Origin of the sequence: Cribrihabitans marinus, assembly GCF_900109035.1 — a bacterium.
GTDB lineage: Bacteria > Pseudomonadota > Alphaproteobacteria > Rhodobacterales > Rhodobacteraceae > Cribrihabitans > Cribrihabitans marinus.
In genome coordinates this window covers 166,107-222,556 of the sequence record NZ_FNYD01000005.1, presented here as the reverse complement: position 1 = coordinate 222,556, position 56,450 = coordinate 166,107, and the positions used below count along the sequence as shown (strand labels likewise).

The following is a 56,450-nucleotide window of genomic DNA, read 5'->3' as shown; positions in this document are numbered from 1 at the left end:
CGGCGCCGATCTGATCGGCGCGCTGACCGGCCTGCGCGACTGGCGACCCTACCGCGGGCGCGGCGTGCGCCGCAAGGTGGCGCTGGCCACCGGCGGCGCGCTCGAGCTGTTCGACGACAGCTACAACGCCAACCCGGCCTCGGTCGGCGCGGCGCTCGATGTCCTGGCGGCGGCCGAGGGGCGCCGCCGGGTCGCCATCCTGGGCGACATGAAGGAACTGGGGCCGCAGGCCGCGGAGCTGCACGCAGAGCTGGCCGAACTGCCCGCGATGGGCGGCGTCGACGTGGTCCATTGCATCGGGCCGTTGATGCGGTCGCTGCATGACGCGCTGCCGACCGACCGGCGCGGCGAATGGGACGAGACCGCCGACGGGCTGGCCGCGCGCCTGCCCGACCTGCTGCGCGCGGGCGACGTGGTGCTGGTCAAGGGCTCGCTGAGCGTCGGGATGGCCCGCGTCGTTGACGCGATCCGGGAAATGGGTCATGGGGCCGGGGCAGAGGATTGAAGGACAGATTGGGACCGTACTGACATGCTGTATTGGCTGACCGCCCTGTCGGACGGGGGGGACTTCTTCAACCTCTTCCGCTATATCACCTTCCGGGCCGGCGGGGCCTTCATGACGGCGCTGGTCTTCGGGTTCCTGTTCGGCAAGCCGCTGATCGGCGTGCTGCGCCGGCGGCAGGGCAAGGGCCAGCCGATCCGCGATGACGGCCCCGAGGGGCATATGTCCAAGGCCGGAACGCCCACGATGGGCGGGTTGCTGATCGTTGGCGCGCTGCTCACCTCGACGCTGCTCTGGGCGCGGCTGGACAACCCATATGTCTGGCTGGTCCTGCTGGTGACGCTGGCCTATGCGCTGATCGGCTTTGCCGACGACTATGCCAAGGTGTCCAAGCAGACCACCAAGGGTGTGCCCGGCAAGCTGCGGCTGGCGCTGGGCATCGTGATCGCGGTCCTGGCCGCGGTCTGGGCCTCCTACAACCACCCCGCCGAATTGCAGAACCAGCTGGCGCTGCCGATCTTCAAGAACACGCTGATAAACCTCGGCCTCTTCTACGTGCCGTTCTCGATCTGCGTGATCGTCGGCGCCGCCAACGCGGTGAACCTGACCGACGGGCTGGACGGGCTGGCGATCATGCCCGTGATGATCGCGGCCTCGACGCTGGGCGTGATCGCCTATGCGGTGGGCCGGGTGGACTTCACCGAATATCTCGACGTGCACTACGTGCCCGGCACCGGCGAGATCCTGATATTCTCCGCCGCGCTGTTCGGCGGCGGGCTGGGCTTCCTGTGGTACAACGCGCCCCCGGCGGCGGTGTTCATGGGCGATACCGGCAGCCTCGCTCTTGGCGGCGCGCTGGGCGCCATCGCGGTCGCCACAAAGCACGAGCTTGTACTGGCCATCGTCGGCGGCCTCTTCGTGGTCGAGGCGCTCAGCGTCATCGTCCAGGTGATCTATTTCAAGCGCACCGGCAAACGCGTGTTCCTGATGGCCCCGATCCATCACCACTATGAAAAGAAGGGCTGGGCCGAGCCGACCATCGTGATTCGATTCTGGATCATCTCCGTGATCCTCGCCATGATCGGCCTGGCCACGCTCAAGGTTCGCTGATCCTGACGCCGCCATGACCCGCCCGCACCCCAGCTTTCCTCTTGCCGAAAATACGTCGGGGGAGTCGCGCCCTGCGCGACGGGGGCAGAGCCCCCGAAGGGCCGCCCGGTGATCCCGGTGCGCGGATATCGCGGCCGGCGCGTCGCGGTCCTGGGGCTTGGCCGGTCCGGGCTGGCCAGCGCCCGCGCCCTGCGCGCCGGCGGCGCCGAGCCGGTCTGCTGGGACGACAACCCCGCCACCCGCGCCGAGGCCGAGGCCGAGGGCTATGCCTGTTCCGACCTCACGCGGCACGGCGCGCTCGAGGATGTGGCGGCGCTGATCGTCAGCCCCGGCATTCCGCATCTCTACCCCGCGCCGAACCCGGTCGTGGCCGCCGCGCTGGAAGCGGGCGTGCCGCTCGACAACGATATCGGGCTCTTCTTCCGCTCCTTCGCGGCGCCGGGCTGGGACGAGCTGGATGTGGTGCCGCGCGTGGTTGCGGTGACCGGCTCGAACGGCAAGTCCACAACCGCCGCGCTGATCCACCACATCCTGACCGAGGCCGGCCGGCCGGCGCAGCTGGCCGGAAATATCGGGCGCGGCGTCCTCGACATCTCGCCGGGCGGAGAAGGGTCGGTCGTGGTGCTGGAACTCAGCAGCTACCAGACCGAGCTTGCGCGCGCGCTGACGCCGGATGTTGCCGTGTTCACCAACCTGAGCCCCGACCACCTGGACCGGCATGGCGGCATGGGCGGTTATTTCGCCGCCAAGCGCCGGCTTTTCACCGAGGGCGGTCCGGACCGCGCGGTGATCGGCGTGGACGAGAGCGAGGGCGCGTTCCTGGCCAACCAGCTGGCCGAGGGTGCGGCGGACGACCGCGTGCTGCGCGTGTCGGTCACCCGCAAGCTGACCGGGCCGGGCTGGCAGGTCTATGCCCGCAAGGGCTTCCTGTCCGAGGTCCGCAAGGGCCGCCAGGCGGCCGCCATCGACCTGCGTGCCATCAAGGGGCTGCCGGGCGTGCACAACCACCAGAACGCCTGCGCCGCCTATGCCGCCTGCCGCACTCTGGGCCTGGCGCCGCGCGTGATCGAGGCGGCGCTGGCCTCCTATCCCGGCCTGCCGCATCGCAGCCAGATCGTCGCCGAGGCCGGTGGCGTGACCTATGTGAACGACAGCAAGGCCACCAATGTGGACAGCGCCGCCAAGGCCTTGCGCGCCTTCGGCAGCATCCGCTGGATCTGCGGCGGGCTGGAGAAGGAGGGCGGGCTGGCGGGCCTGCGCGGGGCCACGGAGGCTGTCGCCAAGGCCTATGTCATCGGGCGCGAGGCCGCGGGCTTTGCCCTGCAACTGGATGTCGAGGCCGAGATCTGCACGACGATGGCCCAGGCCGTGGCGCGGGCGATGGCCGAGGCTCAGCCGGGCGACACGGTGCTTCTGGCCCCGGCCGCGGCCAGTTTCGACCAATATGACAATTTCGAGCGGCGCGGCGAGGATTTCGTGGCCGAGGTGCAGAGGCGGTTGGCGGGTTAGGGGGCGCTGCCCCCGTCCGCTCTGCGAGCGGACTCCCCCGGAGTATTTGTCAAAAGATGAAGGCGGATCAGCGCGCGGCGGCGATCGCGGTGCCCGCGGCATGGCCCGAGGCCCAGGCCCACTGGAAATTGTAGCCCCCCAGCCAGCCGGTGACATCCACGGCCTCGCCGATGGCGTAGAGCCCGGGAACGGTCTTGGCCTCCATGCTGCGCGAGGACAGGCCAGCGGTGTCGATGCCGCCCAGTGTGACTTCGGCGGTGCGGTATCCTTCGGTGCCCGACGGGGTGAGCCGCCAGTCACGGAGATGGTCGCAGAGCGCCTGCAGCCGCGCGTCGGACTGGTCGGCGAGGTTGCCGGCGAGGTCGCGGTCCTTGCAGATCTCGTCCACCAGCCGGGTTGGCAGGTGCTGCGCCAGTTCGGTCTTGAGCGCCCGGCGCCCGTTGTCCTGCCGCCCCCGGCGCAGGTGGTCCAGCAGCTGCCCGTCCGGCGCCAGGTCGACCGAGATCTCCTCACCCTCGCGCCAATAGGAGGACAGCTGCAGCACCGCCGGGCCGGAGAGACCGCGATGGGTGAAGAGCATCGCCTCGTCGAAGCTGGTGCGGCGGTTCGACAGGCGCACCGGCGTCGCCACGCCGGCCAGCGGGCGGAACCGGCCCTCGGGAAAGGTGAACGGCACCAGCGCCGGTCGCGTCTCGGTGACCGCCAGGCCGAATTGCCGCGCGATGTCATAGGCAAGGCCGGTGGCGCCCATCCTGGGAATCGACTTGCCGCCCGTGGCGAGCACGAGGTTGCGGCAGGTGAGGTCCTGCCGTGTGCCGTCGCGCTCGACACCCATGCGGAACCCGCCTTCGGTGCGGGCCAGGTCGCGCAGGCTGCTCGACAGCCACAGGGTCGCGCCGGCGGCCTCCATCTCGGACAGCAGCAGCGACACGATCTGCCGCGACGAGCCGTCGCAGAACAGCTGGCCCAGCGTCTTTTCGTGCCAGGCGATGCCGTGGCGGTCCACCAGGTCGATGAAATCCCACTGGGTATAGCGCGCCAGGGCCGATTTGCAGAAATGCGGGTTGCCCGACAGGAAATTGGCCGGCTCGGTATGCAGGTTGGTGAAGTTGCAGCGACCGCCGCCCGAGATACGGATCTTTTCGCCCGGCGCGCGGGCATGGTCGATGACCAGAACCCGCCCGCCGCAATGGGTCGCGCACATCATGCCGGCGGCGCCGGCGCCGAGAATGACGGTGTCGAAATCCATGCGTCCCCGTGGCGCGAAATGCCGCGCAGCGCAAGGGGAAGAGGGTGGTCAGGCCGGGCAATTGGATGTAGAGTTGCGACAGATCCCGAACAACGGGACGTGAACGAGGCAGATTTGGCGGTGGTCTCATGACCGAGATGGTATATGGCGCGGTCCCGGACCGGGGCGGCGAACCGATTCTTCCCAAATGGTGGCGAACGCTCGACAAATGGTCGATGTCCTGTGTGCTGCTCCTGTTCGTGACGGGGTTGCTGCTCGGGCTGGCCTCCTCGCCGCCGCTGGCGGCGCGCAACGGGTTCGAGCCGTTCTACTATGTGGAGCGGCAGGCGGTTTTCGGCGGGTTGGCCATCGTGGCGATGCTGCTGACCTCGATGATGTCGCCGGTGCTGGTGCGCCGGCTCGCGGTGCTGGGCTTTCTCGTGTCCTTCGTGGCGCTGGCGCTGCTGCCCTTTTTCGGTACCGATTTCGGCAAGGGCGCGGTGCGCTGGTATTCGCTGGGTTTCGCCTCGCTGCAGCCGTCGGAATTCCTCAAGCCCGGCTTCGTGGTGGTGGCCGCGTGGCTCTTTGCCGCCAGCCAGGAGATCAACGGCCCGCCGGGGCGGCTTTGGTCCTTTGCACTGTGCCTGGCGATCGTGGCGATGCTGGTCGTGCAGCCCGATTTCGGCCAGGCCTGTCTGATCCTGTTCGGCTGGGGCGTGATGTATTTCGTGGCCGGCGCGCCCATGGTGATCCTGCTTGGCTTGGCGGGCATCGTGGTTCTGGGCGGCATGCTGGCCTATTCCAGTTCCGAGCATTTCGCGCGCCGCATCGACGGCTTCCTCAGCCCGGATGTCGATCCGACGACGCAGCTGGGCTATGCCACGAACGCCATCCGCGAGGGCGGGCTGTTCGGCGTCGGCGTGGGCGAGGGGCAGGTGAAATGGTCGCTGCCCGATGCCCATACCGATTTCATCATCGCGGTGGCGGCCGAGGAATACGGGCTGGTCCTGGTGCTGATCATCATCGCGCTCTACACGCTGATCGTGGTGCGCTCGATGCTGCGGCTGATGCGTGAGCGGGACCCGTTCATCCGGCTGGCCGGAACCGGGCTGGCGGCGATGTTCGGGGTGCAGGCGATGATCAACATGGGCGTCGCCGTGCGCCTGCTGCCGGCCAAGGGCATGACGCTGCCCTTCGTCAGCTACGGCGGCTCGTCGCTGATCGCAGGCGGCATCGCGGTGGGCATGCTGCTTTGTTTCACCCGCACCCGGCCGCAGGGCGAGCTGGGCGACATTCTGCGCGGACGGGCGCGATGAGCCGACCCTATCTGCTGATCGCCGCCGGTGGTACCGGCGGGCATATGTTCCCCGCCCAGGCGCTGGCCGAGGCGATGCTGAACCGCGGCTGGCGGGTGCGCCTGTCGACCGACGCGCGCGGCGCGCGCTATACCGGCGGCTATCCCCATTCCACCGAGATCACCCAGGTCAGCTCGGCCACCTTCGCCCGCGGCGGTGCGCTGGGCAAGCTGGCGGCCGCGCCGCGGATCGCGGGCGGCGTGGCCAGGATGGTCTGGCAATTGACGCGCGACCGGCCGGACGCCGTCGTGGGCTTTGGCGGCTACCCGTCGATCCCGGCGCTGGCGGCGGCGACCCTGCTCAAGCTGCCGCGCATGATACACGAACAGAACGGCGTTCTGGGCCGGGTCAACCAGGTCTTCGCCACCCGCGTCGCCGGGGTCGCCTGCGGCGTCTGGCCCACCGACCTGCCCGAGGGCGCCGAGGGGGCGCATGTGGGAAACCCGGTGCGCGCCGCCGTGATGGAGCGCGCGGGCGCGCCCTATATTCCGCCGGGCGACTATCCGATGTCGGTGCTGGTGATGGGCGGCAGCCAGGGCGCGCGCATCCTCAGCGACGTGGTGCCGCCGGCCATCGCCGCGCTGCCCGAGCCGCTGCGCCGCCACCTGCGGGTCAGCCACCAGGCGCGCGAGGAGGACGGCGACCGGGTCGCGGGGTTCTATGCCGAACATGGTATCGACGCAGATGTGCAACCGTTCTTCCGCGACGTGCCGCGCCGCATGTCCGAGGCGCAGCTGGTGATCAGCCGGGCCGGGGCCTCGTCGATTGCCGATATCGCGGTGATCGGGCGGCCCGCGATCCTGGTCCCCTATGCCGCTGCCGCCGGCGACCACCAGACCGCCAACGCGCGGATGCTGACCCAGGCCGATGCCGCCGTGATGATCCCCGAACGGGCGCTTGACGCGGATGCGCTGACCGAGCAGATCGCGGCGGTGCTCGGGAACCCCGACGCCGCCGTGCAGATGGCCCATGCCGCGCTGTCGGCGGGCACGCCGGACGCGACCGAACGGCTTGCCGCCTTTGTCGAAGCCCTTGCAGGGAAGGAAAGCGCATGAACCCGGCGACGAAACTGCCGCAGGATGTGGGCCCGATTCACTTTGTCGGCATCGGCGGGATCGGCATGTCGGGCATTGCCGAGGTGCTGCTCAACCTCGGCTACCGGGTGCAGGGCTCCGACCTCAAATCCAGCAAGATCACCGAGCGGCTGGCCGGTCTGGGGGCCGAGATTTTCGAAGGCCAGCGCGCCGAGAACCTCGAGGGCGCGGCGGTGGTCGTGATCTCCTCGGCGATCAAGCCGGGCAATCCCGAGCTGGACGAGGCGCGGCTGCAGGGCCTGCCGGTGGTGCGCCGGGCCGACATGCTGGCGGAGCTCATGCGGCTGAAATCCAACGTCGCCATCGCCGGTACGCACGGCAAGACCACCACCACGACGATGATGGCCGAGCTGATGGTGGCCGGCGGCTTCGATCCCACGGTGATCAACGGCGGCATCATCCACGCCTATGGCTCGAACGCGCGGATGGGGCAGGGCGAATGGATGGTGGTCGAGGCCGACGAGAGCGACGGCTCGTTCAACCGCCTGCCCGCGACCATCGCGGTGGTCACCAATATCGACCCCGAGCATATGGAGCATTGGGGCGATTTCGACCGGTTGCGCGACGGGTTCCACGAATTCGTCTCGAACATTCCGTTCTACGGGCTGGCGGTCTGCTGCACCGACCATGCCGAGGTTCAGGCCCTGGTCGGGCGGATCACCGACCGCCGCGTGCGCACCTACGGGTTCAACACGCAGGCCGATGTGCGGGCGGTGAACCTGACCTACAAGGGCGGCGTGGCGCATTTCGACGTGCATCTGCAGCACGAGGACCAGGTGATCGAGGGCTGCACCCTGCCGATGCCCGGCGATCACAACGTCTCGAACGCGCTGAGCGCGGTGACGGTGGCGCGCCACCTGGGCATGAAGACGGCCGAGATCCGCGAGGCGCTGGCGGCCTTCGGCGGCGTGAACCGGCGCTTTACCAAGGTGGGCGAGGTGGATGGCGTGACCATCATCGACGACTACGGCCACCATCCGGTCGAGATCGCCGCCGTGCTGCGCGCCGCGCGCCAGGCCAGCGAAGGGCGGGTGATCGCCGTGCACCAGCCGCACCGCTATTCCCGCCTGTCCAACCTGTTCGACGATTTCTGCACCTGTTTCAACGAGGCCGACGTGGTCGCCATCGCCGATGTCTACGGCGCCGGCGAGGATCCGATCGCGGGGGCGGGCCGCGACGACCTGGTGGCCGGGCTGATCCGCCACGGTCATCGCCATGCTCGTGCCATATTGAACCAGGAGGATCTGGTGCGCATGGTCCGCGAACAGGCCCGACCTGGCGACATGGTCGTCTGCCTGGGCGCCGGCACCATCAGCACCTGGGCCAACGAACTGCCGGAGCAACTGGAGGGCTAGACGTGTCCGAACCGCTCAAGCGTCGCATCGGTCCGGGCCTGCTCACGGCCTACGGGGTCGGCGTCATGGTCGGTGCCGGGATCTATGTTCTGGTCGGCGCCATTGCCGGGCAGGCCGGGATCTGGGCACCGCTCGCCTTTCTCATCGCCGGGGCCATCGCCGCGCCCACCGCGCTCAGCTATGCCGAATTCTCCACTCGTCTGCCAGAAGCGGCCGGCGAGGCGGCTTTTGTCGGTACCGGTCTGAACAGCCAGGCGCTGGCGCTGCTGGTGGGCCTGGGCGTTGCCGTTGCCGGGACCGTCTCGGCCGGCGCGGTCCTGCGCGGCGGTGTCGGCTATCTGACCACGGTGATCGACATCGCTCCGGCCGTCGGAATCGGGCTGCTGGGCGGCATGCTGACATTGGTCGCGATTGCCGGCGTGCTGGAAAGCCTGGCCCTCGCTGCGGTCTTCACATTGATCGAGCTGGCGGGGCTGGCGCTGGTGGTCTGGGCCGGGCTGGGGGCCGCCCCTGCGCCGGACTGGACTGCGGCGGCACCGCCCGCATGGACCGGAATCGGCCTGGCCGGCGTGCTGGCCTTCTTCGCCTTCATCGGCTTCGAAGACATCGTCAACATGGCCGAAGAGACCGAAAATCCGACCCGAACCCTGCCGCTGGCGATCCTGATCTCGCTGGCGATCACCACGGCGATTTACGCACTGGTCAGCTTCGCCGCCGTGCGCGCCGTGCCGCTTGCCGAATTGGCCGGGTCCGAAAGCCCGCTTGCACTGGTCTGGCAGACCGCGCGAGGTGGCGGCGGCGCGTTCCTCTCGACAATCGCGGTGTTTGCCGCCCTGAACGGCGTGCTGGCACAGATCGTCATGGCCAGCCGGGTCTTGTTCGGGCTGGGCAAGCGCAGCTCGGCGCTGGCCGTGTTCCACCGCGCCCATCCCCGTTTCGGTACGCCGGTCCTGGCCACGGCGCTGATCGGAACGGCGGTGATCCTGGCCGCGCTCTACGTCTCGCTCAGCACGTTGGCCGAGACCACCTCGGCGATCCTGCTGGCGGTGTTCGTGCTGGTGAACACGGCCCTGATCGTCCAGAAGCGCCGCGCGCCCGAGGCCGCGTTCCGGGTGCCGATGGCCGTGCCGGTCCTTGGCCTCGTGCTGGCGCTGGCTGCTTTTGCCGTCGCTGTCGGAGGGTTGCTATGAGCACGCCGGTTCTTCTCTCGGTCGCCTGGGCCATCGCCGCGACGGTAGTGGCGCTGATGCCGATGCGGCTGCAATTCCCGCCGGGGATCCTCCTGCTGCTGGCAGCGCCGGTGCTGATCGTCTGGCTGGGCGCGGCGCATGGATGGCTCTGGGCGCTGGCGGGACTGGCGGCCTTCGTGTCCATGTTCCGCAGGCCGCTGCGCCATTTCTGGTCGAAGATGCGCGGCGTATCGACAGGAGGACCGCAGGCATGACGCTGTCTCTGATCATGGCATGTTTCTGGGCACTGACCGCGAACCTGCTGGCGATGCTGCCAAGCCGGGACAACCACTGGCGGCGGGCCTATGTGCTGATCGCCATCGGCATCCCGCTGCTGGGCTATGTCACCTATGAGAACGGGCCCTGGGTGGGGCTGATCGCGCTGGCTGCGGGCATGTCCGTGCTGCGCTGGCCGGTGATCTACCTGACCCGGTGGACAAGGACGGCCTGGGAGGGCAAGAACGCGGTCAGGAAATAACCCCCTTGCCCGCACCGGAGCCCCTGCCATGGATACAGTCTCGACCATCACCTATCTGCCGCTGATCGCCTTTCTGACCGGTGCAGTCGCGGGCCTTGTCGCGGGGCGCTACCTGACCGGGCGCGGGCTGTGGGTGCTGCCGGTGCTGCTGTCGGTTGCGGCGCTGGGCCTGATCGTCTGGCTGGCCACGATCGGCCCCGGCGAGGAAGAGTCCGCCTTTGGCCCGTTCATCGCCCTGACCGGCGGCGTCCTGCCGGCCCTCCTGTCGGCGACCATGGGCACGCTGGGCGGCCGGGCGCTGCGCAAGCGGGCGGCGCGGTGACAGCCGCAGCTGCCGATCAGGCTCCGCGCGGGCGCCTGACGCAAGGCCGGGTGCTGGCCGACCTGACCTGGCTGCGCGTGGGTGGACCGGCGGACTATTTCTTTCAGCCTGCCGATACCGAGGATCTGGCGGATTTCCTGGGCCGGCTCGATCCGGCCACGCCGGTCTTTCCGATGGGCGTCGGATCCAACCTGATCGTGCGCGACGGGGGATTGCGGGCGGTGGTGATCCGGCTTGGGCGCGGGTTCAACGCGATCACCATCGAGGGCAACCGGGTCACGGCCGGCGCCGCCGCGCTGGACGCGCATGTGGCGCGCAAGGCCGCGGATGCCGGGATTGACCTGACCTTCCTGCGCACCATTCCCGGGTCCATCGGCGGCGCGGTGCGGATGAATGCCGGGTGCTACGGCTCTTATGTTGCCGATGTGTTCGTCTCGGCCCGTGCGGTGCTGCGCACGGGCGAGATCGTGACGCTGAGCGCAGACGAGTTGAACTTCCGCTACCGCCAGACCGACCTGCCCGAGGGAGCAGTGCTGATTGAGGCCACTTTCCAGGCGCCGTCCGGTGATCTTGACACGCTGCACGCCCGCATGGCCGAACAGCTGGCCAGGCGCGATGCGACCCAGCCCACCAAGGACCGCAGCGCGGGTTCGACCTTTCGCAACCCGGCGGGGTTCTCGTCGACCGGTCGGGCCGACGACTTGCACGACCTCAAGGCCTGGGCGGTGATCGACGCCGCCGGCATGCGCGGCGCGCGGCGTGGTGGCGCGCAAATGAGCGAGAAACACTCGAACTTCCTCATCAACACGGGCGATGCCACGGCCGCCGACCTCGAAGGTCTGGGCGAGGACGTGCGAAAAAAGGTTTACGAGTCCAGTGGGATAACGCTAGAGTGGGAAATCATGCGGGTCGGCGACCCGGGTGAGGATCAAGCCCGGCAGCGATAACCCCTTCAGGCACAAACCGGGGCGGCTGCGCGGCAGATTGAGGAACACGGGCCAGCAGAATAAGGCCCGGGGACATTGAGGCACTGTTGTGGGTCAGTCGAGCGGGACAACCCCCAGGGTGGCGGTATTGATGGGCGGGCCCTCGGCTGAGCGCGAGGTATCGCTCAGCAGCGGGCGCGAATGCGCAGCCGCGCTTCGGGGTGAAGGGTATGACGTGGTCGAGCTTGATGCCGGCCCCGATCTCTGTGCCCGTTTGCAGGAACTTCAACCGGTTGTCGTCTTCAACGCCCTGCATGGCCGCTGGGGCGAGGATGGCTGCGTGCAGGGGCTGCTGGAATGGCTGGGCATTCCCTATACGAATTCCGGCGTGCTGGCCTCGGCGCTGGCGATGGACAAGCAGCGCAGCAAGGAGGTCTACAGGACCGCCGGGCTGCCGGTGGTCGAAAGCGTGATCGCCGGAAAATCCGCGGTGATGAAGGGTCACGTGCTGACGCCGCCCTATGTGGTCAAGCCCAACAACGAGGGCTCTTCGGTCGGCATCTATATCGTGCACGAGGCCGCCAACGGCCCGCCGCAGCTGGCCGCCACCATGCCCGATCAGGTGATGGTCGAGACCTATGCCCCGGGGCGCGAGATGACCACAACCGTGGTCGGCGACCGGGCGCTGACCGTGACCGACATCCTGACCGACGGCTGGTACGACTACGACGCCAAGTACAAGCCCGGCGGGTCGCGCCACGTGCTGCCCGCCGACATCCCGGCCGAGATCTTCGATCTGTGCATGGATTTCGCCCTGCGCGCCCATGAGGCCCTGGGGTGCCGGGGTGTCAGCCGCACCGATTTCCGCTGGGACGAGGCGCGCGGGCGCGACGGTCTGATCCTGCTGGAGACGAACACCCAGCCGGGCCTGACGCCGACCTCGCTGGTGCCCGAGCAGGCCGCGCATGTCGGCATGAGTTTCGGCCAGCTCTGCGCCTGGATGGTGGAGGACGCCTCGTGCCATCGCTGAAACGCTCCGATCCCGCGCCGTCGCGCCTGAGCTACCGGATCCAGCGCTGGATGCTGACGCCCGGCATCCGGCTGGGCCTGAAGGTCGGCGTGCCGGTCTGCCTGGTCGCCATCGCCGGCGGCGCATTCCTGGCCGATGCGGACCGCCGCGATGCGCTGATTGCCGAAATCGCGGAAATGCGCGCCTCGATCGAGCAGCGCCCCGAATTCATGGTCAAGCTCATGGCCATCGACGGGGCCGGGCCGAAACTGGCCGGCCACATCCGCACGGTGTCGGCGCTGGATTTCCCGATCAGCTCCTTCGACCTCGACCTCGACCGGCTGCGCGCCCAGGTGGCCGAGCTGAGCCAGGTGAGATCCGTCGCCGTCCGCGTCCGGCCCGGCGGTATCCTGCAGGTCGATGTCGTCGAGCGGCAGCCCGTGGTCGTGTGGCGGACCCGCAGCGGCGTGCGGCTGCTGGACGAGAGCGGTGCCCATATCGACACGCTGCCCAGTCGCGCGGCGCGGTCCGATCTGCCGCTGATCGCCGGCGAAGGGGCGGATAAACGGGTCGAAGAGGCGCTGGCGCTGATCACGGCGGCGCGTCCGCTGGGCGACCGGCTGCGCGGCCTGGTGCGCATCGGAAAGCGGCGCTGGGACGTGGTGCTGGACCGCGACCAGCGCATCCAGCTGCCCTCGGAGCGCCCGGTGCCGGCGCTGGAACGGGTGCTGGCGGTCAACGAGGTGCAGGATCTTCTGGAACGCGACGTGGCGGTGGTCGACATGCGCCTGTCGCAGCGTCCGACGGTAAGAATGACGGAAAACGCCAACCGCGAATGGTGGCGGATCAAGACTCCAGACGGGGACGGGCATTGAAGCGATGATGACGGATCTCTATCAGTCCCAGCGCGCCATGCGGCAGATGCGCCGCCAGGCGATGCAGCGGGGCGTGGTGGCCATTCTGGACGTGGGCAGCTCCAAGATCGCCTGCCTGGTGCTGCGCTTCGACGGCACCGGGCGGCTGAGCGAGGACAACTCCATCGGCTCGATGGCCGGACAGACCGGGTTCCGGGTGATCGGCGCCGCCACCACCCGCGCCCGCGGCGTCAGGTTCGGCGAGGTCGATGCCATGCAGGAGACCGAGCGCGCCATCCGCACCGCCCTGCAGGCAGCGCAGAAGATGGCCGAGATCCGTGTCGATCACGTCATCGCCTGTTTCTCGGGGGCCAATCCGCGCTCCTACGGTCTCGATGCCGAGGTCGAGCTGGACGAACAGATCGTCACCGAGGCCGAGATCGGCCGGGTGCTGAACGCCTGCGACGTGCCGGAATACGGCGCGGGCCGCGAGGTGCTGCACGCGCAGCCGGTGAATTTCTCGCTCGACAACCGCTCGGGCCTGATCGATCCGCGCGGGCAGCTGGGCCAGACCCTGTCGGTGGACATGCACATGCTGACCGTGGATGCCAGCGCCATCCACAACCTCGTGCACTGCATCAAGCGGTGCGACCTGGAACTGGCGGGCATCGCCAACTCGGCCTATGTCTCGGGCATCTCCGCGCTGGTCGAGGATGAGCAGGAACTGGGCGCGGCCTGTATCGACATGGGCGGCGGCACCACCAGCGTGTCGATCTTCATGCGCAAACACATGATATTCGCCGATTGCGTGCGCATGGGCGGCGACCACGTGACCGGGGACATCTCGATGGGGCTCGGCGTGCCCACCGCCAATGCCGAGCGGATCAAGACATTCTGCGGCGGCGTGCACGCCACCGGCGCCGACGACCGCGACATGATCGACATTGGCGGCGATACCGGCGACTGGGAACATGACCGCCGCACGGTCAGCCGCGCCGAGCTGATCGGCATCATGCGCCCCCGTGTCGAGGAGATCCTGGAAGAGGTGCGCGCCCGTCTCGATGCCGCCGGCTTCGACCACCTGCCCAGCCAGCAGATCGTGCTGACCGGCGGCGGCAGCCAGATCATGGGGCTGGACGGGCTGGCCAGCCGCATCCTGGGCCAGCGCGTGCGCCTGGGCCGCCCGCTGCGCGTCCACGGCCTGCCGCAATCGGCGACCGGGCCGGGCTTTTCCAGCGCGGTGGGCCTGAGCCTCTTTGCCGCGCATCCGCAGGACGAATGGTGGGATTTCGAGATCCCGGTGGACCGCTACCCCGCGCGCTCGTTCAAGCGGGCGGTGAAATGGTTCCGCGACAACTGGTAGGCATGTGACAGGCCGCGCGGGACGTGGTAAGGATAACGAACAGGGCATCCGCCGAAAGAGATGCCGAGAGGGTCGGGCAGACCCCGCAGCAGAGACGCTGATTCCCACGCCTTTCGGGCGGCGGGCGAGGTTTGCGTTGTGCCATCGGACCACACATACGCTAAATCTGTGCGAGTCGGCAAAATACCGCTAAGACAACCTTGTTGAATGCCCATATTTTGTGGCGATTTTGCGTTTTTGGCGTGACGGCGCGGCTTCGGGTCGGTAGGATTACCCTTGGATAGGTAGGAAAGCCGCCGAAAGTGGCGGGTATACAACAGGCGGAAAGAGCATGACATTGAACCTTTCGATGCCCGGTCAGGACGATTTGAAGCCACGGATTACCGTTTTCGGTGTCGGCGGGGCAGGCGGCAATGCCGTCAACAACATGATTGAAAAACGTCTCGACGGTGTGGATTTCGTGGTGGCCAACACCGACGCGCAGGCGCTTCAGCAAAGCCATTCCGAGGCCCGCATCCAACTGGGCGTTAAAGTGACCGAAGGCCTGGGCGCCGGAGCCCGTGCCACGGTGGGCGCCGCCGCCGCCGAGGAAAGCATCGAGCAGATCGTCGATCACCTTGCCGGCGCGCATATGTGCTTCATCACCGCCGGCATGGGCGGTGGCACCGGCACCGGGGCCGCGCCGATCATCGCGCAGGCCGCCCGCGAGCTGGGCGTGCTGACCGTCGGCGTCGTGACCAAGCCGTTCCAGTTCGAGGGCGCCAAGCGGATGCGCCAGGCCGAGGACGGGGTCGAGAGCCTGCAGAAGGTGGTCGACACGCTGATCATCATTCCCAACCAGAACCTGTTCCGCCTGGCCAACGAGAAGACGACCTTTACCGAGGCGTTCTCGATGGCCGACGACGTGCTCTACCAGGGCGTCAAGGGCGTGACCGACCTGATGGTGCGGCCTGGCCTGATCAACCTCGACTTCGCCGACGTGCGCGCGGTGATGGACGAGATGGGCAAGGCGATGATGGGCACCGGCGAGGCCGAGGGCGAGGATCGCGCTGTTCAGGCGGCCGAGAAGGCCATAGCGAACCCGCTGCTGGACGAGATCAGCCTGCGCGGAGCCAAGGGCGTTCTGATCAACATCACCGGCAGCCACGACCTGACCCTGTTCGAGCTGGACGAGGCCGCCAACCGGATCCGCGAAGAGGTGGACCCGGACGCCAACATCATCGTCGGGTCGACGCTGGACACCGACATGGAAGGCCTGATGCGCGTGTCGGTGGTGGCCACCGGCATCGACGCGACCGAGGGCGCATCGGAGACGCCGGTTGCGCGCCGTCCGCTGTCGACCCCGCTCAAGCAGAAGGTGGACGCCGAAGAGCCCCGCCAGGAGCCCGCCACCGCGCCGCTGACGCTGGAAGATCCCGCGCCGGCACCGGTCGCCAAGGCAGCCTCGACCGCCACCGCCGAGGAGCCGGGGCTGTTCGACAGCGTGCGCCGCTCCGAGCGGGTGCAGGAGGCCGAGCCCGAAGCGGCCGCGGACGATCTGCCGCCGCCGGCCTACCAGCCCGAGGTGCCGGCCTTCGAGCCGCGCAGCGAAGAGGCCGAGCCACAGGCCGAGACCTTTGTCGCACCCAAGCCGCAGACGCCGGGTACCCCCTCGCCCGAAGCGATGCAGCGCCTGCAGGTCGCGGTCAGCAAGGTTCCCACGCAGACCAGCCGCGAGACCGCGAGCCGGCCGCAAGCGCCGGCTCAGGAACCCGCCGAAAAGGCGCGGTTCGGCTTCAACCGGCTGATCGACAGGATGACCGGCCACGGGGCCGACGCCCCGGCGGAACGCACCCAGCAGCCGGTGCGCCAGCAGCCGGTCCTGCGCCACAGCGACGCTACGGCACCCTCGCAGCCCGAGCCGGATCCCGACCAGGAGCGGATCGAGATCCCGGCCTTCCTGCGGCGACAGGCCAACTGATAGCGGTCACAAAACCATCGGAAAGGGTCGCCTTCGGGCGGCCTTTTTTGTTTATAATACAAAGCTTTGATGGCTGGTAAGCGTTCTCCCGCCGATCGCTTTCATGAATGTTTCAAACGGTCGCAAAGATTGAGTTGAGCCCACGGGACCCCTCGCTTACCTGAGATGCCAGCCGGGAGCGGAAGCCCGGAGGGAAGCCCTGAGGACTATCGTGCAGCATACGCTCAAGAGCCCGATCACCTTCGATGGCACCGGTTTGCACAGTGGCAAGCCGGTTCGGATGGTGCTGCGCCCGGCCGCAGCCGGCCACGGCATCTGGTTCAAGCGTACCGATATCCATCTGGGCGACGTGATGATTCCGGCCATCTATGACGCGGTCGAGCGCACCCAGCTCTGCACCCGCCTGGTCAATGGCGCGGGGGTCTCGGTGTCCACGGTCGAGCATGTCATGGCGGCGCTGGCCGGTTGCGGTGTGCATAACGCGCTGATCGAGATCGACGGGCCCGAAGTTCCGATCATGGACGGCTCGTCCGTGACCTTCGTGCGCGGCATCGTTTCCCGCGGCGTACGCCAGCAGGCCAGCCCGGTTCTGGCCTACAAGGTGCTCAAGCCGGTGACGGTGGCGCGCGAGGGCGCCAGCGCGACCCTGCTGCCGTCGGACCGCATGGAGATCGAGTTCACCATCGACTTCGAGGACGCCGCCATCGGCCGCCAGGCCAAGCGACTGGACATGGCCAACGGCACCTTCGCCCGCGAACTGTGCGACAGCCGCACCTTCTGCCGCCGCGCCGATGTCGAGATGATGCGTGACAACGGCCTGGCGCTGGGCGGCACGCTGGACAATGCCGTGGTGGTCGACGGCCACAACGTTCTGACGCCGGGCGGGTTGCGCCACTCGGACGAGGCGGTGCGCCACAAGATGCTGGACGCGCTGGGCGACCTCTACCTGGCCGGTGGGCCGCTTCTGGGCCGCTATGTCGGCGACCGGTCGGGCCATTCGCTGACCAACACCCTTGTCCGGACGTTGTTCGAGACGCCGGACGCGGTGCGCCCGATCCTGTGCCCGCCCGAGATCGCGGCCCGCCTGCCGGGTCAGGGACTGGTCTGGAACGAGATCCCGCACGTCGCCTGACGCCGGCACGACACCCTTCAACAGCCATTCCATGCCGCCCGCGTTTAGGGCGTTTTGCAGCGGAAATTAATGTGCTAGACCGAGGCGCAGATGGGGGATGCACCCCACGAAAACGCGACGAGGATAGGCGGATATGATCGGCAGCAGGGCATGGGTCAGGGGGCTTGGCGTGTTGATTCTCGCAGTCTCGTTGTCCGCCTGCGGCAACCGGGGCGCCGACCGCACCCAGGACCTGGAAGGCTTCACGCCCGAGCAGATCTTCGAGCGCGGCGAGTTCGAACTGGCCGAGAACCGCACCGAGGACGCGGCCTTTTATTTCTCGGAAATCGAGCGGCTCTATCCCTATTCCTCCTGGGCCAAGCGCGCGCTGATCATGCAGGCCTTCGCCTATCACAGCGGCAAGGACTATCCCGAAAGCCGAGCGGCCGCGCAGCGGTTCATCGACTTCTACCCGGCCGATGACGACGCCGCCTATGCCCAGTACCTGCTGGCGCTCAGCTATTACGACCAGATCGACGAGGTGGGCCGCGACCAGGGCCTGACCTTCCAGGCGCTGCAGGCACTCAGGACGGTGATCGAGGTCTATCCCGAAAGCGAATACGCCACCGCGGCGATCCTGAAATTTGACCTGGCCTTCAATCACCTGGCGGGCAAGGAGATGGAGATCGGCCGCTATTATCTGCGCCGCGATCATTATACCGCCGCGATCAACCGGTTCCGCGTGGTGGTCGAGGATTTCCAGACCACCACCCACACCGCCGAGGCGTTGCACCGGCTGGTCGAGGCCTATCTGTCGCTGGGCCTGGTCAACGAGGCGCAGACCGCCGGGGCGATCCTTGGCCACAACTACCAGTCGACGGATTGGTATCAGGACAGCTATCGACTGCTCACGGCACAGGGACTCAAGCTCAGGGACAGCGGCAACAACTGGCTCAGCCAGATTTACCGCCAGTCGATCAAGGGCGAATGGCTCTGACCCAGGGAACAGGCGGGGCCGATGCTGCGCGGGCTTGATATCCGGGACATGCTGATCATCGACCGGCTGGAACTTGCCTTCCAACCCGGCCTGAACGTGCTCACCGGCGAGACCGGCGCGGGCAAGTCGATCCTGCTGGACGCGCTGGGTTTCGTGCTGGGATGGCGCGGCCGCGCCGAGCTGGTGCGGCAAGGCGCGGACCAGGGCGAGGTGGTGGCAGAGTTCGACCTTTCTCCCGGCCATGCCGCCCGCGCTGTCCTGGAAGAGGCCGGTCTGCCGGTCGCGGACACGCTGCTCTTGCGCCGGGTCAATACCGTGGATGGCCGCAAGACCGCCTGGGTCAATGACCGGCGGTGCTCCGGCGAGGTGCTGCGCGCACTGTCGGACACCCTGGTCGAACTGCACGGGCAGCATGATGACCGCGGCCTTCTGAACCCACGCGGCCACCGGGCGCTTCTGGATGACTTCGCGGGCAACGCGGAAGCGCTGACCGCCACCCGCGCGGCCTGGACGGCAATGGGCCGCGCCCGGCGGCAGGTCGAGGCGACGCAAGCCGCGCTGGACGCGGTGCGCGCCGAAGAGGAGTTCCTGCGCCACGCGGTGCGCGAGTTGGATGACCTGGATCCGCAGCCGGGTGAGGAGGCCGATCTGGACGCCCGCCGCCGCGCCATGCAGGGGGCCGAGCGCATCCGCGACGACGTGGCTCGCGCGCTTTCCCTGCTGGGCGTCGAAGGGGCCGAAGGTGCCATGGGCGACGCGCTGCGCTGGCTCGAAGGCGTGTCGGATCGGGCCGATGGGCGGCTGGATGCGCCCCTGGCCGCGTTGGGCCGGGCGATGGTCGAACTGGGCGAGGCGGAATCCGGTGTCGCAGCCTGCCTCGATGCGCTGGACTTCAACCCCGCCGAACTGGAACAGGCCGAGGAGCGGCTCTTTGCGATCCGCGCGCTGGCCCGCAAGCATGACGTGGCGCCCGACGATCTGAGCGCCTTTGCCGACACGCTGCGCGACAAGCTGGCGGCGCTGGATGCAGGCGATGCCGACCTGGCGTCACAGCAATCCGACCTGCGCGCCGCCGAGGCGGCCTATGACGAGGCCGCCGACGCGCTGTCGGCCCGCCGGGCCTCGGCCGCCGCGGGTCTGGACAGGGCGGTGATGGCCGAGCTGGCCCCGCTCAAGATGGAGCGCGCCGAGTTCCGCACAGTGATCGACGCCGCAGACCCCGGCCCCGAGGGGCGCGACGGGGTGGCCTTCTCGGTCGCCACGAACCCGGGCGCACCGGCCGGGCCGCTGAACAAGATCGCGTCGGGCGGCGAGCTCAGCCGCTTCCTGCTGGCGCTCAAGGTCTGTCTGAGCGGCGACGACAGCCGCCGTACGATGATCTTCGACGAGATCGACCGCGGTGTCGGCGGCGCCACGGCGGATGCGGTGGGCAGACGGCTGGCGCAGCTGGCGCAGAACGGGCAGGTGCTGGTGGTGACGCATTCGCCGCAGGTGGCCGCCCGCGGGGCGCATCACTGGCAGGTGCAGAAGAAGATTGCGGACGGCATCACGCTTTCCAGCGTCCTGCCGCTCGATGCCGAGGCGCGGGTGGACGAGATCGCCCGCATGGTGGCCGGCGACACGATCACCGAAGAGGCCCGCGCCGCGGCCCGCGCCCTGTTGCGGGCATGACAGTTTCGCGGGCGGCCGGCCCACGCCCCCTATGCCGCGCGGTCCCTCTGGCCTAAACAGGAAAGGACCGCGACCCGCCAGGCATCATGACGCAATCCACACGCTCCCTTCTCGTGCAGCAATTCGCCCAGATGCGGGGTGCGCTGCGCGACGGCTGGCAGATCCTGCGCCAACGCGGCCCCAGCCAGGTCCAGTTCTGGTTCATCGCCCTGGCCATCGGTGTCGCCGCCGGTTTTGCCGCGCTGCTTTTCCGAAAGGGAATCAACTGGTTGCAGGCGACGGTCTACCGGACCGAGGATGTGCAGTTCCTGCACACCCATGCCGAGTCGCTGCCCTGGTACTGGATCCTTCTGATCCCGGTCATCGGCGGGCTGGTGGTGGGGTTGATCTTGCACTGGACCACCGAGGACGGGCGCGCGCGCACAGTGGCCGACGTGATCGAAGGCGCCGCGATCAAGGATGGCCGGGTCGAGGTCAAGGCCGGTCTCGGCTCGATGCTGGCCTCGCTCGTCACGCTCAGTTCCGGCGGCTCGTCGGGCCGCGAGGGACCGGTGGTGCATTTCGCCGGCGTGATCTCGACCTGGGTCTGCGCGCGGATCGACGCCGACGGGATCACCGGGCGCGACCTGCTGGGATGCGCGGTGGCCGCAGCGGTCTCGGCCAGTTTCAACGCACCCATCGCCGGGGCGCTCTTCGCGCTCGAGGTGGTGTTGCGCCATTTCGCCGTGCACGCCTTTGCCCCCATCGTGATCGCGGCGGTGGCCGGCACGGTGATCAACCGGCTGGAATATGGCGACGTGACCGAATTCGTGCTCGAAACCCCGGGCGCGCTGCAATTCTATGTCGAGCTGCCCGCCTTCCTGATCCTGGGCCTGATCTGCGGGCTGGTCTCGGTCGTGCTGATGCGTTCGTCCTTCCTGGCCGAGGATCTGGGCAATCACTTGCAGGCCCGCACCGGCCTGCCCAGATGGCTGCGCCCGGCCCTGGCGGGGATCCTGCTGGGCGCGCTGGCGATCTGGTTTCCGCATATCATCGGCGTGGGCTACGAGACGACGCTTCGGGCGCTGGCCGGCGACATGCTGCTGCACGAGGCGGTGGTCTTCGCGGTTCTCAAGACGGCGGCGCTTGCGATCACGCTGGGCGGGCGCATGGGCGGCGGCGTTTTTTCGCCCTCGCTGATGATCGGCGCGCTGACCGGGCTGGCCTTCGGCATCATCGCCACCGGGTTCCTGCCGGATGTCTCGGGCACCCACACGCTCTATGCCTTCGCCGGCATGGGCGCTGTCGCGGCGGCGGTGCTGGGCGCGCCGATCTCGACCACCCTGATCGTGTTCGAGCTGACCGGGGACTGGCAGATCGGCATTGCCGTGATGGTGTCGGTCAGCATGTCGACGGCGCTGGCCTCGCGCCTGGTGGACCGCTCGTATTTCCTCAGCCAGCTGGAACGGCGCAACGTGCACCTGGCCGCCGGCCCGCAGGCCTATCTGCTGGCGATGCTGCGCAGCGGTGCGGTGATGCGCCCGCTTGGCGATGCGCGCGGTCCCGACCGCGACACCTGCGAAGCCCTGATCGAGGACGGGCTGTTCGTCGAGGCGCGGGCCACGCTGGAATCCGCGATGCCCTATTTCGACCGGGCCGACCTGGCGTTCCTGCCGGTCGTCGTGCGCCGGGACGGCGAGACTGATCTCGTCGGCGCGCTCTACCATGTCGATGCGCTCAAGGCCTATAACCGCGCCCTGGCGGCCACGGCCGCAGAAGAGCATTCCTGAAGCCTGCCCGGCGGGCCTTGTGCAGCGCCGGCCTGCGGCTTACATCTGCGCCCCATGGTCCAGCCGAAGACAAACCCCAACTACAAGGTGATCGCCGAGAACCGGCGGGCACGCTTCGATTACGCGATCGAGAGCGATCTGGAATGCGGAATCGTGCTCGAGGGGTCCGAGGTCAAGTCGCTGCGCAATGGCGGTGCGAATATCGCCGAGAGCTATGCCGCCGTCGATGACGGCGAGCTGTGGCTGGTCAACGGCTATGTCGCGCCCTACGAGCAGGCCAAGACCTTCGGCCATGACGAACGCCGCCGGCGCAAGCTGCTGGTGTCGCGCAAGGAACTGGCGCAGCTGTGGAACGCGACGCAGCGCAAGGGCATGACGCTGGTGCCGCTGGTGCTCTATTTCAACCACCGGGGCATCGCCAAGCTCAAGATCGGCATCGCCAAGGGCAAGAAGCTTCACGACAAGCGCGAGACTCAGGCCAAGCGCGACTGGTCGCGCCAGAAGCAGCGGCTGCTCAAGGATCACGGCTGATCCCGGCCTAGCCGTAGATCCGCAGCATCTCGCGCAGGTCGTCCAGCGTGTTGGCCCCGGCCAGCGGCTTGTCGCGCCGCCACCGGGCCATGCGCGGAAACCGCAGGGCGACGCCGGACTTGTGGCGGGGACTTTCGTGGATGCCCTCGAACGCGATCTCGAAGACATGCTCGGGCCGCACCTGGCGCACCGGCCCGAAGCGTTGCAGCGTGTTCTTGCGGACCCATGCGGTGATCTCGCGGAACTCGGCATCGGTCAGCCCGGAATAGGCCTTGGTGAACGGCACCAGGTCGTTGCCATGCCAGACCGCAAAGGTGAAATCGGTGAACAGGTTGGCCCGCCGCCCGTGGCCGGACTGGGCATAGATCATCACCGCGTCGATGCTGAGCGGATCCAGCTTCCATTTCCACCAGTCGCCCTTCTTGCGCCCGGCGAGATAGGGCGCGCCGCGTCGTTTGAGCATCAACCCCTCGGCCCGGGCGGCGCGGGCCTTGTCCCGGTGCCGCGCCAGGTCCTGCCAGCTGCCGAAGCCGACCAGCGGGGATGCCTGCAACGGCGCATCCGCCGGCAGCCCGGCCACCGCCCGGTCCAGCAGGTCACGCCGCTCGCCATAGGGGCGGGCGCGGATATCCTCGCCCTGCCATTCCAGCAGGTCATAGGCGCGCAGGATGACCGGCGCCTCGATGAGCAGCTTCTTGGGCACGGTCTTGCGGCCGATGCGTTTCTGCAAGGCGTTGAACGGCATCGGCGCCGCGCCGTCCCAGGCCAGGATCTCGCCATCCAGAACCGTGCCCGGCGGCAGGAAATCCGCCGCCCGCGCCAGTTCTGGAAAGCGGTCAGTCATCAGTTCTTCGCCGCGCGACCATACGAAATGCTGCCCATCCCGCAGGATCAGCTGGCCGCGGATGCCGTCCCATTTCCATTCCGCGGCCCAGTCGGCGGGATCGCCCAGCGTCTCGGGCCCGTCCTCCAGCGCATAGGCCAGGTAGAACGGGTAGGGGCGCGAGGCGTCGGCGCTGGGATCCTCGGCCTCGATCAGCTCGTGCCAGGTCGTGCTGTCGGGACTCCATTCGCCCATCAGGCGATGCGCCAGTTCGGCCTCGTCCCGCCCGGTGGCCTGGGCCAGTGCACGGGTCATCAGCTTGCGGCTGACACCGATGCGGAACCCGCCGGTGATCAGCTTGTTGAACAGCAGCCGCTCGGTCGCTGCCAATTCCTCCCAGGCCGACAGGATCGCCGCCTTGCGCGCCTCTTCGTCCCGGCCCGCCAGGTCGCGCAGGAACGCGATCCAGTGGCTCAGGCTTTGCTCCGACATCCTCTCCGCCGGCGGCAGGACAAGGGCAATGGTCTCGGCCAGGTCACCGACGATTGTATAGGTCTCCTCGAACAGCCAAAGAGGGATCCCGGCGTGCTCGGCCGCCCATTCGCGCAGCCGCGTCGTGGTCACGCTGCGCCTGGGGCGGCGGCCCGAGAACAGCGCGATGGTCCAGAGCCGGTCCGCCTCGGGCGCGTCGCGGAAATACCCGGCCAGCGCCGCCAGCTTGTCTGTGGTCCTGGTGCTGCCGTCGACGGCGGTGAAAAGCTCTGCAAAGCGCCTCATTCCGCCTCGGCCTCCTCGCCGGTGAACTCGGTCGGAACCACCTGCGCATCAAGCCCGCAATGCTCCAGCCAGCGGGCGAAGACCTCGGTATAGCCATGCGTGACGAACACCCTGTCGGCGCCGGTTTCGCGGATCGCCAGGTTCAGCCCGTCCCAGTCGGCGTGATCCGACACGACAAAGCCCCGGTCCATCGCCCGGCGCCGGCGGATGCCGCGCAGGGCCATCCAGCCGCTTGCGAACCCGGCCGAGACCCGCCCGAACCGCCGCGCCCAGGCGCTGCCCAGGGCCGAGGGCGGCGCCAGCACCAGCGCGCCCGGATGCTCCTTGGGGTTGGTCTCGGGCGTGACCGGAATGGTCGGCGGCAGGCTGTAGCCCTGGTCGCGCAGGATCTGCGTGGCGCCCTCGATGGCACCGTGGGTCAGGATCGGCCCGTCATCCAGCAGCGTCAGAAGCCGCTGCGCCTTGCCCAGCGAGTAGGCCCCCAGAACCGGGGTCCGGCCCGCCGCCACGCTGTCGCGCCACCAGGTGTTCAACTGGTCGGCCACATTGGCCTGCTCGGGCCAGCGGAAGACCGGCAGGCCGAATGTGCTCTCGGTCACGAAAACTTCGGCGCGCACCGGCTCGAACGGCTCGCTCAACCCATCCGGTTCGGTCTTGTAGTCGCCCGACACCACCCAGACCTCGCCGGCTTGTTCGACCCGGATCTGCGCCGATCCCGGCACATGGCCTGCCGGATGGAACGACACCCGCGCATCGCCGAGGGTGGTGATGGCGCCATACTCCACCGTCTGCAGGTCGATCTCGCCCAGCCGGTGCCGCAGGATCGGCGCGGCCTGCGCGGTGGCGAGATAGCGGGCATGCCCGGGCCGCGCGTGATCGGCATGGCCGTGGGTGATCAGCGCACGGTCCACCGGGCGCCAGGGGTCGATGTAGAAATCCCCGGCGGCGCAGTAGATTCCCCGGGCGGTGAAGGTGAGAACAGGATTGCGCGTCATGGCCCGAGTTTAGGGCCTTTGACTGCCAAGGCCAGCGCCCGCGCCTCAGGCCTGGATCGTCGTGCCGTTGTTCTCGTGCCGGCGGCTGCCCGCGTCGAACAGGGCGGCCATTAGGTCGAAGACCGGGCCGCGCACCTCGGGCGGCTCCATCAGCACCTCATGCTCGCCATCGGGGATCTCGACAAGGTCGCCGCCGGGCCAGGCCGCCATGCGCGCCCTGATCGCCTCGCGGTCGACGATCTGCTCGTGGCTGCCCATCACGGTCAGGCAGGGCAGGTCGGGCGCCGTCTGCGCCATCAGCCAGCGGCATTCGTCCAGCGCCTCGCGCAGCCAGGTGGTCGACGGCGCCCCGAGCGCCAGGTCGGGCTGCGCGGCCAGCTGGTCCTTCATCATCTGGAACATCTCGGGATCGCGGGTCAGCACGTTGTTCTCGAAGGGCTGCGAGGCGACATAGCTCAGCAGCGAGGTGGTCGGCGGGATCCGGTTGCCCAGCCCGATGCGCGAGCCCCAATAGGCCGTGACCCAGCTGAGCGGTTTCATGACGGTGTTGAAATAGATGCCCCACATCGGCCCGGTGAAGGCACAGGCGGCCACCGGCATCCCCTGCAGGATCGCCCGCAGACCGATGGCGCCGCCCATGGAATGGCCGATCACGAACCACGGGCGCGGCAGGTCCAGCTCGACCGCCGCGGCTGTCACGGCGGCCACGTCATGCTGATAGTCGGTGAACTTCTCGACATGGCCCACGCGCTTGTCCGGCAACAACCGGTCGGCCAGGCCCTGGCCGCGCCAGTCCACCGCCGCGAAGGCAAAGCCGCGGGCGGTGAATTCCCGCGCGCAGTCGCCGTATTTCTCGACATATTCGGTGCGGCCCGGGAACATCAGCACGGTGCCCGTGGCCGGCCCGGCGGGACGCCAATGGCCCAGCCGGATGCGCACGCCGTCCTCGGTGGTCAGCCAATGCGCCCGGCCCCCGGCCGGAACACCGGGCAGATCCTCGAAGAACGGCGCCGCGGCAAGCGTCATCAGGCCAGGACCGCCGCCAGTTTCATAGCGACGCCCATGTCGCCATCCACCGACAGCTTGCCGGACATGAAGGCGCTGGTCGGGTTCATCTCGCCGTTCAGGATCTGCTCGAAGGTCTCGGCGTCGGCACTCAGGGTGACGTCGGTATCCTCGTCGCCGACACGGGCGCCATCGGAATCCAGAATGATCGAACCGTGATCGGTGATCGCGAATTTCGCGGTGGAATCGAAATCGGATGCCGAGACCTTGTCGTTCAGCTCTGCCGCGGCCTTTTCCAGAATGTCGCTCATGTGGTCCTGTCCTCTCAGATGAAACGGCGGCGTGATTGGACAACCTCGCGCGCCACGCTAAACTGGACATTGTTATGCGCATTGCAATCCCCAATCTCAAAGGTATCGTCGCGGCAATCGCGTTGGCGCTTGCGTTTTCGGCGCCCGCGGTCGCGCAACAGGCGGATCTGACCGACGAATCGGACCTGCTGGCGCGCCTGGCACAGGCCGACCCGGCCGAAGCGAAACAGATCGACCGCCAGTTGCAGGCCCTGTGGTCGAAATCGGGCTCGGCTGCCGCCGACCTCTTGCTCAAGCGCGGGCGCGAGGCGCTCGAGGACGACAACACCCGCGCGGCCATCGAACACCTGACCGCGCTCACCGATCACGCGCCCGGCTTCTCCGAAGGCTGGCACGCCCGGGCATCCGCGTTCTTCGCCGCCGGACTCTATGGCCCGGCGATTGCCGACCTGGAACGGGCGCTGGCCCTGAACCCGCATAATTACGATGCGATCTTCGGGCTGGGGCTGATCTTCGAGTCGGTGGACCGGCCCGAGCAGGCCTATCGCGCCTATTCCCGGGCGCTGGCTATACATCCCCACCACGAGGAAGTAACCAAGGCGATGAATCGGCTGGAATCCGGCGTCGCGGGTCAGTCACTCTGAGGTCCGGGGAAACCGGGCAGGGGGCAAATGTGAGCGGGTCGAACAGGGTCGTGGCCGTTCTGGGCCCGACCAATACGGGCAAGACGCATTACGCGATCGAACGGATGCTGGGGCATCGCACCGGGGTCATCGGGCTGCCGCTGCGCCTGCTCGCGCGCGAGGTCTATGACCGGATCGTCGCGGTGCGCGGCCCGTCCGTGGTGGCACTGGTCACCGGCGAAGAGCGAATCGTGCCGCCGCGCACGCAATACTGGGTCTGCACGGTCGAGGCGATGCCAGATGGGATGGCGGCCGATTTCCTGGCGGTGGACGAGATCCAGCTCTGCGCCGATCCCGAGCGCGGGCATGTCTTCACCGACCGCCTGCTGCGCGCCCGTGGCCTGCACGAGACGCTGTTTCTGGGCTCCTCGACCATGCGCGGGCCGATTTCCCAGCTGGTGCCCGAGGCGTCCTTCGTGCAACGCGACCGGATGAGCCAACTTCTGTATTCCGGCTCGAAAAAGATAAGTCGAATGCCGTCACGGAGCGCGATCGTCGGGTTCTCGGTTGAAAATGTATATGCCATTGCCGAACTGATCCGACGCCAGAAGGGTGGCGCGGCGGTGGTCATGGGCGCGCTCAGTCCGCGCACGCGCAACGCGCAGGTGGCGCTTTATCAAAACGGAGAGGTCGACCACCTGGTGGCCACCGATGCCATTGGCATGGGCCTGAATCTCGACATCGACCACGTGGCCTTCTCGGCGCTGAGCAAGTTCGACGGCCGCAGGATGCGACCGCTTGCGCCCAACGAGTTGGCCCAGATCGCCGGCCGGGCGGGGCGCGGCATGTCCGATGGCACTTTCGGTGTCACCGGTGACGCGCGGCCGCTGGACGAGGGGACCGCGCAGGCGATCATGGACAGCCGCTTCACCCCGCTCAGAAAGCTGAACTGGCGCAACCCGGACCTGCGCTTCGGCTCGATCGATGCGCTGATCGCGGCGCTGGAGGAGGGGCCGGAGGGCGAGACCCTTGTGAAGGCCCGCCCGGCCGACGATCTGAATGCGCTCAAGTCGCTGGCGGACCTGGCCGAGATCCGCGCCCGCGCCAGCGACGGCCCCTCGGTGCGCCTGTTGTGGGATGTCTGCCGGATCCCGGATTTCCGCGGCATCAGCCACGCGGAACATTCCGGCCTTCTGGACGTTATTTTCCAGCACCTGCATGAACGAGGCGAGATCCCCGATGACTTCATGGCCCGCCAGATCCGCCGCATCGACCGGACCGATGGTGACATCGACACGTTGTCGCGGCGATTGGCGTTTATCCGCACATGGACCTATGTCGCGCAGCGAAACGGCTGGGTGGGCGATGAATCCCATTGGCGCGGCGAAACCCGCGCGGTAGAAGACAGGGTGTCCGACGCGCTGCATGAGCGTCTGACCCAGAGATTTGTGGACCGGCGCACCTCCGTGCTGTTGCGCCGGCTCAAGCAGAAGGAGGCCCTCTTGGCCGAAGTGAACGACAAGGGTGACGTGACCGTCGAGGGCGAATTCGTCGGACGGCTCGAAGGGTTCCGGTTCATCCCGGACAAGTCCGCGCAGGGGGCCGAGGCCAAGGCGCTGAAATCGGCCTCGGTGCAGGCGCTGGCGCCGCAGTTCCACCTGCGCGCCGACCGGTTCTACAACGCGCCCGATACCGAGATCGACTATACCGATCAGGGCGGGCTGATGTGGGGCGACCAGGCCGTCGGCAAGCTTGTGGCGGGGGCCGAGCCGCTCAAGCCGCAGGTCGAGGTCTTTGTCGACGACGCCGCCGGACCCGAGGTGACGCAGAAGGTGCAGCGCCGGCTGCAGCATTTCATCGACCGCAAGATCGCCGCGCTGTTCGAGCCGCTGCTGGCCATGCAGAAGGACGAGACGCTTTCGGGCCTGGCCCGCGGCTTTGCCTTCCGCATGGTCGAGGCGATGGGCATCCTGCCCCGCGCGCAGGTCGCGCAGGAGGTCAAGGATCTGGACCAGGACGCCCGCGGCGCGCTGCGCAAGCATGGCATCCGCTTTGGCCAGTTCACCATCTTCATGCCGCTCCTGCTCAAGCCCGCGCCGACGCGGCTGCGCCTGCTGCTCTGGGCGCTGTCGCAGGATCTGGGCGAGTTTCCCGAAGCGCCGCCGCCGGGTCTCGTGACGGTGCCCACGGGCAAGGATGCGCCGCAGGGCCACGACACCATGTGCGGCTATCGCGCGGCGGGCGAACGGATGATCCGCATCGACATGCTGGAGCGCCTGGCCGACATGCTGCGCGCCGAGGACAGCCGCGCCGGCTTCGAGGCCAAGCCCGACATGCTGTCGATCACCGGGATGACGCTGGAGCAGTTCGCCGACCTGATGCAGGGGCTGGGCTACAAGGCCGAGCGGGGCGAGCGCGAGAAGGTGCGGCCGGCCGACGCCGCCATCGCCACCGAGGCCAAGCCCGAAGGCGAGACCGCCGAAAGCGATGCGCCGGTCATGGACGCCGCGGCCGAGGCCGAGGCTGCGCCCGCCGCCGCGGTCGAGGACCAGCCGGCCGAGGAGACCCCCGCCGACGTGCCGGGCAACACCGAGCAGATCCCCGATGACGGCATCGCCCCCATCGCCGAGGAACCGAACGATCCGCCCAAGGCCGAGCCGGTGCCGGAAACCGCGCCGGACGAAACCCCGGTCGGGGTTGCCGCCGATGCCGGCGCCGAGGCCCCCGAGGTCGAGGTCTTCTATACCTTCACCTGGGGCCGGGCACGCCCGGGCGGACAGCGCGGCCCGAGGCGCGACCGGAAACCGGACGGCGCGAGCGGCAAACCGCGCGGCAAGGGACCGGGCAAACCCAAGGGCAAGGGGCCGGCGCGCGAGCAGGGGGCCAAGACCTTCTCCTCCCGTCCGCCAAAGCGCGAGAAGCAGATCGACCCCGACAACCCGTTTGCCGCCGCTCTCATGGGGCTGAAGGACGGCAAATAGGGCGATGGCGGACCCCGCCGACCGGATCCGGCTGGACAAGTGGCTGTGGCATGCGCGGTTCTTCAAGACCCGCAGCCTTGCCGCCAAGCTGGTGGGCGGCGGGCATGTTCGGCTGAACGGTGCGCGGGTGACCAAGCCCGCGCAACCGGTCGGGCCGGGGGACGTTCTGACCTTTGCCCAGGGCCGCGATGTGCGGGTGGTCCGGGTCGAGGCGCCGGGCACACGGCGCGGACCGGCCCCCGAGGCGCAGACGCTTTATGCCGATCTGACCCCCGAACGGCCGGTTGCGCGGGACGAACCTGCCGCCAATCCCGGCTTTGAGGGAAAAGGTCGCCCGACCAAGCGCGACCGCAGGAAGCTTGACCTTTCCCGCCGGCCCAAGCCCTGATCCCGGCTTGAAGTGGCGGGCCTGCTGGATTAGCTAGACCCTCAAACAGCCAAGCGGGATCCGGCCATGACCTATATCGTCACCGACAATTGCATCGCCTGCAAATACACCGATTGCGTCGAGGTCTGTCCGGTCGATTGCTTCTACGAAGGCGAGAACATGCTGGTCATCCACCCCGACGAGTGCATCGACTGCGGCGTGTGCGAGCCCGAATGCCCCGCCGACGCGATCCGGCCCGACACCGAGCCGGACATGGAGAAATGGGTCGAGTTCAACCGCAAGTATTCCGAGGACTGGCCGGTCATCGTGACCAAGAAGGATCCGCTGCCCGAGGCCGAAGAGCGTGACGGCGAAGAAGGCAAGCTGGACAAGTATTTCTCGGAAGCGCCCGGGGAGGGCGGTTGACGGCAACAGGGTAAGCGATTCGGCCCTATTTCCCTCGGGGCCGGGTCCACTTAATCGCGGAAACGGCTGGAATCGCAGGGGTTTTCCGGCCCCGTCATGCGTCGTGCTTCCGGTCGGACCGTTTTTGTGTTATGATCAAAAACAGATGATGACAAACACCGGAAAAAATCCTGACGTATCTCACGCGTCGGTCTCATAAACTCGCCTCAAGACAGCAACCTGACGGGGTCACATGACGCCGGCACGGGTCGTTTGTCGCCACTTGCGGTGTCCAGTGAAGGAAAGACCTGTATGACCAAGTCGAAAAAGCTCGAGTTCCGCCCCAACGATTACGTGGTCTATCCCGCCCATGGCGTGGGTCAGATCATCTCGATCGAGGAACAGGAAGTTGCGGGACACAAGCTTGAGCTGTTCGTGATCTCGTTCGAGAAGGACAAGATGACCTTGCGGGTGCCCACCCACAAGGCGACCGAGTCGGGCCTGCGCTCGCTCAGCTCGCCGGACGTGATCGGCCAGGCGATGAAGACGCTCAAGGGCAAGGCCAAGGTCAAGCGGGCCATGTGGTCGCGCCGGGCCCAGGAATACGAGCAGAAGATCAACTCGGGCGACCTGATCTCGATCGCCGAGGTGGTCCGCGACCTGCATCGCACCGACGACCAGCGCGAGCAGAGCTATTCCGAGCGCCAGCTCTACGAGGCCGCGCTGGAGCGGCTGACCCGCGAAGTGGCCGCCGTGTCCGGCAATGACGAACTGGCCGCCGCCAAGCAGGTGGACGAGGTGCTGACCTCGCGCGTTGCCGCCTGATCCGGCACTGCACCAAGGATTGATTGGGTCGCCCGGTTTCGGGCGGCCTTTTTTGTTGCGTTGGTAGGTGCCTACAGCATGGCACTGGCAGTCAGCAGGAACGCCGTCTCGGCGACCTGCTGCGCCGCGCCCAGGATATCGCCGGTCTGCCCGCCGATCCGCGCCCGCGCCAGCGCCGCGACGCAAAGCGCTGCAAGGGCCGCCAGCAGGGCCGGCGCGGCGAACCCCGCGCCCCCGAGCAGGAAACCCAGCACCACGCCCAGCAGCAGGCCGCCGGCAACGGGCGCCAGGCCCGGCCGCCCGACCGACTGGCTGAGCCCCGCGCCGCGCGCATTGGGCAACGCGCCCATCAGCACCGGCATCAGCGCCCGCGACCACAGAGCGGCCGCCGGCAGGGCCCAGAGGCCGGCACTGGCCAGAAGCGCAGTCAGCGCGGTCCAGCGCAGCAAGGCCGAGAGCACCAGAGCCAATACACCGTAGGTGCCGATGCGGCTGTCGCGCATGATCTCCAGCCGCCGCCCGGGATCGTTGCCGCCCCACAGCCCGTCCGCGCTGTCGGCCAGCCCGTCCTCGTGCATCGCGCCGGTCAGCAGGATCCCGGCGGCCAGGACGATTCCGGCCGCAGGTCCGGCGGACAGGCCCAGTGCCAGCCCGGCCCAGCCGAAAAGAACGGCCAGCCCGCCCACCACTGCCCCGGCCAACGGATAAGCCCAGACCGCGCGCGCCTGACGCGAGAACACCGCCTCCGGCAGATGCGGCAGGGGCAGCCGGGTCAGCAGCACCAGCGCCAGCGGAACGTCCCAGGCCGAGACCGGGCTCTTGTCGTTTTTCTTCATGTCAGCGCCTCTTGCGGGGCTTGTGAGCCCGGGCGCAATGGTTAAACACCTTACAAACCGCTGATGCAACGAGGCTATTCATGCTCCCCGACCTGACCGATCTCGACCGGTTCCGCGCGGCCCTTTCCGCCGCCCCGGCCTCCGATGCCGTTGCCAGGGACGCGGCGGCCGATCGCAACGGCCAGCTGACCAAGCCGCCGGGCGCGCTGGGCAGGCTCGAGGATCTTGCGATCTGGTATGCCGGCTGGCGCGGCGATGCGCGGCCGGACATCAAGGCCCCGCAGGTCATCGTCTTTGCCGGCAACCACGGGGTCGCGGCCCAGGGCGTCTCGGCCTTTCCGCCCGAGGTGACCGCGCAGATGGTGCAGAACTTTCAGTCCGGCGGCGCCGCGATCAACCAGCTCGCGCACGCGGCCGGGGCGCGGATGGATGTGCATGCGCTGGATCTGGAACGGCCGACGGCGGATTTCACCCAAGGCCCGGCCATGGACAAGGCCGAACTGCTCGAGGCGCTGCGGACGGGATGGCAGGCGGTCGATCCCGGCGCCGACCTGCTGGTGGTGGGCGAGATGGGCATCGGCAACACCACCCCTGCCGCGGCATTGTCCTGTGCGCTTTACGGGGGCGAACCGGCCGACTGGACCGGGCGCGGCACGGGCGTCGACGATGCGGGCCTTGCCAACAAGACCCGCGTGGTGGCCGAGGGCGTGGCCCGGCACGGGCAGGGCGGCGACGGTCTGGACCTGCTGCGCTGCCTGGGCGGCCGCGAGATCGCCGCCATGGCCGGCGCCATCGCGGCGGCGCGCGTCCTGCGCATCCCGGTGATCCTGGACGGGTTCATCTGTTGCGCCGCCGCCGCTTGTCTGACGCGCGTCGCACCCGGTGCGCTGGACCACGCTGTCGCCGGACACCAGAGCGACGAGGCCGCGCATGGCGTGCTGCTGGGGCATCTGGGCAAGCCGCCACTTCTGTCGCTGGGCCTGCGGCTGGGCGAGGGTTCGGGCGCGGCGCTGGCGATCCAGATCCTCAAGGCCGCCCTCGCCTGTCATTCCGGCATGGCGACCTTTGCCGAGGCCGGGGTGTCCGACTCCTGACCCGCTCAGGCGGACTTCTTGTCGTGCTCCTCGGCCAGCTGCATCAGCGCGGTCTCGAGATCCTTGGCCAGTTCGCGCGACCGGGCGATGTATTCGGGGTTCTCGCTGGGCGGTACGCCGGGTTGCCACAGCTGCGCCAATTCGCGCAGCGATTGCCGGTCATGGGTGTAGAAGGTGCGTTCTGCCCCGGCGGCCTCGTATTCCGATAGCCCTGCATTCTCAAGTACATAGCGCCCGGCCCTGAGCGAGCTGTCGAACAGCTCGCGCACGATGTCGTCGGCGCCGGCCTGGTACAGCTCATAGACATGGTTGCGGTCGAAGGCGCGGGCGACGATGTGCAGGTCGGGCCGCTGGCGCCGGGCATAGGCCACCAGCTTGGTCACCTGCGCCGGCTGGTCCATCGCCGCCACCAGGATCCGCGCCTTGTCCAGCCCGGCCGCGCGCAGCAGTTCCGGCCGCGTCGGGTCGCCCAGGAACCCCTGGTAGCCGAACCGCCGCATCAGCTGAATGGTTTCCATGTTGTGATCCAGCACGATGGTCTTGAAGCCGCTGGCCCGCACCAGACGGTTGACGATCTGCCCGAAGCGGCCGATCCCGGCGATGATGATCGGCGCCTGGTCGTCGATCTTGTCGGGCTTCATCTCGGTCTTGCGGTCGCGCATGTTGCGCTCGAGCACGTCGTAGAGGATGAACAGCAGCGGCGTGATCAGCATGGTCAGCGCGATGATCATCAGCAGTTTCTGCGACACGTCCGTCGGGATCACGTTCTGCTTGGTCGAAAAGGCCAGCAGGACAAAGCCGAATTCCCCGGCCTGGGCCAGGCCCAGCGTGAACAGCCAGTTGTCGCGCCGGCGCAGGCCGAAGGCGCGGCCGACCAGGTAGAGCACGATCCCCTTTGCGAGGATCACAAGCAGCGCCAGCCCGATCAGGTCCAGCGGGTCACGGAAGAACAGCTTGAAGTTGATGCCAGCGCCCACGGTGATGAAGAAGAGGCCGAGGAACAGGCCCTTGAACGGCTCGAGGTCGCTTTCCAGCTCGTGCCGGAATTCCGAGTTGGCCAGAACCACACCGGCCAGGAAGGCCCCCAGTGCCGGCGACAGGCCCACCAGCGTCATCAGAAGCGAGATGCCCACGACGATCACCAGCGCCAGCGCGGTATACATCTCGCGCAGCCTTGTGGCGTGAATGAAGCGGAACACCGGGCGGGTCAGGTAGACGCCCGCCAGGATGATGAAGCCCACTGCCGCGATCGTGACCAGGGTGACGCCCCAGCCCGGCAGGCCCTGCACCAGCGATGCCGAGACGGGATGGTCGCCCGCCTCGGCGGCCTGTCCGGCCGCCGACTCGATCGGCCGGCGGATCGATCCATCGCCCAGGAACTGCGCCACCGGTCCGGCGGCCAGCAATGGCAGGAACGCCAGAATCGGGATCACCGCGATATCCTGGGTCAGCAGCACCGAGAACGTGGCCCGCCCGCCATTGGTCTGCATCAGCCCCTTTTCGCTCAGCGTCTGCAGGACAATGGCGGTCGAGCTGAGCGACAGGGTCAGGCCGATGGCCAGCGCCACCGTCCAGGTCTGGCCCGCGGCCATCGCCGTCGCCATCAGCAGGAGCGTCGAGATCGAGATCTGCAGCCCGCCCAGCCCGATCAGCCGGTCGCGCATGTTCCACAGCGCCCGCGGTTCCAGTTCCAGGCCGATCAGGAACAGCATCATCACCACGCCAAACTCGGCCACGTGCTGCAGATCCTCGGTTTCGGCGCCGACAAGACCCAGCACCGGGCCGATGATGATGCCCGCCGCCAGGTAGCCCAGAACCGACCCCAGCCCCAGCCGCGCCGAGATCGGCACCGCGATCACCGCCGCGGCCAGGTAGATCGTGGCCTGATAGAGGAAATTTTCCATTCCGGTCCTTTCGGGCGCTCAGGTGGGCAGGGGCGCGTCGCGCTTGAGCTGGTCCATGACGATCTGGCTGTGCACCCGCGCCACCGCAGGATGCGGCAGGATGACCTCGTGGAGCAACCGGTTCAATGCGGGCAAGTCCTCGCAATACACCCTTAGCAGATAATCCGCCTCTCCGGTCATCGTCCAGGCGCTGGTGATTTCGGCGCGGGTGTGGATCAGCCGGGCGAAGGCAGCCGATTGCTCTGGCCCGTGCGTGCCCAGCTGGACCTGTACGAATCCCTGCACCTGCAGCCCCAGCCGCGCCGCGTCCAGCCGGGCGGAATACCCGGTGATGATGCCCTCGGCCTCCAGCCGCTGCCGCCGGCGCCCGGCCTGGCTGGCCGAGAGGTTAAGCAACTCGCCCAGCTGATGCGCGGTCAGGTGGGCGTCTTTTTGCAGTGCGGCCAGCAACCGCGTGTCCATTGCATCCAGCATATGCGTGTTTCCTTCGTCTTGATCAGATTCTACGCGCAAATCCCGCGCATAGCCACCCGAATAGGCAAAAGAACGCGCAGAAGATGTATGAGTGATGCCCTATTTTGCACTCAGCGAACACACACACTCAGATACAGGAGACGCGCCCATGGGACCTTTCCCGCACAATGCGCCGAAATCGGTCATCAGCGACGAGAATCCGGCCGGAACGGACGGTTTCGAATTCGTCGAATTCGCCCATCCCGACCCGCAGGAGCTGCGCGACCTGTTCTCGCGCATGGGCTATGCGCTGGTGGCCCGCCACAAGAGCAAGCCGGGGATCGAGCTGTGGCAGCAGGGCGACATCACCTATGTGCTGAACGCCGAAAAGGGCAGCTTTGCCGAGAAATTCGTGGCCGAGCATGGCCCCTGCGCGCCGGCGATGGGGTGGCGCGTGGTGGACGCGCAACATGCCTTCGATCACGCCGTGAAGAACGGCGCCGAGCCCTATGAGGGCGACGACAAGACGATGGACGTGCCGGCGATCAAGGGCATCGGCGGTTCGCTGATCTATTTCATCGACCAGTATTACGAGACCTCGCCCTACAACGCCGAGTTCGAATGGCTGGAGCAGTCCAAGCCGCGCGGCGTGGGCTTCTACTATCTCGATCACCTGACCCACAACGTCTTTACCGGCAACATGGACAAGTGGTTCGCCTTCTACCGCGACCTGTTCAACTTCCGCGAGATCCGGTTCTTCGACATCGAAGGCAAGTACACCGGGCTTTTCAGCCGCGCGCTGACCTCGCCCTGCGGACGCATCCGCATCCCGATCAACGAGGACCGCGGCGAGACCGGGCAGATCGTGTCCTACCTGAAGAAATACAATGGCGAGGGCATCCAGCACATCGCCGTGGGCACCGACGACATCTACGATTCGGTGGACACGATCGCCGACAAGGGCCTGAAATTCATGCCCGGGCCGAACGACGCCTATTACGAGATGTCCTTTGACCGGGTGCAAGGCCACGACGAGCCGGTGGACCGGATGAAGAAGCATGGCATCCTGATCGACGGCGAAGGCGTCGTGGATGGCGGCGAGACGCGGATCCTGTTGCAGATCTTCTCGAAGACCGTGATCGGCCCGATCTTCTTCGAGTTCATCCAGCGCAAGGGCGACGACGGGTTCGGCGAGGGCAATTTCAAGGCGCTCTTCGAATCGATCGAGCGCGAGCAGATCGAGGCGGGCGAGATCGAGGCCGCCGAGTAACGGACCAGGGAGGCCGGGCCGTACCGCGGCCCGGAACGGACGCAGCCCGGAGGCCCCTCGGTCTCCGGGCTGTTGTCTTGCCGGGGCGCGCCCATGTCGCGCTTGCCCCGGGGCCTTCGATGCAACAAGATGGCCGCCACGCACTCCGCCACCAGGACCCGGGCACCAGAACCCTGATGCAGTTGTTCCAGCTTACCGACACCGCCGGCGCGGTGCTTTCGCTTGTGATCGTGGCCGGCATGTTCGCCATGTTCCTGCGCGAGACGTTCCCCACCGAGGTCGTGGCGATCGCCGGTGTCTCGCTCATGCTGATCAGCGGCATCCTGCCCTACGAGGCCGGGCTGAAGGTGTTGTCCAACCCCGCGCCATGGACCATCGCCGCCATGTTCATCATCATGGGGGCGCTGGTGCGGACCGGCGCGCTCGATGCCTTCACCTCGGTCGCGCAACGCAAGGCGGGGCGCAATCCGCGCACGGCCATCGTGATGCTGATGGCCTTTGTCGTGATCGCCTCGGCCTTCGTGTCGAACACGCCCGTTGTTGTGGTCATGATCCCGGTCTTCGTGCAGATCGCACGCACGCTCGAGGTCGCTCCGTCGCGCCTGCTGATCCCGCTCAGCTATGCGGCGATCATGGGCGGCACACTGACGCTGATCGGCACCTCGACCAACCTTCTGGTCGATGGCGTGGCGCGAACGCACGGGATGCCGGCCTTCAGCATTTTCGAGGTCACGCCGCTGGGCCTGGCGATTGTCGCCTACGGCCTGCTCTACCTGCGCTTCATCGCGCCGCGGCTGCTGCCCGACCGGGACAGCATGGCCTCGATGCTCAGCGACAGGTCCAAGATGAAGTTCTTCACCGAGGCGGTGATCCCGCCCGACAGCAACCTGATCGGACGCGAGGTGACGGGCGTGCAGCTGTTCAAGCGGCCCGGCGTGCGGCTGGTGGACGTGGTGCGGGGCGATGCCTCGCTGCGGCGCAACCTCAAGGGGGTCGAGCTGCAGGTGGGCGACCGGGTCGTGCTGCGTACGCAGATGACGGAACTGCTCAGCCTGCAGAACAACAAGGAACTGCGCCGCGTCGACCAGGTCTCGGCGGTCGAGACCCACACGGTCGAGGTGCTGATCACGCCGGGCTGCCGCATGGTCGGTCGCACTCTGGGCATGCTGCGCCTGCGCCGGCGCTATGGCGTCTACGTTCTGGCGGTGCACCGGCGCAACCAGAACATCGGCCGGCAGCTGGACGAGTTGGTGGTGCGCGTGGGCGACACGCTGCTGCTGGAGGGCGCGCCCGAGGACATCCAGCGGCTGGCGCAGGACATGGACCTGGTGGATGTCTCGCAACCCTCCGACCGCGCCTATCGCCGCAGCCACGCGCCCATCGCGGTCGCCGCGCTGGTGGGAATCGTGGCCTTCGCGGCGCTGGGCCTGGCGCCGATCCTGATGCTCTCGGTGCTGGCGGTGGCGGTGGTGCTGGTGACCCGCTGCATCGACGCGGACGAGGCATTCTCGTTCATCGACGGGCGGCTGCTGGCGCTGATCTTCTCGATGCTGGCCATCGGCGCGGCCCTGGAAAGCTCGGGCGCGGTGCGGCTGATCGTGGAACGCATCGCGCCGCTGCTGACGATGGTTCCGCCCTTCGCCGTGGTCTGGGCCGTCTACCTGCTGACCTCGGTATTGACCGAACTGGTCAGCAACAACGCGGTTGCGGTCGTCGTGACGCCCATCGCCATCGGGCTGGCCGACGCGATGGGCATCGACGCGCGCCCGCTGGTGGTGGCAGTGATGGTGGCAGCCTCGGCCTCGTTTGCGACACCGATCGGATATCAGACCAACATGATGGTCTATGGCCCCGGCGGGTATCGATTCACCGACTTCCTGCGCGTGGGCATCCCGCTGAACCTGACCGTGGGGCTGCTGGCCTCGGCCCTGATCCCGCTGATCTGGCCGCTCTGAGCGGGCCACCGTCGGCACGAAAGGGTCCGCCAAGGTGACGCAACGTCCCGACCCGTTGTAAAGTCACCGGGCCGGAACGATCTTGGCGGAGGCAACAGACAGAGGATCGGGATGTGATGAAAGCGCGGATATCGGCGGCCCTGGCCGCGATTGCAGGCATGATGGGAACCATCGCCATGGCCGGAACGATCGAGGGCACCGCAAGTTACCGCGAACGCATCGCGCTGCCACCCAAGGCGGTTCTCGAGGTGCGGCTGGAGGACATCTCCCGCGCGGATGCCCCGGCCGAGACACTGTCGCTTCGCCGATATGCGCTGACCGGCGTGCCGGCCGCGTTCCAGCTCGATTATGATGACGCGCTGATCGAACCCAAGAACAGCTACGGCCTCAGGGCAAGCATCACGCTGGACGGCAAGCTGCTCTTCGTCACCGACCGGGCCTATCCGGTCCTGACCCGCGATGCTGGCAACAGCGCCGACATGGTGCTGGTCAGCGCCGCGCGTCCCGAACCCGTCGGGCTGGGCGGCACCGGCTGGCGCGTGGGCGAGATCTCGGGCCGTGTGCTGACCGTGGACCAGCCGCCCGAGATCCGGTTCGAGGACGACGGCGCCTTTGGCGCGCGGGGCGGCTGCAACCGGTTCACCGGCCGGGCCGAGATCGGCGACGGAACACTGCGCTTCCCCGAGAACATGGCCGGAACGATGATGGCCTGCCCGCCGCCGACCGACAAGCTCGAGGCCGATTTCGTGGCCGCCCTGTCGCAGGTGCGCGGCTACGTCCTGTCCGGTGACAACCTGGCGCTGACCAACGCGGCGGGTGTCACGATTCTGCGGCTTGCGCGGTTGCCCTGAGCCTCAGGCGATCGCCCGCGACCGGCCGGCATTGCGGCCCGAGAAGATGCAGCCGCCCAGGAACGTGCCCTCCAGCGCGTTGTAGCCGTGATAGCCGCCGCCGCCGAAACCCGCGACCTCGCCCGCGGCGAACAGGCCCGGCACGACCTGGCCTTCCGCGCCGATCATCTGCCCGTCCAGGTTGGTTTGCAGCCCGCCCAGCGTCTTGCGCGTCAGGATATGCAGCTTGACCGCGATCAGCGGGCCGTTCGCCGGATCCAGGAACCGGTGCGGCCGGGCGGTCCTGACCAGCCGGTCGCCGCGATAGTTGCGCGCGGCGTGGATCGCGGTGATCTGCGCATCCTTGCCAAAGGCGTTGTCCACCTGCGCATCGCGCGCCTCGATCTGTGCGCGCAGCCTGTCCTCGTCGATCAGCCCGCCGCCCAGCTGGTTCATGCCGCGCACCAGGTCGCCCAGCGTGGTGGCGACGACGAAATCGTCGCCATGCGCCTTGAACGCCTCCACCGCATCGGTCGCCCGCCCGCCCGACAGGATCCGCTGGCGGATCACCTGCGCCCAGCTGCCCGAGGTGAAATCGGGGTTCTGCTCTGACCCCGACAGCGCGAATTCCTTGCGGATCACCTTCTGGGTCAGCACGAACCAGCTGTAGTCATGCCCGGTGGACAGGATCTCGCGCAGGGTCGACAGCGTGTCGAAGCCGGGCAGGCAGGGCGGCGGCAGGCGGCGCCCGGTGGCGTCGAACCACATCGACGAGGGGCCCGGCAGGATGCGGATGCCGTGATCCGGCCAGATCGGATCCCAGTTCCGCACCCCTTCGGTGTAATGCCACATCCGGTCTCCGTTGATCACATGGCCGCCGGCCTTCTCGGCGATCGGGATCATCCGCCCGTCCACGTGAAAGGGCACGCCCGAGATCATCCGCGCCGGCGGCTCGCCCAGTCGCTCGCGCGGCCAGTTGCGGCGCACCAGCTCCAGGTTGCCGCCGATCCCGCCCGAGGTGATCATCACCGAGGGCGCATAGACCTCGAACTCGCCGATCTCGTCGCGGTTGGTCTGCGCGCCGCGCGGTGCAGCATCGCCCGCCAGCACCTCGCCCGAGACCCCCTTGGTGCGGCCGTTCTGCTGGATGATGTGGCTGACCTGGTGGCGGAACCGCAGATCGATGCGGCCGGCATCGGCATGGCGCTGGACCCGGCCGACAAAGGGTGCCAGCACGCCCGGTCCGGTGCCCCAGCTGATGTGAAAGCGTGGCACAGAGTTGCCGTGCCCCCCGGCATAGGCGCCGCCGCGCTCGGCCCAGCCCACGACCGGGAACCAGCGCAGGCCCATGCCGTGCAGCCAGGGCCGCATCTCGCCGGCGGCAAACTCCACATAGGCCTCGGCCCATTTGCGCGGCCAGTCATCCTCGGGCCGGTCGAACTGTGCGCTGCCCAGCCAGTCGCGCAGCGCCAGGTCCCGGCTGTCGCGGATGCCCATGCGCCGCTGCTCCGGCGTGTCGACCATGAAGAGCCCGCCCAGCGACCAGAAGGCCTGACCGCCCAGAAAACCCTCCGGCTCCTGGTCCAGGACGATGACCCGCTTGCCCCTGTCGGCAAGCTCGGCCGCGGCGGCCAGCCCGGCCAGCCCGGCGCCGACGACGATGACATCCGCGGTGTCTGTGGCCATGCCCGCTGCCTCCTGCCCGTTGCGGCTGGCCCGAGCCTAGCTGCGTCGCCTCACCGCGGCAATGCCGCCATCGGGTCAGCCATAGCGCTCGGCAAAGCGCCGCAGGATGCGCGCCGGCTCGGTGACGTCGGCGGCATGGCACAGGCCGACCAGGCGCGCGGCATCCTCGGGCGGGAAATAGCCGTGATCCTTGTAGATCTCGATGCGCTGTTCGAAATCGGCGGCATCGGCCTCGGGGTGGAACTGGGTGGCATAGACGTTCTGCCCCCAGCGGATCATCTGGAACGGACAGGGCGCCGAGGCCACCAGATGAACGCAGCCGGGCGGCAGGCTCTGCACCGCTTCCTTGTGGCCGACAAAGGCGTCGAAGACCGGCGCCAGCCCCGCGGTCAACGGGTCTTCGTGCCCGGCCTCGGTGAGCGCGCAGGTCGACGGACCGACCGGCTCGGCATAGCGCGACTTGTCGACCACACCGCCCAGATGCGCGGCCAGAACGCCCAGGCCATAACAACAGCCCATGAACGGATGGTCGCGCCCGGTGATCTGCGGCATAAGCCCCATCACCGCCGCCTCGATCCGCGCGTCCATCGGCGACTTCTGGGCGGGATCGTCGCTGACGCAGCCCGGACCGCCCCCGACAATGACGCCCGCATAATCCGAGACATCCAGCCCCGCGGGCAGGTCGTCGCAGTCCAGGCGGACCCGGTGCGTCCGCGTCTGCGGCAGGCCGCACTTGTCCAGGATCGCGGCGAACTCGGCGTCGGACGCATCGGTCTCGGGACGCAGCTGCAGGATCAGAAACCGTTTCATCCGGGTGCTTTAGCCGCGCCCCGCGCGATTGGCAACGGGGCGGCCGGATGGGGGCTCTGTCCCCGCCGCCCGTTCCGGGCGTCTCCCCCGAGGTATTTCCGGCCAGATGAAGCGGGGGATCCAGCATTCCTCTCGCCCCAAATACCTCGGAGCGCGAGGCAGAGCCTCGCTTATGACAAAAGGCTTGCGCCGCAGGCGCGCAATTGGATCACGTCTGCGTTCCTCACAGCGGCCAGAACAGCAGGATGGCGGGGATCGAGACCGCGATGATCAGGATCTCGAGCGGCAGGCCCATGCGCCAGTAGTCACCGAAGTGATAGCCGCCGGGTCCGAGGATCAGCGTGTTGTTCTTGTGCCCGATCGGCGTGAGGAAGGCCGATGAGGCCGCCACCGCCACCGCCATCAGGAACGGATCGGGCGAGACGTCCAGCGACTGCGCCATCTGGATCCCGACCGGCGCCGCGACGATGGTTGTCGCGGTGTTGTTCAGCACGTCCGACAGGGTCATGGTCACCACCATGAGCACGGTCAGGATCGCCCAGGCCGGCAGCCCTCCTGTCAGAGCGATCAGGTTCCCGGCGATCAGCTCGGTGCCGCCCGAGCTTTCCAGCGCCGCGCCGAGCGGGATCATCGAGCCCAGCAGGACCACGACGGGCCATTCGATATGGCTGTAGATGTCGGTGATCGGCAGGATCCGGGTCAGGACATAGCCCACGGCCACCAGCCCCAGCGCCACCGGCAGGTAGAGCAGCCCGACGCTGGCGGCCAGAACCGCGGCGCCGAACAGGCCGATGGCAAGCCACACCTTGTCATCGGCCGTGACGTTCAGGCCGCGCTGGGCCAGGGGCAGGCAGCCCAGCCATTCGGTCACGTCGGGGCCCCGGTCGCGCGGACACAGGAGCAGCAGGATGTCGCCCGGCTGCACCTCGGTCTTGCGCACCTGCTCGGTAATCCGCCGGCCCTGGCGCGAGATGCCCATCAGGATGGAGTTCTGGCGCCAGGCCAGACCCAGCGCCTGGGCGGTGCGCCCGGCGATCCGCGCCGAGTCCGGCACCACCACCTCGATCACCTCCAGACCTTCGCCGGCCGCGGTCAGCTTGTCCTGGCGCTGGGCGTCCGAGAAATCCAGCTTGAGCGCCGAGCGGAACTCGTCGAGCGCCTCGGGCGTGGCCTCGAGCACCAGCGTGTCGCCGGCGCGCAGAAGGGCGTTCGAGGCGCGGCCATAGCGGCGCTTGCCATCGCGGATCAGGCCAAGGATCGCCACGTCGGCCTTGTCGGCCTCGGCGTCCAGCTCGGCCAGGCGCTTGCCGATCTCGTCGGAGCCCTCGGGCACGGTCAGCTCGGCGATATACTGCGCCAGCGCCTCGGCCGCCTCGCGGGTCGTGCCGCGTTCCGGGATCAGCCGCCAGCCGACCAGCGCCACGAAGCCCAGCCCCGCCAGCGCCGCCACCGCACCGACCGGGGCGAAGTCGAACATCCGGTAGGGCTCGCCCAGCGCCTCGCCACGGATCGCGGCGATGATGATGTTGGGCGGCGTGCCGATCAATGTGGCCATGCCGCCCAAGATCGTGGCGAAGCTGAGCGCCATCAGCGACAGGCCGGGCGCGCGGCCGGCCTTGCGGGCGGTCTGCATGTCCACCGGCATCAGCAGCGCCAGCGCGGCCACGTTGTTCATGAAGGCCGACAGCACCGCGCCGACCCCGCCCATCAGCGCGATATGGGCACCGAGCCCGCGCGAGGCGTCGACCAGTGTCCGGGTGATCAGGAACACCGCGCCCGAGCGCACCAGCCCGGCCGAGACCACCAGCACCAGCGCGACGACGACGGTGGCCGGGTGGCCGAAGCCCGAGAACGCCTGGTCCGCCGGCACCACGCCCAGCACCACGCCGGCCAGCAACGCGCCGAAGGCTACCAGGTCATAGCGGAACCGGCCCCAGAGCAGCAGGCCGAAGACCAGGATGAAGAGGCTGAACAGGATGATCTGGTCGGTGTTCATGCCTGCACCATAGGGCACCGCGCGCGGCCCGCAAGCCGGTCCCTTGATCCCGCCCGTGCCGCGCGTCTATATGGGCGCGGAATCTGAACACCATCCACGGGGGCGACATGGCCGGCCATTCCAAATGGGCAAATATCCAGCACCGCAAGGGGCGGCAGGACGCGGCGCGCTCCAAGCTGTTTTCCAAGCTGAGCAAGGAGATCACCGTCGCCGCCAAGATGGGCGACCCGGACCCCGAGAAGAACCCGCGGCTGCGCCTGGCAGTGAAGGAGGCCAAGTCGAACTCGGTCCCCAAGGACGTGATCGAACGGGCGATCAAGAAGTCCCAGGCCGGCGACGGCGACGATTACGAGGAGATCCGCTATGAGGGCTATGGCCCGAACGGCGTGGCGGTGATCGTCGAGGCGATGACCGACAACCGCAACCGCACCGCCTCGAACGTGCGCTCGACCTTTTCCAAGAACGGCGGAAACCTGGGCGAGACCGGCTCGGTCGGCTTCATGTTCGAGCGCAAGGGCGAGGTGGTGTATCCGGCCGAGGCCGGCGATGCCGACAGCGTTTTCGAGGCGGCGACCGAGGCCGGCGCCGAGGATGTCGAGAGCGGCGAGGACGGCCACGTGATCTGGTGCGCCGACACCGATCTGAACGACGTGTCCAACGCGCTGGAGGCCAGCCTGGGCGAGTCGGAATCCACCAAGCTGGTGTGGAAGCCGACGACGACTACCGAGCTGGACCTCGAGAGCATGCAGAAGCTGATGAAGCTGGTGGACGCGCTGGAGGATGACGACGACGTGCAGCGCGTGACCACGAACTTCGAGGCCAGCGACGAGGTCATGGCGCAGCTCTGAGCGGGGCGGGGCGTGACCTTGCGGAGCGCCTGCGGCGCGCTCTTTTTAGACGCGCTGGCGCGCGGTGCGAGGCTCTGCCTCGCGCTCCAAGGTATTTGCGGCGAGAGGAAGCAGGGCGTGTTCGGTACCTGGGTCTCAGGGAATGAGCACGGTGCGGGCGGCCGCCCGGATGGTGCGGGTCAATGGCGCCAGGGCCGGGGCCAGGACCCGGCTGACCTGCCAGGTGAGCGGTATGTCGAGCGGGGCCGCATCCAGCATCCCGACCAGCCGGCCGGCGCGGATCGGATCCCTGGCCAGCGCGTGCGGGTTCATTCCCCAGCCGAGGCCGCGCGCGGCGGCCTCCACGAAGGCGTGGCTGTCGGGCAGGAAATGGCTGGGCGGTGACAGCCTGGTGCCGAAATGTCGAGCGATCCAGGCGCGTTGCAGCCCGTCCTTGAGGTTGAACGTCAGGCAGGGCGCGTGGCGCAGGGCGGGTTCGGTGATGCCGTCCGGGAACCAGCGCCGCAGGAACGCCGGGCTGGCGGTGGCGAGGTAGCGCATCGATCCCAGGGCATGGGCGTCGCAGCCGGCGACTGCCTGGCCGCCGGCGGTGATCGCGGCGCTGACCTCGCCCCGGCGCAGCCAGTCGCCGGAATGGTCCTGGTCGTCGATCACCAGGTCGAACAGCACATCCTCGACCTCGGCCAGGGCCGGCAGGACCCATGTGGCCAGGCTGTCGGCGGTTACCGCGATGCGCAGCCGGGCCGGCCCGGTGGCGGGCGTGAGGGAGAGTTCGCGCGACAGCCCGGCCTCGAGCAGCGCGATATCCTCGGCGTGGCGGGCGACGCGCTGGCCCGCGGGGGTGCCGGTGCAGGGGGTTCCCCGGTGGATCAGCGCGGTTCCGACCCGTTCCTCCAGCGCGCGGATGCGTTGCGAGACCGCCGAGGGCGTGACCGACAGCGCCTCGGCGGCGGCATCGAAGCTGCCCAGCCGCAGGATTGCGGAGAGCGCGGCAAGCTGGTTGGGGTCGAATGACATTAGCAACTCTAATTCAAGGTGAGGATCTTTAACTGGATAAATCCAGGTGCCGGCGCTAGTCAAACCCGAAACCGACCGGAGACCGCGCCATGACCGCTTCCCTCGTGCCGGGCTTTGCCCTCGGCTTCAGCCTGATCCTCGCCATCGGCGCGCAGAATGCCTTTGTCCTGCGGCAGGGGCTGCGGGGTGAACACCTGCTGCCGGTCTGTCTGACCTGCGCCCTGTCGGATGCGGTGCTGATCGCCGCCGGGGTCGCTGGCTTCGGGGCGCTGGCCGCGGCGGTGCCCTGGTTCGAGCCGGCGATGCGCTATGGCGGGGCGGTGTTTCTGGTCTGGTACGGCGCGCGCAGCCTGCTGCAGGCGCGGCGTGGCGGCGCGGCGCTGACTGTGGGCGGCGCGGCGGCGGGACGGCTGGCGCCGACGCTGGCGACGGTGCTGGCCTTCACCTGGCTCAACCCGCATGTCTACCTGGATACGGTCGTGCTGATCGGGTCGATCTCTGCGCAGTATCCCGACCGGCTGGCCTTTGGCGCGGGAGCGGTGCTGGCCAGTTTCGTCTTCTTCTTCGGGCTGGGCTATGGCGCGCGGCTGCTGGCGCCGGTCTTTGCCCGGCCGCGGGCCTGGCAGGTGCTGGATGCGGGGATCGGGCTGGTCATGTGGGCCATCGCGCTGAAACTCCTTCTCATGTGAAGGGTTGCCGCGACGCCTGATAGGGTGTTCAACCGCTCCATGTCCTCGGCAACCCAGACCTCATCGCGCCCGCTGGCCGGCATCCTGTGGATGCTGTTGACCGGCATATGCTTCGTCTGCATGACCGCGCTGGTCAAGTTGCTGGGGCCGAGCATGCACCCGATCCAGGCGGGGTTTCTGCGTTATCTGCTGGGCCTTGTCTTTCTGCTGCCGGCGATCCGGCCGCTTCTGGCCACCCGGCTGACCGGGCGGCAGTGGCGGCTTTTCGGGCTGCGCGGCGTATTGCACGCGGTGGGCGTGATGCTGTGGTTCTTCGCGATGACCCAGATCCCGCTGGCCGAGGTCACGGCGATGAACTACCTCACGCCGGTTTATGTCACGCTGGGCGCGGCGCTGCTGTTGGGCGAGACGCTGGCGGCGCGGCGGATCAGCGCGGTGATCGTGGCGCTGGTGGGTGCGGTGATCATCCTGCGCCCGGGGTTCCGCGAGATCGCGCCGGGGCATCTGGCCATGCTGGGCACGTCGCTGTTGCTGGGGGGATCCTACCTGCTGGCCAAGGTGACGGTGGACGAGGTCAGCCCCGCGGTGGTCCTGGCGCAGCTGTCGCTCTGGGTGACGCTGTTCCTGGCGCCTTTCGCAGCGGCGGTCTGGTCGCCGCCGAGCTGGGCCGAGCTGGGCATTCTGTTCCTGATCGCGACCTTCGCCACAGGTGGGCATTACTTCATGACGCTGGCGCTGCAGGCGGCGCCGGTGGCGGTGACGCAGCCTGTGACCTTCCTGCAGCTGATCTGGTCGGTGGCGCTGGGCGCGGCGGTGTTCGGCGAGGGGGTGGATGTCTGGGTCGTCGCCGGCGGCACGCTGATCCTTGCCGCCGTCAGCTTCATCACCTGGCGCGAGGCGGTGCTGCGCCGGCGCGCGTTGACGCCGCCCAGCGTGGGGCCGAAATTGTAACCGGCCGATCGTAATTGATTGACGGGTCAATATAAAATTCCTAGCGTCGTGGTGACAGTCACGCGACACGAGGACAAGATGCCGAAGGTTGGGATGGAGCCGATCCGACGGGACGCCATCGTGCGCGCGACCATCGCCGAGCTGGGCGCCGCGCGGTCCCTCGATGTGACCGTCAGCCAGATCGCCAAGCGCGCCGGCATGTCCAGCGCGCTGGCGCATCACTATTTCGGCGGCAAGGAGCAGATGTTCCTGGCGGCCATGCGCCGCATCCTGTCGGATTTCGGCGCCGAGGTGCGCGGGGCGCTGTCGCGCGCGGCGCCGGGCGACCGGGCGCGGGCGATCCTGCGGGCGTGTTTCGCGCCGTCCTGTTTCTCGCCGGACGTGATCGCGGCCTGGATGACCTTCTACGTGCTGGCCCAGACCAATGACGACGCGCTGCGGCTGTGGCGGATCTACCAGGCGCGGATCCGGTCGAACCTGACCCATGCGCTGCGCCCGCAAATGGCCGATCCGGCCCGGGCCGCCGAGTTGCTTGTCGCGCTGATCGACGGGCTTTATATCCACGCAGCACTTGGCGCGCCCGAGGCGCCCGAAGTGGCGGTCGAGCGCGCCCAGCGCGTTCTGGACACCCTGATCAAGGCCGAGACATGACCAAACCGAACATCCTGATCCTGATGGTGGATCAGCTGAACGGCACGCTTTTTCCCGATGGTCCCGCTGATTGGCTGCATGCGCCGAACCTCAAGAAACTGGCCGCCCGGTCCACGCGGTTCGCCAATGCCTATACCGCCAGCCCGCTCTGCGCGCCGGGGCGGGCCAGCTTCATGTCCGGGCAATTGCCCTCGCGCACCGGGGTCTATGACAACGCGGCCGAGTTCCGCAGCGACATCCCCACCTATGCCCATCACCTACGCCGGGCGGGCTATTACACCTGCCTCAGCGGCAAGATGCATTTCGTCGGTCCCGACCAGCTGCACGGGTTCGAGGACCGGCTGACCACCGACATCTACCCGGCCGATTTCGGCTGGACGCCGGATTACCGCAAGCCGGGCGAGCGCATCGACTGGTGGTATCACAACATGGGATCGGTGACCGGGGCCGGGGTGGCCGAGATCTCGAACCAGATGGAATATGACGACGAGGTGGCCTTCAACGCCACCGCGAAGCTCTATGACCTGGCGCGCGGCGCGGATGCGCGGCCGTGGTGCCTGACCGTCAGCTTCACCCACCCGCATGACCCCTATGTGGCGCGGCGGAAATACTGGGATCTCTACGAGGATTGCGAACATCTCCTGCCGGAGGTGGGCGATCTGGGCTATGACAATCACGACCCGCACGCCAAGCGCATCTTCGACGCCAATGACTGGCGCAGCTTCGACATCACCGAGGAGGACATCCGCCGGTCGCGCCGGGCCTATTTCGCCAACATCTCGTATCTCGATGACAAGATCGGCGGCATCCTCGACGTGCTGGAGGCCACCCGGCAGGAGGCCATCGTGGTCTTCGTCTCGGATCACGGCGACATGCTGGGCGAGCGCGGGCTGTGGTTCAAGATGAGCTTCTACGAAGGGTCGGCGCGGGTGCCGCTGATGATCAGCGCGCCGGATCTGCCGGCGGGGCGGATCGACACGCCCGTCTCGACCATCGACCTGACACCCACGCTGGGCACGCTGGCGGGCGTGGACATGGCCGAGATCGCGCCGTGGACGGATGGCGAGGACCTGGTGCCGCTGGCGCAGGGGGCAGAGCGGACCGCGCCGGTGATGATTGAATATGCCGCCGAGGCCTCGGACGCGCCGCTGGTGTCGCTGCGCCACGGGCGCTGGAAATACAATCGCTGCCCGCTGGACCCCGACCAGCTGTTCGACCTCGAGGCCGATCCGCACGAACGGACCAACCTGGCCGGCGATCCCGCCCATGCCGAGACCCTGGAAAGCCTGCGGGCGATGTCGCTGGCGCGCTGGGATCTCGACCGGTTCGACGCCGAGGTCCGCGCCAGCCAGGCGCGGCGTTGGGTGGTCTATGAAGCGTTGCGGCAGGGCGGTTACTACCCGTGGGATTTCCAGCCGTTGCGCGATGCCTCCGAGCGCTACATGCGCAATCACATGGACCTCAACGTGCTGGAGGAAAACCAGCGGTTTCCGCGCGGGGAATGACCCGGTTTGATCCCGGTCAATGTGGCCGTGCGCCGAGCTGCCTAGGGTAGGTTCGCAACGCAGCACAAGGAGCGAACGGATGACCCATACCCCGCATGAGCTGGCCGAGGAATTCCCCGACAAGATCGAGGTGATGAGCCAGCTCAAGCAGACCGACGCGCATTTCGCCCGGCTGGCCGACGCGTATCACGAGATCAACCGAACCGTGCACCGGGCCGAGACCAACGTGGAGCCGATGGACGAACTGGCCGAGACCCGGCTGCGCAAGCAGCGCGCGGCGCTCAAGGACGAGATCTGGGGCATCCTGTCGGGTCACTGAGGCGGGGACGGGGGACCGGAGGGGGCCAGCCCCCTCTGCGCGCGGCGCGCGCATTCACACCCGGGATATTTCCGGCAAGAGGAAGCCAGTCTGTCAGGTGACCGTGTAGGGCAGGGTGCCGCGCCGGTCGGTGTCGACCTCCAGCCGTCGTTCCAGCGGCGGCACCGAGCGCTGATGGCAATCGGGCCGGTCGCAGATCCGGCAGGAGATACCGATCGGCTCGAACGCCGTGGCGTTGCCGACATCCAGCCCGTCGGCATAGACCAGCGCGTCGGCATGGCGCACCTCGCAGCCCAGGGCGATGGCATAGCGCCGCACGGGCGCACCGAAGGAGCCGCCGGATTTCGACACGTCCCGGGCCAGCAGGACATAGCGGACCCCGTCGGGGGTCTCGGCCAGCTGGCGCAGGAAATGGCCCGGCGTCTCGAAGGCGCGGTGCACGTTCCACAGGGGGCAGGCGCCGCCGAAGCGGGCGAATTGCAGCCGGGTGGCCGAGTGGCGCTTGGTGATCGTGCCGGCCTGGTCGACGCGCACGAAAAAGAACGGGATGCCCTTGGCGCCGGGGCGCTGCAGGGTGGACAGCCGGTGCGCCACCTGTTCGATCGAGGCGCCGAACCGTGCGCTGAGCAGCTCCAGGTCGTGCCGGCACTCCTGCGCCGCGGCCAAGAGCGTGCCATAGGGCATCAGCGCCGCACCGGCGAAATAGTTGGCCAGGCCGATCTTGGCGATGGCGCGGGCCTCGTCGCTCTGGAACCGGGCGAAATCCAGCGTCGCCTCCAGCAGCTTGTCCTGGGTCAGCAGCGCCAGTTGCAGCAGCAGCTGGAAATTCCGGGTCTGCGGCGCCGCGCGCGCCGACAGGCGCAGCACGCGGGCCTGCGCGTCATAGCTGCGCAGGGCGTGCATGTCGGCGATCTCGACACGGATGTCGCGCCGGGCCAGCTGGTCCAGGGCCGCGGCGTGGATATCGCCCGGCCCCGCCTGCGCGGCGAAATGCTCGGCGGCGCGGTCCACGGCGTCGATGTAGTTGTCGCAATAGTGGAAGAAGTCGCGCACCTCTTCCCACGGGCTGGCTTGGATCCTGGCATCCTCGCGCCCCAGCGCCTCGTCCAGCGAGGCCAGCCGCTCATGCGTCTGGCGATAGGCGCGGTGCAGCGACAGGAAGGCGCGCGCCAGCGCCGGCGCGTTCGAGGCGGTCAGCCGCAGGTCCGCCACCGGCGGCATGGCATCGGCAAAGACCGGATCGGCCAGCGCCTCGCGCATGTCCGAGACCAGCCGCTCGCTGTCGCCGCTGCTCAGCTCGGTCACGTCCAGCCCGAATTCCTGCGCCAGCGCCAGCACCACCGTGGTCGAGACCGGGCGGTTGTTGTTCTCCATCTGGTTGAGATAGGGCAGCGACACGCCCAGCCGGGCGGCGAAGTCCTTCTGCGTCAAGTCCAGGCGGGTTCGGATCTCGCGCAGCTTGGCGCCGGCATAGAGTTTCTGGGTGGACATGGGGTGCCTTTGCAAAGACCGTCTCCAGCCTTGCTAACTTTGCAAACCGCCCGGCGCAAGGGGTCAGAGCCCAAGCCGCCTTTCGCGCCGGATCACCAGCAGGATCGAGGCCACCGCCGCGGCGGCGGTGATCAGCATCAGCCACAAGAGCGGCAGCGCGCCGGTCTCGGGGCTGAGCAGGGCGCCGGCCAGCGCGCTGAGGCCTGCGCCGCCGCCCAGCATGATCGCGCCGTTCAGCCCCGAGGCGGTCCCGGCCAGGTGCGGGCGCACCGAAAGCGCCCCGGCGGTTGCGTTGGGTATGGCCATGCCGTTGCCCAGGCCCACGAAGGTCATGAAGCCGAAGAAACTGACCGCCGTGCCCATGCCGGCCAGCATCACAAGCAGCGACAGCGTGATGCCGAACGCGTTCAGCCAGCAGCCCCAGAGCACCATCCGGTTGACCCCGAACCGCACCGAGTAGCGGCCCGATACGAAATTGCCCAGGAAATACCCCAGCGCGGGCGAGCCGAAATAGATGCCCAGCGTGCCCGGCGACATGCCGAAGACCTCGGTTCCGACAAAGGGGGCACCGCCGAGATAGGCGAAGAAGGCACCCGAACTGAGGCCCGAGGCCATCGAATAGCCCCAGAAGCGCGGCGAGGTCAGCAGTTCGGGATACTCGCGGAACTGCGCGACCAGCGTCTTGCCGCTCTTCAGGGCGGTTTCGCCGAAATCGGCAAAGGTCAGGGCAAAGGCCGCCCCGCCCAGCAGCAGCAGCAGCCAGAAATTCGCCTTCCAGCCCAGGAACTCGTCCAGCAGCCCGCCGATGGCCGGCCCCAGCATCGGCACGACCGCCATGCCCATCGTCACGTAGCCGATCATCGAGGCCGCCTGGTCCTGGTCGTACATGTCGCGCACCGCGGCGCGGCTGAGCACCATGCCGGCGGCGATCACCGCCTGGCCCATGCGAAAGGCCAGGAACACCTGCGCGTTCGGCGCGAAGATGCAGCCCAGAGTGGCCAGCAGGAACAGCCCGATCCCCCACAGGATCACCGGCCGCCGCCCGGCCTTGTCCGCGATCGGCCCGATCACCACCTGCAGGCCGGCGTTGACCGCCAGGTAGAGCGCCACCGACAGCTGCATCAGCCGGTAATCCGTGCGGAAATACTCGGTCATGTTGGGCAGGCTGGGCAGGAATATGTTCATCGTCAGGGCGGACAGCCCTGACAGCAGGATCAGCGTGGCGATCGTGGGCGGACTGCGCCGCCCAGGTATCGGGGCCTGGACGCGTTGCATCCTCTGGCTCTACGCCCGGGTTCGGGAAGTGTCCACCGCATCGTTGCGTTAAGTTGTTAATTAGCATCTTTGCAATTCGCGCTGACACCTCTGGCAAGTATTTGCAAATTTGCCGAATAGCGCTTTGTTCCCCACCGCTGCTGCGGTTAAGGTCCGCGCGAGTTCACAAGAGGACACCGGCCATGAAAGATATCCTGACCGAGCTTGAAGAGCGCCGCGGCGGTGCCCGCCTGGGCGGCGGACAGAAACGCATCGATGCCCAGCACGGGCGCGGCAAGCTGACGGCCCGCGAGCGGATCGAACTGTTGCTGGACGAGGGCAGCTTCGAGGAGTTCGACATGTTCGTCGCCCATCGCTGCACCGATTTCGGCATGGAGAAGCAGCGCCCCTATGGCGACGGCGTGGTGACGGGCTGGGGCACGATCAACGGCCGGCAGGTTTATGTGTTCAGCCAGGACTTCACCGTCCTGGGCGGGTCGGTCTCGGCCACCCATGCCCAGAAGATCTGCAAGATCATGGACATGGCGATGCAGAACGGCGCCCCGGTGATCGGCATAAACGACTCGGGCGGTGCCCGGATCCAGGAGGGCGTCGACTCCCTCGCCGGCTATGGCGAGGTGTTCCAGCGCAATATCGAGGCCTCGGGCGTGGTGCCGCAGATCAGCGTGATCATGGGCCCCTGCGCGGGCGGGGCGGTCTATTCCCCGGCGATGACCGACTTCATCTTCATGGTCAAGGACACGTCCTATATGTTCGTGACCGGCCCCGACGTGGTCAAGACGGTGACCAACGAGGTCGTGACCGCCGAGGAGCTGGGCGGCGCGGCGACCCATACGCGCAAGAGTTCTGTGGCCGATGCGGCGTTCGAGAACGATGTCGAGGCGCTGGCCGAGGTGCGGCGGCTGGTCGATTTCCTGCCGCTCAACAACCGCTCCAAGCCGCCGGTGCGCCCGTTCTTCGACGATCCCGGCCGGCTGGAGCAATCGCTGGACACGCTGGTGCCCGAGAACCCGAACTCGCCCTACGACATGAAGGAGCTGATCTCGAAGATGGCCGACGAGGGCGACTTCTACGAGATCCAGGGCGAATTCGCCAAGAACATCCTCACCGGGTTCATCCGGCTCGAGGGGCGGACAGTGGGGGTCGTGGCCAACCAGCCGATGGTGCTGGCGGGATGCCTGGACATCGACAGCAGCCGCAAGGCGGCGCGGTTCGTCCGGTTCTGCGACTGTTTCGACATCCCGCTGCTGACACTGGTCGATGTACCCGGCTTCCTTCCGGGCACCAGCCAGGAGTACAACGGGGTCATCAAGCACGGTGCCAAGCTGCTCTTCGCCTATGGCGAGGCGACGGTGCCCAAGGTCACCGTGATCACCCGCAAGGCCTATGGCGGGGCCTATGACGTGATGTCGTCCAAGCACCTGCGCGGCGATCTCAACTATGCCTGGCCGACCGCCGAGATCGCGGTGATGGGGGCCAAGGGCGCGACCGAGATCATCCATCGCGCCGACCTCAAGGATGCCGAGAAGATCGCGTCCCATGCCGCGGATTACGAGGCCCGCTTTGCCAATCCCTTCGTGGCGGCCGAGCGGGGGTTCATCGACGAGGTGATCATGCCGCACTCGACCCGCAAGCGGGTGGCACGCGCCTTCGCCTCGTTGCGCAACAAGCGCACCGAGCGTCCGTGGAAGAAGCACGACAACATCCCCCTGTGAGGCGGTAGACCCCCGGGGCCCGGCCGCACTTCAGTGCGGTGCGAGGCCTGAAAATCGCTGACAGACGAAACGCGGGAACATCGACGGAAGGTCCGAATCGCAGTGATGACCGAAGACCCGATCACCACACCATCGCAGGCCGCAAACCCCGGTTGTGCGGTCCCGGCAGAAGTGTCCCGCCCCCCGCAAAAGAGGCGCGGGCGCGGATTTCCGCTGGCGCCGGTCTGTGCCGCGCTGCTTGCCGCCGCGCCGCTTTCGGCCAGCGAGGCGCTGGACGTGCCCTCCGGTCAGCCGGTGCATCTGGACGAGATCCTGTCCGACGAGAACCCCGGCGCGCTGTGGTTGCGCTTCCGCTTTCGCGCGCCCAAAATCGGCGGGACGACCGACTATGACAGCGCGTCTCGGGACATGGAATACCTGTGCCGAACGCTTGTCGTACCCTATGCGGAACTGCACGGACTGAAGCCGGCGCGTGTGGTGATTTCGCTGTCGGACCGGACGGTTCCCTTCGGCCAGTCCGATCCCGACGCCACCCAGTTCTTCGAGGCGTTCCGGCTTGAGGACGCGACCTGCATCTGGGAGGAATTCTGATGCCGGCATGGACAGGCACTGCAAGAGCCGCCGCTCCGGTTGCGGATGCGGCTTTGGAGTCACAGGCGGCAGCTGTCCCGAAAGGTGGATGTATTTCGGAATGGAATTGGAATATCCTCGGCCCGTGCCGCACTTGCGCGGCCGAATTCACGTCGCTGAGGCAGGCAGGGCCCACCGGACCTGTTGGTTTCAACAACACAATCAGGAGTATCAGATGTCGAAGTGCATCAAGTTCGTCGCAATGGTCGCCTTTGTCGGCACCGTTGCCGCATGCGGTCAGCAGGAAGAAGAAGTCGTGGTGGTCGAGCCCGTCACGACCGAGCCGGTCTACACCGGTAAGTACAAGTAAGACCCGGGCGGGGCCGGCCGCTGGGCCGGTCCCGATCCCTTGCCCGCAACGCGCGCCGTCCGGCCCGGAGGTGCGCCCATGCTGAAGCATCGCGGGTTTCCCGGGCGTCTGCCCGGTTCCGATTTCCAATTCGTCATCCGCCGGCCCAATCCCAAGGGCGCGACACCGCTGGTGCGGCGCGAACGCTATCGCGACCGAAGGGCCGTCGACCGCCGCGCCGACGCAGCCTTCATGGCCGCCCTGTGGGAGCATTTCGGCGATCAGCCCTTCGAGCGCGGGAACCTCGATGCGGGCCGCTTGTCCTGGCTGTTCGGGCGCGAGGTGATTCCGGCCGAGGATCCGTTCGACCCCGAAAGCTACGAGGCGCTGCTGGTCATTGACGAATCCGCAGCCCGGGCCGCGTTTCCGGACGCGTTCGAGAGGTGATCGGCATGATTTCGCGCTGTTTTCCGCCGGATCGGCAGAATCTGGCCCATGCCGGCGAAGCGGCGAAATTGGGCTTGGTTCGACCCCGGACCTGGGGCAGCGTCATGGTTGCAAGCAGCTTGAAAATGCCTGCGCTGCTTGCACACCATCTATTCCGTACCCCTTCCCTTGGTGGGCAGATCCGCAAAGCCCTTGCTGGCCTGCCCACCCTTTTCCCTTTGCGTGGCCAATGGGTTGGGCAGGGTTTCGCCCAGCGCCGCGAAGCACGGCGATGTGACTTGCGGATGGCGGGGTCAAACCCCCA

The 56,450-nt window shown here is 67.9% G+C and carries 53 protein-coding genes (1 of these 53 only partly in view); 39 read left to right on the top strand and 14 right to left on the bottom strand.

Annotated features, from left to right (window positions below):
- The 3 genes from BMX57_RS10335 to murD form a co-directional block, all read left to right on the top strand.
- Window positions 1-505 carry the 3' end of a UDP-N-acetylmuramoyl-tripeptide--D-alanyl-D-alanine ligase gene (locus BMX57_RS10335; RefSeq protein WP_092366166.1) on the top strand. It extends 890 nt beyond the left edge of the window, so only the last 505 of its 1,395 coding nucleotides appear in the window; its start codon lies beyond the left edge, outside the window; it ends in the stop codon at window positions 503-505.
- Between the two features lie 24 nt (window positions 506-529).
- The gene (gene mraY / locus BMX57_RS10330) at window positions 530-1,612 is read left to right on the top strand and encodes a phospho-N-acetylmuramoyl-pentapeptide-transferase (RefSeq protein WP_092366162.1); all 1,083 of its coding nucleotides are present in this window, start codon (window positions 530-532) and stop codon (window positions 1,610-1,612) included.
- Between the two features lie 108 nt (window positions 1,613-1,720).
- A complete protein-coding gene (murD, locus tag BMX57_RS10325; protein ID WP_092366159.1) occupies window positions 1,721-3,121 on the top strand; it encodes a UDP-N-acetylmuramoyl-L-alanine--D-glutamate ligase in 1,401 nt (466 codons plus the stop codon).
- Between the two features lie 67 nt (window positions 3,122-3,188).
- Here murD and BMX57_RS10320 read toward each other — a convergent pair whose 3' ends face one another.
- Complete coding sequence (locus tag BMX57_RS10320) at window positions 3,189-4,370, bottom strand: BaiN/RdsA family NAD(P)/FAD-dependent oxidoreductase (RefSeq protein ID WP_092366156.1); 1,182 nt, start codon at window positions 4,368-4,370, stop codon at window positions 3,189-3,191.
- Between the two features lie 128 nt (window positions 4,371-4,498).
- Here BMX57_RS10320 and ftsW point away from each other — a divergent pair, with 128 nt between their 5' ends.
- From ftsW to smpB, 17 genes are all read left to right on the top strand, one after another.
- Window positions 4,499-5,665 carry a putative lipid II flippase FtsW gene (gene ftsW, locus BMX57_RS10315; protein WP_092366153.1) on the top strand — a complete coding sequence of 389 codons (1,167 nt, stop codon included), beginning with the start codon at window positions 4,499-4,501 and terminating at the stop codon, window positions 5,663-5,665.
- Window positions 5,662-6,759 carry a UDP-N-acetylglucosamine--N-acetylmuramyl-(pentapeptide) pyrophosphoryl-undecaprenol N-acetylglucosamine transferase gene (locus tag BMX57_RS10310; protein ID WP_092366150.1) on the top strand — a complete coding sequence of 366 codons (1,098 nt, stop codon included), beginning with the start codon at window positions 5,662-5,664 and terminating at the stop codon, window positions 6,757-6,759. The genes ftsW and BMX57_RS10310 overlap by 4 nt, the downstream gene beginning before the upstream one ends.
- Window positions 6,756-8,153, top strand: coding sequence for a UDP-N-acetylmuramate--L-alanine ligase (gene murC, locus BMX57_RS10305; RefSeq protein WP_092366147.1), 1,398 nt, complete (start codon window positions 6,756-6,758; stop codon window positions 8,151-8,153). Before BMX57_RS10310 ends, murC begins: the two co-directional genes overlap by 4 nt.
- Window positions 8,154-8,155: 2 nt before the next feature.
- On the top strand, window positions 8,156-9,343 hold the full coding sequence (locus tag BMX57_RS10300) for an APC family permease (RefSeq protein WP_092366144.1): 1,188 nt from the start codon (window positions 8,156-8,158) through the stop codon (window positions 9,341-9,343).
- A complete protein-coding gene (locus BMX57_RS10295) occupies window positions 9,340-9,597 on the top strand; it encodes a DUF2484 family protein (protein WP_092366141.1) in 258 nt (85 codons plus the stop codon). Before BMX57_RS10300 ends, BMX57_RS10295 begins: the two co-directional genes overlap by 4 nt.
- Window positions 9,594-9,860, top strand: coding sequence for a DUF2484 family protein (locus tag BMX57_RS10290; RefSeq protein WP_092366138.1), 267 nt, complete (start codon window positions 9,594-9,596; stop codon window positions 9,858-9,860). The genes BMX57_RS10295 and BMX57_RS10290 overlap by 4 nt, the downstream gene beginning before the upstream one ends.
- 28 nt (window positions 9,861-9,888) lie before the next feature.
- Window positions 9,889-10,182 (top strand): hypothetical protein, encoded by a 294-nt coding sequence (locus BMX57_RS10285; protein ID WP_092366135.1) that lies wholly within the window; start codon window positions 9,889-9,891, stop codon window positions 10,180-10,182.
- Entirely contained in the window at window positions 10,179-11,129 is a 951-nt protein-coding gene (gene murB, locus BMX57_RS10280) for a UDP-N-acetylmuramate dehydrogenase (RefSeq protein ID WP_092366132.1), read from the top strand. The genes BMX57_RS10285 and murB overlap by 4 nt, the downstream gene beginning before the upstream one ends.
- 130 nt (window positions 11,130-11,259) lie before the next feature.
- Window positions 11,260-12,138 (top strand): D-alanine--D-alanine ligase, encoded by an 879-nt coding sequence (locus BMX57_RS10275; RefSeq protein WP_425304904.1) that lies wholly within the window; start codon window positions 11,260-11,262, stop codon window positions 12,136-12,138.
- Entirely contained in the window at window positions 12,126-12,992 is an 867-nt protein-coding gene (locus tag BMX57_RS10270; RefSeq protein ID WP_308419733.1) for a cell division protein FtsQ/DivIB, read from the top strand. The genes BMX57_RS10275 and BMX57_RS10270 overlap by 13 nt, the downstream gene beginning before the upstream one ends.
- Window positions 12,993-12,999: 7 nt before the next feature.
- Complete coding sequence (ftsA, locus tag BMX57_RS10265; RefSeq protein ID WP_092366498.1) at window positions 13,000-14,334, top strand: cell division protein FtsA; 1,335 nt, start codon at window positions 13,000-13,002, stop codon at window positions 14,332-14,334.
- Between the two features lie 331 nt (window positions 14,335-14,665).
- Window positions 14,666-16,294 carry a cell division protein FtsZ gene (gene ftsZ / locus BMX57_RS10260; RefSeq protein ID WP_092366127.1) on the top strand — a complete coding sequence of 543 codons (1,629 nt, stop codon included), beginning with the start codon at window positions 14,666-14,668 and terminating at the stop codon, window positions 16,292-16,294.
- Window positions 16,295-16,505: 211 nt separating this feature from the next.
- Window positions 16,506-17,426: a UDP-3-O-acyl-N-acetylglucosamine deacetylase gene (gene lpxC, locus BMX57_RS10255; RefSeq protein WP_092366124.1), complete on the top strand. Its 921-nt coding sequence runs from the start codon at window positions 16,506-16,508 to the stop codon at window positions 17,424-17,426.
- 133 nt (window positions 17,427-17,559) lie between these two features.
- Window positions 17,560-18,402: an outer membrane protein assembly factor BamD gene (locus BMX57_RS10250; protein ID WP_092366121.1), complete on the top strand. Its 843-nt coding sequence runs from the start codon at window positions 17,560-17,562 to the stop codon at window positions 18,400-18,402.
- A gap of 21 nt (window positions 18,403-18,423) precedes the next feature.
- Window positions 18,424-20,073: a DNA repair protein RecN gene (gene recN, locus BMX57_RS10245; protein WP_092366118.1), complete on the top strand. Its 1,650-nt coding sequence runs from the start codon at window positions 18,424-18,426 to the stop codon at window positions 20,071-20,073.
- Window positions 20,074-20,159: 86 nt separating this feature from the next.
- Window positions 20,160-21,842: a chloride channel protein gene (locus BMX57_RS10240; RefSeq protein ID WP_092366115.1), complete on the top strand. Its 1,683-nt coding sequence runs from the start codon at window positions 20,160-20,162 to the stop codon at window positions 21,840-21,842.
- Between the two features lie 54 nt (window positions 21,843-21,896).
- Window positions 21,897-22,373: an SsrA-binding protein SmpB gene (gene smpB, locus BMX57_RS10235; RefSeq protein WP_092366112.1), complete on the top strand. Its 477-nt coding sequence runs from the start codon at window positions 21,897-21,899 to the stop codon at window positions 22,371-22,373.
- Window positions 22,374-22,380: 7 nt separating this feature from the next.
- Here smpB and BMX57_RS10230 read toward each other — a convergent pair whose 3' ends face one another.
- The 4 genes from BMX57_RS10230 to BMX57_RS10215 are packed head-to-tail and all read right to left on the bottom strand — an operon-like array spanning window position 22,381 to window position 26,284.
- Complete coding sequence (locus BMX57_RS10230) at window positions 22,381-23,973, bottom strand: ATP-dependent DNA ligase (protein ID WP_092366109.1); 1,593 nt, start codon at window positions 23,971-23,973, stop codon at window positions 22,381-22,383.
- On the bottom strand, window positions 23,970-24,968 hold the full coding sequence (locus tag BMX57_RS10225) for a ligase-associated DNA damage response exonuclease (protein WP_092366106.1): 999 nt from the start codon (window positions 24,966-24,968) through the stop codon (window positions 23,970-23,972). Before BMX57_RS10225 ends, BMX57_RS10230 begins: the two co-directional genes overlap by 4 nt.
- Window positions 24,969-25,013: 45 nt before the next feature.
- On the bottom strand, window positions 25,014-25,994 hold the full coding sequence (locus tag BMX57_RS10220; RefSeq protein ID WP_092366103.1) for an alpha/beta hydrolase: 981 nt from the start codon (window positions 25,992-25,994) through the stop codon (window positions 25,014-25,016).
- Entirely contained in the window at window positions 25,994-26,284 is a 291-nt protein-coding gene (locus BMX57_RS10215; RefSeq protein WP_092366100.1) for an SCP2 sterol-binding domain-containing protein, read from the bottom strand. Before BMX57_RS10215 ends, BMX57_RS10220 begins: the two co-directional genes overlap by 1 nt.
- Window positions 26,285-26,358: 74 nt before the next feature.
- Between BMX57_RS10215 and BMX57_RS10210 the strand changes: the two genes are divergently transcribed.
- The 5 genes from BMX57_RS10210 to BMX57_RS10190 all read left to right on the top strand — a co-directional run bounded on the left by BMX57_RS10210 (window position 26,359) and on the right by BMX57_RS10190 (window position 31,485).
- Window positions 26,359-26,928 (top strand): tetratricopeptide repeat protein, encoded by a 570-nt coding sequence (locus BMX57_RS10210; protein ID WP_177175432.1) that lies wholly within the window; start codon window positions 26,359-26,361, stop codon window positions 26,926-26,928.
- Window positions 26,929-26,957: 29 nt separating this feature from the next.
- Window positions 26,958-29,888: a helicase-related protein gene (locus BMX57_RS10205; RefSeq protein ID WP_092366094.1), complete on the top strand. Its 2,931-nt coding sequence runs from the start codon at window positions 26,958-26,960 to the stop codon at window positions 29,886-29,888.
- A 4-nt stretch (window positions 29,889-29,892) separates the two neighbouring features.
- Window positions 29,893-30,276 (top strand): RNA-binding S4 domain-containing protein, encoded by a 384-nt coding sequence (locus BMX57_RS10200; protein ID WP_092366091.1) that lies wholly within the window; start codon window positions 29,893-29,895, stop codon window positions 30,274-30,276.
- 66 nt (window positions 30,277-30,342) lie between these two features.
- Window positions 30,343-30,681, top strand: coding sequence for a ferredoxin FdxA (gene fdxA / locus BMX57_RS10195; protein ID WP_092366088.1), 339 nt, complete (start codon window positions 30,343-30,345; stop codon window positions 30,679-30,681).
- Window positions 30,682-30,972: 291 nt separating this feature from the next.
- Window positions 30,973-31,485, top strand: coding sequence for a CarD family transcriptional regulator (locus BMX57_RS10190; protein WP_092366085.1), 513 nt, complete (start codon window positions 30,973-30,975; stop codon window positions 31,483-31,485).
- A 71-nt stretch (window positions 31,486-31,556) separates the two neighbouring features.
- Here the strand turns inward: BMX57_RS10190 and cobS are convergent, their stop codons facing one another.
- Window positions 31,557-32,321 (bottom strand): adenosylcobinamide-GDP ribazoletransferase, encoded by a 765-nt coding sequence (gene cobS, locus BMX57_RS10185; protein WP_092366082.1) that lies wholly within the window; start codon window positions 32,319-32,321, stop codon window positions 31,557-31,559.
- 80 nt (window positions 32,322-32,401) lie between these two features.
- On the opposite strand from cobS, the gene cobT reads away from it, so the two are divergent.
- A complete protein-coding gene (gene cobT, locus BMX57_RS10180; RefSeq protein ID WP_092366079.1) occupies window positions 32,402-33,415 on the top strand; it encodes a nicotinate-nucleotide--dimethylbenzimidazole phosphoribosyltransferase in 1,014 nt (337 codons plus the stop codon).
- A 5-nt stretch (window positions 33,416-33,420) separates the two neighbouring features.
- Here cobT and BMX57_RS10175 read toward each other — a convergent pair whose 3' ends face one another.
- Together BMX57_RS10175 and BMX57_RS10170 are read right to left on the bottom strand one after the other, a co-directional pair.
- Window positions 33,421-35,319, bottom strand: a complete 1,899-nt coding sequence (locus BMX57_RS10175; protein ID WP_092366076.1) for a monovalent cation:proton antiporter-2 (CPA2) family protein — start codon at window positions 35,317-35,319, stop codon at window positions 33,421-33,423.
- An 18-nt stretch (window positions 35,320-35,337) separates the two neighbouring features.
- Window positions 35,338-35,793: an Lrp/AsnC family transcriptional regulator gene (locus tag BMX57_RS10170; RefSeq protein ID WP_092366073.1), complete on the bottom strand. Its 456-nt coding sequence runs from the start codon at window positions 35,791-35,793 to the stop codon at window positions 35,338-35,340.
- A gap of 148 nt (window positions 35,794-35,941) precedes the next feature.
- Here BMX57_RS10170 and hppD point away from each other — a divergent pair, with 148 nt between their 5' ends.
- The 3 genes from hppD to BMX57_RS10155 all read left to right on the top strand — a co-directional run bounded on the left by hppD (window position 35,942) and on the right by BMX57_RS10155 (window position 39,848).
- Entirely contained in the window at window positions 35,942-37,042 is a 1,101-nt protein-coding gene (gene hppD / locus BMX57_RS10165; RefSeq protein ID WP_092366070.1) for a 4-hydroxyphenylpyruvate dioxygenase, read from the top strand.
- A 176-nt stretch (window positions 37,043-37,218) separates the two neighbouring features.
- Entirely contained in the window at window positions 37,219-38,997 is a 1,779-nt protein-coding gene (locus BMX57_RS10160; RefSeq protein ID WP_092366067.1) for an SLC13 family permease, read from the top strand.
- Between the two features lie 116 nt (window positions 38,998-39,113).
- Window positions 39,114-39,848, top strand: coding sequence for a YbaY family lipoprotein (locus BMX57_RS10155; RefSeq protein WP_092366064.1), 735 nt, complete (start codon window positions 39,114-39,116; stop codon window positions 39,846-39,848).
- Between the two features lie 3 nt (window positions 39,849-39,851).
- Here the strand turns inward: BMX57_RS10155 and BMX57_RS10150 are convergent, their stop codons facing one another.
- The 3 genes from BMX57_RS10150 to BMX57_RS10140 form a co-directional block, all read right to left on the bottom strand.
- A complete protein-coding gene (locus BMX57_RS10150) occupies window positions 39,852-41,513 on the bottom strand; it encodes an FAD-binding dehydrogenase (protein WP_092366061.1) in 1,662 nt (553 codons plus the stop codon).
- Between the two features lie 75 nt (window positions 41,514-41,588).
- A complete protein-coding gene (locus tag BMX57_RS10145) occupies window positions 41,589-42,323 on the bottom strand; it encodes a glutamine amidotransferase (RefSeq protein WP_092366058.1) in 735 nt (244 codons plus the stop codon).
- A gap of 223 nt (window positions 42,324-42,546) precedes the next feature.
- Window positions 42,547-44,319 (bottom strand): SLC13 family permease, encoded by a 1,773-nt coding sequence (locus tag BMX57_RS10140; RefSeq protein ID WP_092366055.1) that lies wholly within the window; start codon window positions 44,317-44,319, stop codon window positions 42,547-42,549.
- A gap of 107 nt (window positions 44,320-44,426) precedes the next feature.
- On the opposite strand from BMX57_RS10140, the gene BMX57_RS10135 reads away from it, so the two are divergent.
- Window positions 44,427-45,167: a YebC/PmpR family DNA-binding transcriptional regulator gene (locus BMX57_RS10135; RefSeq protein ID WP_092366052.1), complete on the top strand. Its 741-nt coding sequence runs from the start codon at window positions 44,427-44,429 to the stop codon at window positions 45,165-45,167.
- Between the two features lie 135 nt (window positions 45,168-45,302).
- Here the strand turns inward: BMX57_RS10135 and BMX57_RS10130 are convergent, their stop codons facing one another.
- On the bottom strand, window positions 45,303-46,184 hold the full coding sequence (locus BMX57_RS10130) for a LysR family transcriptional regulator ArgP (protein ID WP_092366049.1): 882 nt from the start codon (window positions 46,182-46,184) through the stop codon (window positions 45,303-45,305).
- Window positions 46,185-46,273: 89 nt separating this feature from the next.
- Here BMX57_RS10130 and BMX57_RS10125 point away from each other — a divergent pair, with 89 nt between their 5' ends.
- The 5 genes from BMX57_RS10125 to BMX57_RS10105 all read left to right on the top strand — a co-directional run bounded on the left by BMX57_RS10125 (window position 46,274) and on the right by BMX57_RS10105 (window position 50,299).
- Window positions 46,274-46,873 carry a LysE/ArgO family amino acid transporter gene (locus BMX57_RS10125; RefSeq protein WP_092366046.1) on the top strand — a complete coding sequence of 200 codons (600 nt, stop codon included), beginning with the start codon at window positions 46,274-46,276 and terminating at the stop codon, window positions 46,871-46,873.
- 39 nt (window positions 46,874-46,912) lie between these two features.
- Window positions 46,913-47,824, top strand: a complete 912-nt coding sequence (locus BMX57_RS10120; protein WP_229724226.1) for a DMT family transporter — start codon at window positions 46,913-46,915, stop codon at window positions 47,822-47,824.
- Between the two features lie 78 nt (window positions 47,825-47,902).
- Window positions 47,903-48,475, top strand: coding sequence for a choline-binding transcriptional repressor BetI (gene betI / locus BMX57_RS10115; RefSeq protein WP_092366043.1), 573 nt, complete (start codon window positions 47,903-47,905; stop codon window positions 48,473-48,475).
- The gene (gene betC, locus BMX57_RS10110; protein ID WP_092366040.1) at window positions 48,472-49,980 is read left to right on the top strand and encodes a choline-sulfatase; all 1,509 of its coding nucleotides are present in this window, start codon (window positions 48,472-48,474) and stop codon (window positions 49,978-49,980) included. Before betI ends, betC begins: the two co-directional genes overlap by 4 nt.
- A 79-nt stretch (window positions 49,981-50,059) precedes the next feature.
- Complete coding sequence (locus BMX57_RS10105) at window positions 50,060-50,299, top strand: HP1242/YdcH family protein (protein WP_092366037.1); 240 nt, start codon at window positions 50,060-50,062, stop codon at window positions 50,297-50,299.
- Window positions 50,300-50,392: 93 nt separating this feature from the next.
- Here BMX57_RS10105 and BMX57_RS10100 read toward each other — a convergent pair whose 3' ends face one another.
- Both BMX57_RS10100 and BMX57_RS10095 read right to left on the bottom strand, forming a co-directional pair.
- On the bottom strand, window positions 50,393-51,790 hold the full coding sequence (locus tag BMX57_RS10100) for a helix-turn-helix domain-containing protein (RefSeq protein WP_092366034.1): 1,398 nt from the start codon (window positions 51,788-51,790) through the stop codon (window positions 50,393-50,395).
- A 63-nt stretch (window positions 51,791-51,853) separates the two neighbouring features.
- Window positions 51,854-53,065: a multidrug effflux MFS transporter gene (locus tag BMX57_RS10095; RefSeq protein WP_092366031.1), complete on the bottom strand. Its 1,212-nt coding sequence runs from the start codon at window positions 53,063-53,065 to the stop codon at window positions 51,854-51,856.
- A gap of 182 nt (window positions 53,066-53,247) precedes the next feature.
- Between BMX57_RS10095 and BMX57_RS10090 the strand changes: the two genes are divergently transcribed.
- From BMX57_RS10090 to BMX57_RS10080, 4 genes are all read left to right on the top strand, one after another.
- Entirely contained in the window at window positions 53,248-54,780 is a 1,533-nt protein-coding gene (locus tag BMX57_RS10090; RefSeq protein ID WP_092366028.1) for an acyl-CoA carboxylase subunit beta, read from the top strand.
- 105 nt (window positions 54,781-54,885) lie between these two features.
- Window positions 54,886-55,371 carry a DUF6497 family protein gene (locus BMX57_RS10085; protein ID WP_229724227.1) on the top strand — a complete coding sequence of 162 codons (486 nt, stop codon included), beginning with the start codon at window positions 54,886-54,888 and terminating at the stop codon, window positions 55,369-55,371.
- 214 nt (window positions 55,372-55,585) lie between these two features.
- Window positions 55,586-55,720 carry a hypothetical protein gene (locus tag BMX57_RS21015; RefSeq protein ID WP_268236012.1) on the top strand — a complete coding sequence of 45 codons (135 nt, stop codon included), beginning with the start codon at window positions 55,586-55,588 and terminating at the stop codon, window positions 55,718-55,720.
- Window positions 55,721-55,798: 78 nt separating this feature from the next.
- Window positions 55,799-56,146, top strand: coding sequence for a hypothetical protein (locus tag BMX57_RS10080; RefSeq protein WP_092366025.1), 348 nt, complete (start codon window positions 55,799-55,801; stop codon window positions 56,144-56,146).
- The last annotated feature ends 304 nt before the right edge of the window (window positions 56,147-56,450 follow it).

Coding starts and splice junctions, on each gene's coding strand:
- BMX57_RS10135 (WP_092366052.1), top strand. CDS start 44,427: ATGGCCGGCCATTCCAAATGGGCAAATATCCAGCACCGCAAGGGGCGG.
- BMX57_RS10310 (WP_092366150.1), top strand. CDS start 5,662: ATGAGCCGACCCTATCTGCTGATCGCCGCCGGTGGTACCGGCGGGCAT.
- BMX57_RS10275 (WP_425304904.1), top strand. CDS start 11,260: ATGGGCGGGCCCTCGGCTGAGCGCGAGGTATCGCTCAGCAGCGGGCGC.
- BMX57_RS10285 (WP_092366135.1), top strand. CDS start 9,889: ATGGATACAGTCTCGACCATCACCTATCTGCCGCTGATCGCCTTTCTG.
- BMX57_RS10140 (WP_092366055.1), bottom strand. CDS start 44,319: ATGAACACCGACCAGATCATCCTGTTCAGCCTCTTCATCCTGGTCTTC.
- BMX57_RS10250 (WP_092366121.1), top strand. CDS start 17,560: ATGATCGGCAGCAGGGCATGGGTCAGGGGGCTTGGCGTGTTGATTCTC.
- mraY (WP_092366162.1), top strand. CDS start 530: ATGCTGTATTGGCTGACCGCCCTGTCGGACGGGGGGGACTTCTTCAAC.
- BMX57_RS10100 (WP_092366034.1), bottom strand. CDS start 51,790: ATGTCCACCCAGAAACTCTATGCCGGCGCCAAGCTGCGCGAGATCCGA.
- BMX57_RS10200 (WP_092366091.1), top strand. CDS start 29,893: ATGGCGGACCCCGCCGACCGGATCCGGCTGGACAAGTGGCTGTGGCAT.
- BMX57_RS10150 (WP_092366061.1), bottom strand. CDS start 41,513: ATGGCCACAGACACCGCGGATGTCATCGTCGTCGGCGCCGGGCTGGCC.
- BMX57_RS10290 (WP_092366138.1), top strand. CDS start 9,594: ATGACGCTGTCTCTGATCATGGCATGTTTCTGGGCACTGACCGCGAAC.
- fdxA (WP_092366088.1), top strand. CDS start 30,343: ATGACCTATATCGTCACCGACAATTGCATCGCCTGCAAATACACCGAT.
- BMX57_RS10220 (WP_092366103.1), bottom strand. CDS start 25,994: ATGACGCTTGCCGCGGCGCCGTTCTTCGAGGATCTGCCCGGTGTTCCG.
- ftsA (WP_092366498.1), top strand. CDS start 13,000: ATGACGGATCTCTATCAGTCCCAGCGCGCCATGCGGCAGATGCGCCGC.
- hppD (WP_092366070.1), top strand. CDS start 35,942: ATGGGACCTTTCCCGCACAATGCGCCGAAATCGGTCATCAGCGACGAG.
- BMX57_RS21015 (WP_268236012.1), top strand. CDS start 55,586: ATGTCGAAGTGCATCAAGTTCGTCGCAATGGTCGCCTTTGTCGGCACC.
- smpB (WP_092366112.1), top strand. CDS start 21,897: ATGGTCCAGCCGAAGACAAACCCCAACTACAAGGTGATCGCCGAGAAC.
- ftsZ (WP_092366127.1), top strand. CDS start 14,666: ATGACATTGAACCTTTCGATGCCCGGTCAGGACGATTTGAAGCCACGG.
- BMX57_RS10095 (WP_092366031.1), bottom strand. CDS start 53,065: ATGCAACGCGTCCAGGCCCCGATACCTGGGCGGCGCAGTCCGCCCACG.
- cobS (WP_092366082.1), bottom strand. CDS start 32,321: ATGAAGAAAAACGACAAGAGCCCGGTCTCGGCCTGGGACGTTCCGCTG.
- BMX57_RS10230 (WP_092366109.1), bottom strand. CDS start 23,973: ATGAGGCGCTTTGCAGAGCTTTTCACCGCCGTCGACGGCAGCACCAGG.
- BMX57_RS10105 (WP_092366037.1), top strand. CDS start 50,060: ATGACCCATACCCCGCATGAGCTGGCCGAGGAATTCCCCGACAAGATC.
- betC (WP_092366040.1), top strand. CDS start 48,472: ATGACCAAACCGAACATCCTGATCCTGATGGTGGATCAGCTGAACGGC.
- BMX57_RS10125 (WP_092366046.1), top strand. CDS start 46,274: ATGACCGCTTCCCTCGTGCCGGGCTTTGCCCTCGGCTTCAGCCTGATC.
- BMX57_RS10085 (WP_229724227.1), top strand. CDS start 54,886: ATGACCGAAGACCCGATCACCACACCATCGCAGGCCGCAAACCCCGGT.
- BMX57_RS10210 (WP_177175432.1), top strand. CDS start 26,359: ATGCGCATTGCAATCCCCAATCTCAAAGGTATCGTCGCGGCAATCGCG.
- BMX57_RS10175 (WP_092366076.1), bottom strand. CDS start 35,319: ATGGAAAATTTCCTCTATCAGGCCACGATCTACCTGGCCGCGGCGGTG.
- BMX57_RS10160 (WP_092366067.1), top strand. CDS start 37,219: ATGCAGTTGTTCCAGCTTACCGACACCGCCGGCGCGGTGCTTTCGCTT.
- BMX57_RS10120 (WP_229724226.1), top strand. CDS start 46,913: ATGTCCTCGGCAACCCAGACCTCATCGCGCCCGCTGGCCGGCATCCTG.
- betI (WP_092366043.1), top strand. CDS start 47,903: ATGCCGAAGGTTGGGATGGAGCCGATCCGACGGGACGCCATCGTGCGC.
- BMX57_RS10170 (WP_092366073.1), bottom strand. CDS start 35,793: ATGCTGGATGCAATGGACACGCGGTTGCTGGCCGCACTGCAAAAAGAC.
- BMX57_RS10190 (WP_092366085.1), top strand. CDS start 30,973: ATGACCAAGTCGAAAAAGCTCGAGTTCCGCCCCAACGATTACGTGGTC.
- BMX57_RS10295 (WP_092366141.1), top strand. CDS start 9,340: ATGAGCACGCCGGTTCTTCTCTCGGTCGCCTGGGCCATCGCCGCGACG.
- BMX57_RS10090 (WP_092366028.1), top strand. CDS start 53,248: ATGAAAGATATCCTGACCGAGCTTGAAGAGCGCCGCGGCGGTGCCCGC.
- BMX57_RS10130 (WP_092366049.1), bottom strand. CDS start 46,184: ATGTCATTCGACCCCAACCAGCTTGCCGCGCTCTCCGCAATCCTGCGG.
- recN (WP_092366118.1), top strand. CDS start 18,424: ATGCTGCGCGGGCTTGATATCCGGGACATGCTGATCATCGACCGGCTG.
- BMX57_RS10320 (WP_092366156.1), bottom strand. CDS start 4,370: ATGGATTTCGACACCGTCATTCTCGGCGCCGGCGCCGCCGGCATGATG.
- cobT (WP_092366079.1), top strand. CDS start 32,402: ATGCTCCCCGACCTGACCGATCTCGACCGGTTCCGCGCGGCCCTTTCC.
- BMX57_RS10155 (WP_092366064.1), top strand. CDS start 39,114: ATGAAAGCGCGGATATCGGCGGCCCTGGCCGCGATTGCAGGCATGATG.
- ftsW (WP_092366153.1), top strand. CDS start 4,499: ATGACCGAGATGGTATATGGCGCGGTCCCGGACCGGGGCGGCGAACCG.
- murC (WP_092366147.1), top strand. CDS start 6,756: ATGAACCCGGCGACGAAACTGCCGCAGGATGTGGGCCCGATTCACTTT.
- BMX57_RS10080 (WP_092366025.1), top strand. CDS start 55,799: ATGCTGAAGCATCGCGGGTTTCCCGGGCGTCTGCCCGGTTCCGATTTC.
- BMX57_RS10225 (WP_092366106.1), bottom strand. CDS start 24,968: ATGACGCGCAATCCTGTTCTCACCTTCACCGCCCGGGGAATCTACTGC.
- BMX57_RS10240 (WP_092366115.1), top strand. CDS start 20,160: ATGACGCAATCCACACGCTCCCTTCTCGTGCAGCAATTCGCCCAGATG.
- BMX57_RS10145 (WP_092366058.1), bottom strand. CDS start 42,323: ATGAAACGGTTTCTGATCCTGCAGCTGCGTCCCGAGACCGATGCGTCC.
- BMX57_RS10215 (WP_092366100.1), bottom strand. CDS start 26,284: ATGAGCGACATTCTGGAAAAGGCCGCGGCAGAGCTGAACGACAAGGTC.